38 protein-coding genes, 2 tRNA genes and 1 pseudogene (1 of these 41 running past the window's edge) are annotated in these 44,328 nt (G+C 65.7%); 24 read left to right on the forward strand and 17 right to left on the reverse strand.

The features are described from left to right. The 8 genes from CF70_RS08240 to CF70_RS08275 all read right to left on the reverse strand — a co-directional run. A protein-coding gene (locus tag CF70_RS08240; RefSeq protein ID WP_035862861.1) for a polysaccharide deacetylase family protein crosses the window boundary here: on the reverse strand, nucleotides 1–885 show its 5' portion. It extends 6 nt beyond the left edge of the window; 885 of the gene's 891 nt are visible here — the first part of the coding sequence; the start codon lies at nucleotides 883–885; its stop codon lies beyond the left edge, outside the window. 13 nt (nucleotides 886–898) lie between these two features. Beyond that, a complete protein-coding gene (locus CF70_RS08245) occupies nucleotides 899–1,951 on the reverse strand; it encodes a bifunctional UDP-4-keto-pentose/UDP-xylose synthase (RefSeq protein WP_051648144.1) in 1,053 nt (350 codons plus the stop codon). Next, nucleotides 1,948–2,889, reverse strand: a complete 942-nt coding sequence (locus tag CF70_RS08250; protein WP_035862862.1) for a formyltransferase — start codon at nucleotides 2,887–2,889, stop codon at nucleotides 1,948–1,950. Before CF70_RS08250 ends, CF70_RS08245 begins: the two co-directional genes overlap by 4 nt. After that, complete coding sequence (locus CF70_RS08255) at nucleotides 2,877–3,869, reverse strand: glycosyltransferase (RefSeq protein ID WP_035862864.1); 993 nt, start codon at nucleotides 3,867–3,869, stop codon at nucleotides 2,877–2,879. The genes CF70_RS08250 and CF70_RS08255 overlap by 13 nt, the downstream gene beginning before the upstream one ends. Then, nucleotides 3,848–5,011: a DegT/DnrJ/EryC1/StrS family aminotransferase gene (locus CF70_RS08260; protein ID WP_035862865.1), complete on the reverse strand. Its 1,164-nt coding sequence runs from the start codon at nucleotides 5,009–5,011 to the stop codon at nucleotides 3,848–3,850. Before CF70_RS08260 ends, CF70_RS08255 begins: the two co-directional genes overlap by 22 nt. 33 nt (nucleotides 5,012–5,044) lie before the next feature. Further along, complete coding sequence (locus CF70_RS08265) at nucleotides 5,045–5,416, reverse strand: DMT family transporter (RefSeq protein WP_035862867.1); 372 nt, start codon at nucleotides 5,414–5,416, stop codon at nucleotides 5,045–5,047. Further along, nucleotides 5,413–7,185, reverse strand: a complete 1,773-nt coding sequence (locus CF70_RS08270; RefSeq protein WP_035862869.1) for a glycosyltransferase family 39 protein — start codon at nucleotides 7,183–7,185, stop codon at nucleotides 5,413–5,415. Before CF70_RS08270 ends, CF70_RS08265 begins: the two co-directional genes overlap by 4 nt. A 533-nt stretch (nucleotides 7,186–7,718) precedes the next feature. Continuing rightward, entirely contained in the window at nucleotides 7,719–8,282 is a 564-nt protein-coding gene (locus CF70_RS08275; RefSeq protein ID WP_035862870.1) for an HdeD family acid-resistance protein, read from the reverse strand. Nucleotides 8,283–8,527: 245 nt separating this feature from the next. Here CF70_RS08275 and CF70_RS34605 point away from each other — a divergent pair. Then, nucleotides 8,528–9,304 (forward strand): annotated as a pseudogene (locus CF70_RS34605) (hypothetical protein); the annotation flags it as partial. Between the two features lie 111 nt (nucleotides 9,305–9,415). Here CF70_RS34605 and CF70_RS37535 read toward each other — a convergent pair. After that, nucleotides 9,416–9,727: a hypothetical protein gene (locus CF70_RS37535; protein ID WP_035862874.1), complete on the reverse strand. Its 312-nt coding sequence runs from the start codon at nucleotides 9,725–9,727 to the stop codon at nucleotides 9,416–9,418. Between the two features lie 381 nt (nucleotides 9,728–10,108). Further along, nucleotides 10,109–11,047, reverse strand: coding sequence for an amino acid ABC transporter substrate-binding protein (locus tag CF70_RS08295; RefSeq protein ID WP_035862875.1), 939 nt, complete (start codon nucleotides 11,045–11,047; stop codon nucleotides 10,109–10,111). Nucleotides 11,048–11,308: 261 nt separating this feature from the next. Here CF70_RS08295 and CF70_RS08300 point away from each other — a divergent pair, with 261 nt between their 5' ends. From CF70_RS08300 to CF70_RS08390, 19 genes are all read left to right on the forward strand, one after another. After that, a complete protein-coding gene (locus CF70_RS08300; protein WP_035862877.1) occupies nucleotides 11,309–13,090 on the forward strand; it encodes a DUF2138 family protein in 1,782 nt (593 codons plus the stop codon). Beyond that, nucleotides 13,090–13,785 carry a DUF1175 domain-containing protein gene (locus CF70_RS08305; protein WP_035862879.1) on the forward strand — a complete coding sequence of 232 codons (696 nt, stop codon included), beginning with the start codon at nucleotides 13,090–13,092 and terminating at the stop codon, nucleotides 13,783–13,785. The genes CF70_RS08300 and CF70_RS08305 overlap by 1 nt, the downstream gene beginning before the upstream one ends. Nucleotides 13,786–13,802: 17 nt before the next feature. After that, nucleotides 13,803–18,539, forward strand: a complete 4,737-nt coding sequence (locus CF70_RS08310; RefSeq protein WP_152561734.1) for an alpha-2-macroglobulin family protein — start codon at nucleotides 13,803–13,805, stop codon at nucleotides 18,537–18,539. A 7-nt stretch (nucleotides 18,540–18,546) separates the two neighbouring features. Further along, the gene (locus CF70_RS08315; RefSeq protein ID WP_051648145.1) at nucleotides 18,547–20,310 is read left to right on the forward strand and encodes a DUF2300 domain-containing protein; all 1,764 of its coding nucleotides are present in this window, start codon (nucleotides 18,547–18,549) and stop codon (nucleotides 20,308–20,310) included. Continuing rightward, a complete protein-coding gene (locus tag CF70_RS08320) occupies nucleotides 20,307–21,134 on the forward strand; it encodes a YfaP family protein (protein ID WP_414629436.1) in 828 nt (275 codons plus the stop codon). Before CF70_RS08315 ends, CF70_RS08320 begins: the two co-directional genes overlap by 4 nt. A gap of 70 nt (nucleotides 21,135–21,204) precedes the next feature. Further along, nucleotides 21,205–22,044, forward strand: coding sequence for a YfaP family protein (locus CF70_RS08325; protein ID WP_035862975.1), 840 nt, complete (start codon nucleotides 21,205–21,207; stop codon nucleotides 22,042–22,044). 66 nt (nucleotides 22,045–22,110) lie between these two features. After that, a complete protein-coding gene (locus CF70_RS08330) occupies nucleotides 22,111–23,292 on the forward strand; it encodes an MGDG synthase family glycosyltransferase (RefSeq protein ID WP_051648146.1) in 1,182 nt (393 codons plus the stop codon). Nucleotide 23,293: 1 nt separating this feature from the next. Beyond that, the gene (locus tag CF70_RS08335) at nucleotides 23,294–23,818 is read left to right on the forward strand and encodes a hypothetical protein (RefSeq protein WP_051648147.1); all 525 of its coding nucleotides are present in this window, start codon (nucleotides 23,294–23,296) and stop codon (nucleotides 23,816–23,818) included. 294 nt (nucleotides 23,819–24,112) lie between these two features. Then, nucleotides 24,113–25,231, forward strand: coding sequence for an acyltransferase family protein (locus tag CF70_RS08340; RefSeq protein ID WP_035862880.1), 1,119 nt, complete (start codon nucleotides 24,113–24,115; stop codon nucleotides 25,229–25,231). Nucleotides 25,232–25,472: 241 nt separating this feature from the next. Further along, nucleotides 25,473–26,711, forward strand: coding sequence for a GTP cyclohydrolase II (locus CF70_RS08345; RefSeq protein WP_035862881.1), 1,239 nt, complete (start codon nucleotides 25,473–25,475; stop codon nucleotides 26,709–26,711). Then, on the forward strand, nucleotides 26,708–28,008 hold a 1,301-nt coding region (locus CF70_RS08350; protein ID WP_152561736.1), incomplete at its 3' end, for a URC4/urg3 family protein. The genes CF70_RS08345 and CF70_RS08350, both read left to right, overlap by 4 nt. 104 nt (nucleotides 28,009–28,112) lie before the next feature. Then, nucleotides 28,113–28,772: a uracil phosphoribosyltransferase gene (upp, locus tag CF70_RS08355; RefSeq protein ID WP_035862882.1), complete on the forward strand. Its 660-nt coding sequence runs from the start codon at nucleotides 28,113–28,115 to the stop codon at nucleotides 28,770–28,772. Continuing rightward, nucleotides 28,772–29,488 (forward strand): TetR/AcrR family transcriptional regulator, encoded by a 717-nt coding sequence (locus CF70_RS08360; protein ID WP_035862883.1) that lies wholly within the window; start codon nucleotides 28,772–28,774, stop codon nucleotides 29,486–29,488. The genes upp and CF70_RS08360 overlap by 1 nt, the downstream gene beginning before the upstream one ends. Then, nucleotides 29,478–30,485, forward strand: coding sequence for a BMP family protein (locus CF70_RS08365; protein ID WP_035862886.1), 1,008 nt, complete (start codon nucleotides 29,478–29,480; stop codon nucleotides 30,483–30,485). Before CF70_RS08360 ends, CF70_RS08365 begins: the two co-directional genes overlap by 11 nt. A 107-nt stretch (nucleotides 30,486–30,592) precedes the next feature. Next, the gene (locus tag CF70_RS08370; RefSeq protein WP_035862887.1) at nucleotides 30,593–32,176 is read left to right on the forward strand and encodes an ABC transporter ATP-binding protein; all 1,584 of its coding nucleotides are present in this window, start codon (nucleotides 30,593–30,595) and stop codon (nucleotides 32,174–32,176) included. Next, nucleotides 32,166–33,257 carry an ABC transporter permease gene (locus CF70_RS08375; protein ID WP_035862982.1) on the forward strand — a complete coding sequence of 364 codons (1,092 nt, stop codon included), beginning with the start codon at nucleotides 32,166–32,168 and terminating at the stop codon, nucleotides 33,255–33,257. The genes CF70_RS08370 and CF70_RS08375 overlap by 11 nt, the downstream gene beginning before the upstream one ends. After that, on the forward strand, nucleotides 33,257–34,219 hold the full coding sequence (locus CF70_RS08380) for an ABC transporter permease (protein ID WP_200876713.1): 963 nt from the start codon (nucleotides 33,257–33,259) through the stop codon (nucleotides 34,217–34,219). The genes CF70_RS08375 and CF70_RS08380 overlap by 1 nt, the downstream gene beginning before the upstream one ends. A 35-nt stretch (nucleotides 34,220–34,254) precedes the next feature. Then, nucleotides 34,255–35,526: an amidohydrolase family protein gene (locus CF70_RS08385; protein ID WP_035862888.1), complete on the forward strand. Its 1,272-nt coding sequence runs from the start codon at nucleotides 34,255–34,257 to the stop codon at nucleotides 35,524–35,526. Nucleotides 35,527–35,639: 113 nt separating this feature from the next. After that, a tRNA-Leu gene (locus tag CF70_RS08390) sits at nucleotides 35,640–35,726 on the forward strand. Nucleotides 35,727–35,815: 89 nt separating this feature from the next. Here the strand turns inward: CF70_RS08390 and CF70_RS08395 are convergent. Together CF70_RS08395 and CF70_RS08400 are read right to left on the reverse strand one after the other, a co-directional pair. Then, nucleotides 35,816–36,685, reverse strand: coding sequence for a YiiX/YebB-like N1pC/P60 family cysteine hydrolase (locus tag CF70_RS08395; protein ID WP_081862078.1), 870 nt, complete (start codon nucleotides 36,683–36,685; stop codon nucleotides 35,816–35,818). Continuing rightward, entirely contained in the window at nucleotides 36,682–37,881 is a 1,200-nt protein-coding gene (locus CF70_RS08400; protein ID WP_051648149.1) for a sterol desaturase family protein, read from the reverse strand. Before CF70_RS08400 ends, CF70_RS08395 begins: the two co-directional genes overlap by 4 nt. Before the next feature lie 454 nt (nucleotides 37,882–38,335). Between CF70_RS08400 and CF70_RS08405 the strand changes: the two genes are divergently transcribed. The 4 genes from CF70_RS08405 to CF70_RS36515 all read left to right on the forward strand — a co-directional run bounded on the left by CF70_RS08405 (nucleotide 38,336) and on the right by CF70_RS36515 (nucleotide 40,197). Then, the gene (locus CF70_RS08405; RefSeq protein ID WP_035862889.1) at nucleotides 38,336–39,178 is read left to right on the forward strand and encodes a hypothetical protein; all 843 of its coding nucleotides are present in this window, start codon (nucleotides 38,336–38,338) and stop codon (nucleotides 39,176–39,178) included. Between the two features lie 127 nt (nucleotides 39,179–39,305). After that, nucleotides 39,306–39,382 (forward strand) — tRNA-Arg (locus CF70_RS08410). Between the two features lie 278 nt (nucleotides 39,383–39,660). After that, complete coding sequence (locus CF70_RS08415; RefSeq protein WP_035862891.1) at nucleotides 39,661–39,909, forward strand: H-NS family nucleoid-associated regulatory protein; 249 nt, start codon at nucleotides 39,661–39,663, stop codon at nucleotides 39,907–39,909. 9 nt (nucleotides 39,910–39,918) lie between these two features. Further along, nucleotides 39,919–40,197: a hypothetical protein gene (locus CF70_RS36515; RefSeq protein WP_160172239.1), complete on the forward strand. Its 279-nt coding sequence runs from the start codon at nucleotides 39,919–39,921 to the stop codon at nucleotides 40,195–40,197. 2 nt (nucleotides 40,198–40,199) lie between these two features. On the opposite strand, the gene CF70_RS08420 is transcribed toward CF70_RS36515, so the two are convergent. The 5 genes from CF70_RS08420 to CF70_RS08440 all read right to left on the reverse strand — a co-directional run bounded on the left by CF70_RS08420 (nucleotide 40,200) and on the right by CF70_RS08440 (nucleotide 43,934). Next, nucleotides 40,200–41,321, reverse strand: coding sequence for an ABC transporter substrate-binding protein (locus CF70_RS08420; protein ID WP_235184943.1), 1,122 nt, complete (start codon nucleotides 41,319–41,321; stop codon nucleotides 40,200–40,202). After that, the gene (locus CF70_RS08425) at nucleotides 41,318–41,827 is read right to left on the reverse strand and encodes a universal stress protein (protein WP_035862892.1); all 510 of its coding nucleotides are present in this window, start codon (nucleotides 41,825–41,827) and stop codon (nucleotides 41,318–41,320) included. Before CF70_RS08425 ends, CF70_RS08420 begins: the two co-directional genes overlap by 4 nt. A gap of 12 nt (nucleotides 41,828–41,839) precedes the next feature. Next, on the reverse strand, nucleotides 41,840–43,156 hold the full coding sequence (locus CF70_RS08430; RefSeq protein WP_035862893.1) for a CitMHS family transporter: 1,317 nt from the start codon (nucleotides 43,154–43,156) through the stop codon (nucleotides 41,840–41,842). Nucleotides 43,157–43,175: 19 nt separating this feature from the next. Then, entirely contained in the window at nucleotides 43,176–43,355 is a 180-nt protein-coding gene (locus CF70_RS08435) for a hypothetical protein (RefSeq protein ID WP_200876714.1), read from the reverse strand. Nucleotides 43,356–43,679: 324 nt separating this feature from the next. Further along, nucleotides 43,680–43,934 (reverse strand): hypothetical protein, encoded by a 255-nt coding sequence (locus CF70_RS08440; RefSeq protein ID WP_035862897.1) that lies wholly within the window; start codon nucleotides 43,932–43,934, stop codon nucleotides 43,680–43,682. Nucleotides 43,935–44,328: the final 394 nt, after the last annotated feature.

Below are 44,328 nucleotides of genomic sequence, written 5' to 3' on the forward strand. Positions count from 1 at the left end.
CTGGATGATCAACTCGCCGCTGCGGCCTTCGATAGCGCCCCAGGTTACAGGCGCCGTCGGCAGGCTGGCAGGATCGAGATGGCGGTAGAACGTGCCCATCGATACCAGTTCATGTCCTTGCGCGCGCCAGCCATCCAGCAGCCGGTTGAACACCGGCGCAAGTTTCCCGCCTTCCAGTTCCGTGTGCAGCGTGAAGACGTGGTCGCGCTCGCCTTCGCTCAGGCGCAGCACTGCCTTGTGGACGTTGTCCTCGGTCAGGTCGTCCACGCCGATGAGCTCGTCCAGCGTTGGCAGCGTGGTGGGCATCTGCACATGGCGGCATGCGACGCCATCAACGGAGGGGATGTACGGCGCGGTGCCGCGGCCGTCGGAAGCATACGCCATGCCCCAGTCGTCGATCTGGCGGAAGGCATCATCGTTCATCTGCCAGCCGGCGGCGCCATGCGTGGGCGGCGCTTCGCCGAAGATCTCGACGTAGCGGTCGAATGCGCTCTGCATCTGGCGCCGGGTCCAGGCGGCATCGCGCTCGCGCACGTTGTCCTGCCAGTAGACATGGTCCCAGGTATGGATGCCGCATTCGTGTCCCGCCGCACGCGCCGCGCGCATCTCGGCCGCGCCTTTGCGGCCGATGTCGGGGCCGGGCAGCAGCACGCCGTACATCAGCGTGCGCAAGCCATAGTTCGACACCACCGAGGTGCGCGAGACTTTCTTCAGGAAGCCGGGCCGGAACACGCGCCGCAGCGCCCAGCCGGTATGGTCCGGGCCAAGGCTGAAGAGAAACGTAGCCTCGGCCCGCACGCGGGCCAGCATGGAGAGCAGCGCCGGCACGCCTTCGCGGGTGCCGCGCAGCGTGTCGACGTCGACCTTGAGGGCGATACGGGCCATCGGGTGCTTGCGCTCAGTTGGCCGAATCGACCAGGGTGCGCGCTTCCACGACTTTGCCGCGGTAGGCTTCGAAGATGGCGCGCAGCGCGTCTTCCATGCTGACCTCGGGCTTCCAGCCGAGTTCTTCCACGGTGTTGTCGATCTTCGGCACGCGGTTCTGCACGTCCTGGTAGCCCTTGCCGTAGAAGTCGCCGGAGGACGTTTCAACGATCTGGGTCTTCTTGGCTTCTTCCGCGTACTCGGGGTAGTCGCCGGCCATCTTCAGCATCATCTCGGCCAGTTCGCGCACGGAGTGGATATTGCGCGGGTTGCCGATGTTGTAGATCTTGCCGCTGGCAACGCCGTCCGGATTCTCGATGATGCGCATCAGGGCGCTGATGCCGTCGGTGACGTCGGCAAAGGCACGCTTCTGCGCGCCGCCATCCACCAGCTTGATCGGTTCGCCGCGCACGATGTGGCCCAGGAACTGGGTCACCACGCGCGAGGAGCCTTCCTTCGATTCGAAGATCGAATCCAGGCCGGCGCCGATCCAGTTGAACGGACGGAACAGCGTGTAGTTCAGGCCTTGCTCCATGCCGTAGGCGTGGATCACGCGGTCCATCAACTGCTTCGAGCAGGCATAGATCCAGCGCGGCTTGTTGATCGGGCCACAGATCAGTTCGGAGGATTCCGGGTCGAATTCGTCGTCGTGGCACATGCCGTACACCTCGGAGGTGGACGGGAACACCAGGTGCTTGCCGTACTTCACGGCGGCGCGCACGATCGGCAGGTTGGCTTCGAAGTCCAGTTCGAACACACGCAGCGGCTGGCGCACGTAGGTGGCGGGGGTGGCGATGGCCACCAGCGGCAGCACCACGTCGCACTTGCGGATGTTGTACTCGATCCACTCCTTGTTGATGGTGATGTCACCTTCAAAGAAGTGCATGCGCGGATGGTCGATCAGGTCGCCAAGGCGGTCGCTGGACATGTCCATGCCGTAGACTTCCCACGACGTGGTTTCGAGAATGCGGCGCGTCAGGTGGTGGCCGATGAAGCCGTTGACGCCAAGAATCAGGACCTTTTTCATCGGTTTTCCTCTTTGGACAATGCGGTAAGAAATACGGAAAGCGCGTCTGCCGGGACCGGGGCGGCGGTGCCGCCATCGTCCAGCAGTTCGCGTACAAGGATCACGCCGCCATCGCCGCACACGCCGACGATCTGCCCGTCGATCACGTGCAAGCCCGGGCGGGCGGCGCTGGCGGACTGGAACAGGGCCGCCTGCGGGCGGCGAGCCTGGGCCACCACGAAGCGGCGTCCGCCGATCTCGGTGAAGGCGCCGGGATAGGGCGGCGCTACCGCGCGGATCAGGTTATACACCTGCGCGGCGGGTTGCTGCCAGTCGATGCGGCCATCCTCGGGCTTGCGGCCCGAGAAGTAGCTGCCTTCGGCCAGACGGTTGGGCAATTGCGGCGTGTTGCCGGCCATCATGGCGGGCAGGGCGCGCCACAACGTTTGCTCGGCGGCGACGGTCACCTTCTCGAAGACTTCGCCGGCGGTGTCGTCGGGCAGGATCGGCACGGAGGTCTGGTCAACGATATAGCCGGCATCCGGCTTGGCTTCCATGGCGTGCAGCGTGGCACCGGTCTCGGTTTCGCCGTGCAGAACCGCCCAGTTCACCGGCACGCGGCCACGATACCTGGGCAGCAGAGAGCCGTGCATATTGAACGCGCCTTGCGGTGCCAGCGCCAGCACTGCCGCGGGAATCATCGCGCGGTAGTAGAAGGAGAAGATCACGTCCGGGCGCGCGGCGGCCACCGCGGCGGCCAGCGCCGGGTCGGCCGGGTCTTCGCCGTACATGACGGGCAGGCCGAGTTCGGCGGCGGTATCGGCAACGCGGCGGAACCAGATGTTTTCATCGGGGCGGTCGCGGTGGGTGACCACCAGCGCCACCTCCACGCCGCGCGCGCGTAGCGTGCGCAGGCAGCGGTCGCCGACGTTGTGATAAGCAAAGACTACTGCGCGCACGAGGGCTCCGGTTTCTTTTGCTGCTCCGGGCTGCCTTCGAGCACGGCCTGGATGCGGTAGCGCGGACGGTTGCGCACCTCCTGGTAGATGCGCCCGATGTATTCGCCCAGCAGGCCGATGCCGAACAGCATGATGCCCACCAGGAAGAAGTTGAAGGCGAGCAGGGTGAACACCCCCTGCACTTCCGCGCCGAGAACAAAGCGCCGTACCAGCAGCACGGCCACCAGGCCGGCGGATGCCAGCGAAAGCAGCGTGCCGATGGCGGAGAACCACTGCAGCGGCACGATCGAGAAGCCGGTCACCAGGTCGAAGTTCAGCCGGATCAGCTGGAACAGCGAGTACTTGGATTCGCCGGCGTGGCGCTCCTCGTGCTCCACCACGATCTCGACCGGGTTGGAGGAGAAGGTATAAGCCAGCGCGGGAATGAAGGTGTTCACCTCGCGGCAGGCGTTGATGGTGTCGATGACGTTGCGGTCGTAGGCGCGCAGCATGCAGCCCTGATCGGTCATCTTGATGCGTGTGATGCGTTCGCGCAGCCGGTTCATGGCGCGGGAGGCAATGCGGCGGAAGGCGGTGTCGTTGCGCTCGCGGCGGATGGTGCCGACGTAGTCGTGGCCTTCGCGCATGGTTGCCACCAGCCGCGGGATTTCTTCCGGCGGGTTTTGCAGGTCGGCGTCAAGGGTGATCACGATCTTGCCGCGGGTGTGCTCGAAGCCGGCCAGGATGGCCATGTGCTGGCCAAAGTTGCCGTTGAACAGCACCACGCGCGTGACATCCGGGCGCTGATGGAACTGGCTGGCCAGGATCTGCGCCGAACGGTCGCGACTGCCGTCGTTGACGAAGATGACCTCGTAGCTGCAGCCGAGTCCGTCCATTGCCGGGTAGAGCCGGTCGAACAGGGCTTGCAGGCCGTCTTCCTCGTTGTAGACAGGGATGACGACCGAGACTTCGACTGGGCTCATTTGAAGAGGCGTTTGCATGTTTCGCTAAGAGTTGCGCATACCCGCTCCACATCGGCGGCTTGCATGGCGGGGAACATCGGCAGCGTGACGATGCCCCGACCGATGCGTTCGGCATGCGGCAGCATGCCTTCGCGCCAGCCCAGGGAGCGGTAATAAGAAAACAGGTGCAAGGCGGGGTAGTGCACGCCGGTGCCGATGCCACGCTCGCGCATGGCTTCCATCACGGCGTTGCGCCCGCCTTCGATACGTTCGGCCGGCAGTACCACCTGGAACATATGCCAGTTGGTGGTGGCCAGGTCGCCGTCGCGCGGCAGCGGCAGTTCGATGCCGAGTTCGGCCAGGCCGCTGTCGGCCGCACAGCGGAAATAGGTTTCCGCCAGTTCGGCGCGGCGCGCGGTGATGGCGTCCAGGTGGGCGAGCTGCGACAGGCCGATGGCGGCGTTGACATCGGTCAGGTTGAATTTGCCGCCGGGCTCTTCCACGTCCATGCCGTCCATGCCGGTGCGGATCACGCCTTGCAGGCGCAGGCGCTCGGCGCGCTGGGCTTCCTCGGGCGAGTTCATCACCAGGCAGCCGCCTTCGATGCTGGTGATGTTCTTGTTGGCCTGGAAGCTGAAGCTGACGAGGTCGCCGAAGGCGCCGATGCGCTGGCCGCGCCAGCGCGAGTCGATGGCCTGCGCGGCGTCTTCGATCACGCGCAGATCATGCTTGCGGGCGATTGCGTAGAGACGGTCCATGTCCACCGGCAGGCCCGACAGGTAGACCGGCATGATGGCGCGCGTGCGCGGCGTGATGGCGGCTTCCACCGCGTCAAGATCGATATTGCGTGTGCGCGGGTCGATGTCGACGAAGACGGGCCTGGCGCCCACCGTGATCACGACATTGGCCGTGGCCACCCAGGTAATCGGGGTGGTGATGACTTCGTCGCCGGGGCCGATATTGGCCACGCGCAGCGCGATTTCCATCGTCGCCGAGCCATTGGCGAAGGTGCGCACGGGGCGGCCGCCGAACAGCTCGGACAGGGCGGCCTCGAAAGCGTGCATCTTGGGGCCGGAGGTGATCCAGCCCGAGGCCAGCACCTTGCCGACCTCGGCGATGGCATCGGCGTCAATATTCGGCTTGACGAAGGGCAGGAAGGCTTGCACAGCGGTAGCGGTCATGGCGATCAGGCTCTTGGTACGGGGTGACGGTAATCAGGAACGGGCAACAAGGAACACGCCTGCGAGGATCAGCAGCATGCCGGCCACGCGCATCGGGCCGATCATTTCGCCGAACAGGTACCAGGCAGCCAGGGCATTCACTACATATCCGAGCGACAGCATCGGGTAGGCGATCGACACATCGACGCGCGACAAGCCGACGATCCATACGCCGACACTGACCACATACAGGGTCAGCCCGGCCAGCACCGGCCACTGCGTCAACACGCGTAGGGCGGTGGTGAACAGCGTGGCGCGGTCGAGCGTGATGGCGCCCACCGCGTTGGTGCCGGCCTTGAGCAGCAACTGGGCGCACGCATTAAGCAGCACGCCAGTAAAGATGAATGCGAAGGTGGAAAGCGTCATGGCGCGCGGTTCGGTTCTTGCGGGGTTGCTGCCGGCGCCTGGCCGGGGGGCGGGAAATTGGTGACCGCCACGCGGCGCTTGTCTTGCCCAATCTTGTACATCGGCACCTTGCGCTCTTCAAGCAGCTTGTAGGTGGAGGCCGACATGATACCTACGGCGTGCTGGCCATCCTGCCATTTTGCAATAAAGGCTTCCAGCGTGGGCAGCCATTTCCCGGGCTCCTGCTTGGTGCCGAACTCGAGTTCGTCGGGCCATTCCACCATGATGGTGGTGCGGCGCAGGTAATAAGGCAGGGTGTGGTCCAGCATGCGCACGCCGTAGATCGGCATGTCATCGGTAAGGACCGCCTTGATGGCCGGGACCATGTCCACGCCCGAAGTCGGCCGCCCCATCACTTCATGGCCGAGCAGCGCTACGGTAAAGCTGCTGAACATGCCCAGCGCATAGAACGTGATGCTGACCATCAGGCCTTTGCTGGCCAGCAGCTTGCGCGCCAGGAAGATGCCGCCGAGCATCAGCACGAAGGCCGCGCCAACCCACACCGCGAACAGGCGGTACAGTTCATTGGGCGTATTGTCGGAGTTCAGGGTGGCCACCACGGGGCTGGCCAGCAAGCCGAGCGCAGCCACTACCAGCATGCCATTGAGCTGGCGCTTCCAGGCCTTCTCGTCAATCTCCTTGAGCGCGACCGCCGCCAGGATAGCCAGAGCCGGGAAGATCGGCACGATGTAGCCGGGCAGCTTGGAGCTGGACAGGCTGAAAAAGACAAAAATGGCAATGGCCCAGATCCCTGCCAGCAACGCCGGCTGGAATGGTTTGACGGCGGCCGTGCGGGCCGCGGCGGCGCCGCCGCGCATCGCCTGCCACATGCGCGGCATCAGGCCCAGCCAGGGGATGAAGCCGGCCACCAGCAGCGGCACGAAATACCACAGCGGGCCCTTGCGGGAGTGCACCGTCGAGGTATAGCGCTGCCAGTGCTCATGGATAAAGAAGAAATTGAGGAACTCCGGATTGCGCTCCGACACCAGCCAGAACCAGGGCACCGTGACGATCAGCATGAGCGCGATGCCGGTGATCAGGTGCAGGCGGCGCCACAGGCCAAAATCGCGCGAAACCAGCGTGTAGATCACCAGTACCAGCCCCGGCAGGGCGATGCCCACCAGGCCTTTGGTCAGGATCGCCACGCCCATGGCCACCCAGCAAGCCCACATCCAGTAGCGGCGCGCGGCCGGCGTGGCGGAGGGATGCTGGGCCAGCAGCATGAAGGCCAGCACGCAGGCCATGGCGCCGGACAGGGTCATGTCCAGCGAGTTGAAGTGCGCGGCCACGCTCCACATGGGCGCGGCCACCAGGACCAGGCCGGTCAGCAGGGCGACGCGCGCGCCATACCAGCGATGTGCCGCCAGCACGGAAGCCAGCAGGCCGATCATGCCCGACAGCGCCACGCAGAGGCGGGCCTGCCAGTCACCTACGCCGAGCAGGGTGTAGGACAGGGCCGTCACCCACATATGGAAGGGCGGCTTTTCGAAGTATTTGAGCGCGTTATAGCGAATCGTGACCCAGTCACCGCTGGCAAACATCTCGCGGGCGATCTCGGCATAGCGCCCTTCATCGGAGCGCAGCAGGTGGCGTGCGTCGAGCGTGCCGAACCAGACCAGGAGAATAAACAGGCAAACCAGTGCAATCGCGCCAATCGGCAGGCCGGCGGATTGCGAAACACCTTGTGCGGTGCTTCGCGAGGTATCTCGCGAGGTCACGGAACTACGCATACGTCTCCTGGAAACTGATCGGGTGGCCGTTGGGCTTGCGCCCGGAACGGCCGATTCTCGGGCCTGACGGAATATAACGGTCGTGGCGCCTGCCGCCGCCGGGTAGCCCAGTCGCCACAAACTGCGGCTTCAGGCCCGTTGGTTTGCCCCGCCAGCGGCCATTGCAGGCAAGCGCACCGGTTCGCCATGGCGCGCGCCCCCCAGCACGCTTAGCATGCCGCTGCCGCCCTGGGGCCCCGGAAATCACTCCGGCAGGCGCCACACCCTGATCGCCAGGGGCAGACGGTACGGGGGAGCCGGAGAAAACATCACAACGCGGCAACCGTAGCTTCGGTAGACACAAAATAAGGGCAATCGATCCTGCCGGCCGCCTTTGCTTTTATGCCTTCCAAGCGTTTGGCCTTCCATGCCCTTGCCGCATGACTAACCGTAGTTACTATGTGACAAAGGCGCGCAATGTTAGCACGACCGCCGGGACCCGCCGCCGCTCGCTGGGCCAGCGCTCCCAGGCCGATCCAGGCAGGTTGCGCCTCTCAGGTAAAAAGTGACGCATTGGGCGTATTTCTGGCGCCGCGTAAACGCAGCGAGACGCCGATAAGCAGGATGCCGCACACCACCGCCCAGGCGCCGATCAGCCATAGGAGCGCCAGCGCGCCGGCAAGCGGTTGCCAAAGCAGCAAAAAGGCGAACACGATGCTGACCAGTCCGGCCAGCACCAGCCACCATTCATTAGGAATGTCCTTACGCAGGCGTATGGCGGCGACGATCTGCAAGACGCCCGTGGCGAGCGTCCAGGCGGCGATATATAACAGCAAGGAAAACGCAGTCACAACGGGGCTGAACCAGGTCAGCAGGCCCACGCCAAGCCCAAGCAGGCCCTGCAGTGCGAGGATGCCGCGATCACTGGCTTCCCGCTGGCTGCCTGAGATCGCCATCAGCAGCGCGGTGATGCCGTCGGCGGCGGCAAAGGCGCCGAACAGCAGCACGAGCGCGGCCAGCGTGGCAATGGGGGCGAAAAAGGCACAAAACCCGAAAACAATGGCGAAAATGCCGCGTAGTGCCACGACCCACCAAAGCTTGGCGTAATACTGAAGCATGGGAACTCCCTTGCAAGCTGCCGGCACCGGGCCAGCAGTAACGAAGACCGTCGAAGATCGGCAAGACAGGCGTGCAAAAAAGCGCTAATTTCTAGCCAGCGATCCTTCGGCGGGACGGACGGGGGCATGAAATCATTCTAGACAGGAATCATGTGAGGACAAAGGCGCAAAGGGCAAGGGCTGCAGCGGTTGCCGGAGTTGTGTGGCTGGCAGCGGGCAATCCTGCGCAGGCGCAGACCACCTCAATGGCCGCCGCGGCCCCGGCCGATAGTGCGCCGTCGCGGCCCCTTGCCGTGCTTTGCGATGCGCCCTGGTTCCGTTCCGGTTCACGGGTGCAGATGGAGGGCGATGGCGCCATGCCCATGTCGGTCACCATGACATTGCGGCGCACCGCCAAGAGCCCGACAGGATGCCGGGCGCAACTCGAGGTGCGTTCCAAGTCGGCATTGTCCGCGCTGATGGGGCCGCCGGTCATCATGAACCAGGTCCACATGGTCAATATCGACCGCCGTTCCGCTACCGCCAGTAGCAGCATTGAGAGCGAGCATGCCGTCATCAACGCGCAGGGGCGCTATGCGCGCATGTATGGCGAGGCCGCCTTCAGGGGCCAGGGTGTCTTCAGCTATGCGGGCATGGATATCCACGAGGGCAGCACCATCGAGGGCGAGGCGTTCGAGTCCAGCGTATCGCTGCAGATATTTCCGCTGGGCGCGGATGAGGTCGTGGGAAGCATGCGCGCGCTGTACGCCTCGATCAGTGTCAGCTCCCGCCATGTGGGCAAGCGCCAGATGATCGATACCGTGCTGGGGCGCAAGGAGTGCATGCCCATCACCTACGAAAAGCGGACGTCGCTGGGGCCGCTGATGGTGGGAGAGGAGGTGGTGCAGGTCGAGCCCACCGTCATGCACGTAACGGACTGGTATTGCCCTGCCGAGGCATTCGTGCTGCGTACGGAGATCCGCCAGCAGGACAAGGTACAGCGTATCGACGTCACGGCGATGGAGTTGGACACGACAGCACCTGACGTTCCCCCCCCCCCGGGGGGGGGGCGCGCGGATCGAGCAAGACAAAAAGCCCGCCAGTATCGGCGGGCTTTTTGCTGGCGAGCGCCGGATTCCGGCGCGCCTTGCCGGTCAGCTGGCGGCTGCGGCCGATGCAGCAGGCTTCTTGCTCTTGCTCTTGCTCTTGCTCTTCTTGGCCGGCTTCTTGGCCTCCGGCGCCGAGGCGTCGGTCAGGTCCGTGCGGGTGCTCTTGTTCGCGCCCTGGGAATACGGGTCGAACTTGTCACCGGACTTGGCACCCTGGCTGTACGGGTCGAACTTCTCGCCCGACTTGGCGCCCTGGCTATACGGGTCGAATTGCTTCTTGCCGGTGGATTGCGCCTGGGCAGCCACGGAGACGGCGCCAATGCACAGCGCGATGGCTGTCGCGACGAACTTATTCATGTTTTCTCCTGGAAAATGCCGCCTTCCGGCGGTTCGAATACGCGGAAACTGACGGGGGAAGGTGGCCTTGCAAAGGGCCAGGCTCCATGCCGGGTTTGTCCGCCTGGTCCCAGTGTCGCCAACATTTCGCCCGGCTGTCAACACGTGCTGTATTGTGAAATGCACAGCTTTGTGCTGACTTATGGAAAGCCGCTATTGCCTTTGTCGGCAAGACTTGCTTGACGGCTATCGCTGAATATGCATTGTTGAGCACTTTGGCGGCTGTCGGCGCGCACTGCAGCGAGTTCGGCTCCGTTGGGCGCCCGGCGCACGCCGACGCTTGCGAAAAAAAAGCCCCCGGGAGCCTGACGGCCGCGGAGGCTTCCGATGCGTCGTCAGGATTTATTCCGTGGCGACGTCCGACGGGTGTTTCCATGCATCCCGCACCTGCGTGCTCGGCGCCAGAGCAAGATTGATATTGCGCGCGCCGATCGGCTGCTGGAACCATTGCTTCTGCAAGGCGACGACCTGCGGGCCGGCGAATACCGACGCGAGGGTCTGGTCGACGAGTTGCTTCCATTCCGGGTCCGCCCTGGACATCATCAACGCATTCTGCTCGACCGACAGGGCGGGACCCACGATTACGAACTGCGACGGGTCCTTGGCGCGGGCGCGCAGCCCCGACAGCAACACGTCGTCCATCACAAACGCCTGGGCGCGGCCGGATTCCAGCAGCAGGAAGGACTCGCCATGATCCTTGGCGTAGATGTCGTGGTAACCATACTGGCTCTTCAGGCGGCGCACGTGGCGGTCGCCGGTGGAGCCGGCGCTCGTTACCACGTTCTTGCCGCGCAGGTCATCGAATGACTGGATGCCGGAGTCCGCGCGCACCAGCATGCGTACCGTGGAGATGTAATGGGAGACGCTGAAAGCTACCTGCTTCTGGCGCTCCAGCGAATTGGTATTGGGCGCGCAATCCAGATCCACCAGCCCGTTGACCACGGCCGGGATGCGGTTCTGGGGCGTGAGCGGCATCCATCGCACCTTGATCGTCTTCAGCCCAAGCTTCACGCGCGCGGCTTCGGCGGCGCGCAGGCACAGGTCTACCGCGTAGCCCGCAGGCTCGCCCTTGTCGTCGGCGAAGGAGAAGGGCAGGGCCGATTCCCGGTAGCCAAGCACGATCGTGCCGGTATTGCGAATCTTGTCCAGTACCGGGCTTTGCGCCTGGGCTGCCTGAGGGGCGGAGAACGACAGCGCGGCAGCCGCGGCGAAGACTAGCTTGACCAGCAGGTGCGAGGCGCGCGATGCGCCGGCGCTGGTCAAAGTGGAAAACGGAAACATATGTCGAATATTTCAAAAACCGCAAGGCTACGCCTGAGGCCTTGTGAGGCAAAGTACATCTTCGTCATTAGCAAATATCCGCCCGGGGATCCGTCAGAGGCAATGCGATGCCGCGGATGAGCGGTTTCCCGGCGCCCGCAGCGCCCGGCGCGGTTTCACAAAATTTCACGTTCGTCGGGTTGCGGCGGACTGGATGTGCGCGGTACGCTACTGGGTTCGCTGCGTCTGTGACGTGCAGTGATCACGATAGCGAAGGGAATCATGACTATTTCGCGCAAGAAGATCGCGCTGGGTGCTGTTGCGCTGGCAGTAGCCGCGGGTGTCGCGGTGCAACTGGTCTGGCACCCGTTCGGCCGCGCCTGGAAGGGGCAGCCGCGCCAGCTTGAGCTTGATTTCAACCGCCCGGACGCGCTGGCCGACAGCGAAAGCCTGTCCAGCCTGCCGCGCGACATGCTGCGCGTGCCGTTGTTGCGGGACGTGCTCACCGAAGATTTCGTCAATTACTACGAAGACAATGAAGGCCGTCTGTCCGCTGCCGGCGCCTTGCGCCGCATTGCCTTCGAACACGAACTGGACTGGAGCGACGCATTGCTCAAGCGCGTGTTCGACGAACCGGGCCGGCTCATGGCGTGGCGCGGCGCCGATGGCACCTTGCGCTATTGGGCGCTGTCGATGGAGCGCAACGGGCTGGCCAAGGTGCTGCAGACTCTGGGCACCATCGCCCCGGCCGACACGCAACTGAGCCGCGTCGGCGAAATCGACGGCACGCCACTGTACGCGCTGCGGATCGGGCCGGCGCGCAGCCTGCTGCTGGCGGGCAAGGGCGACCGGCTGGTGGTCCTGTCCGAAGCGGGCATGTTGCTGGACGCCGAGAGCAAACCGATTGCGGCCCGCGCCAGGGCAGTGGCCGCCTGGCTGTCCGACGACGCCGGCGCCCGCGAGGCCCCGCTGCAATCGTTCGCGCTGGATGCCGCCAAGGGTCCGCCCAAGGGCCACCGTGTGGTGGTGGGGGCGAACTACCTCTCGTTCGGCTACCAAGCCTTCTTTCCAGGCATCGAAGCGCTGCGCTTCGATCTTGCCGGCGCCGCCCCCGAGGCTGGAGCCGACGATGCCGTCTGGCGCAGCGCGGTGCTGGTAGATGGCGCGCGCCTGCCCGGCCAGTGGAACACGGCCGAACTCTGGAAGGCCTTGCCGGCCGACCCTGCCGCTTGCGCCACGCTGCCGGTCGACTGGCAGGCCGCCGGCAAGATGTTGCAAAAGGTCAGTGACGGCAAGGAGGAACTGGCAACGCAGGTGGGGCAGGCCTTCGACGGCCCGGCCGCGGTGTGCTGGTACAGCAAGTCGGCGCTGGTGGCGCCTCTGTTCGTCGCGCGGATCAAGTCGGCTGACGCCGCCGCCACGCTGCGCCCGGTACTGGCGAGTCTGTTCGGGCAGGTGATCGGCGCCTACGAGCCCAATGCCGGTGGCGAGAAGGGCGCGTACGCGCGGCTGCCGGTGCAGAACCGCGAGGGCGCCGGCGGGGCCGTGCTCTGGTCGCGCGCGGTCAGCTCGCCCTACGGCACGCGCGAGGCCAAGGGTGCGCCGTTCGCGGCCCAGTTGTCGGCGGGCGCCTATTTCCCCGTGACGCTGGCGCTGGCTGGCAATACCGTGCTGTTCTCGCCTGACGGTTCGCTGGTCGACGATGCGCTGGCGGTACAGGGCAAGCGCTTTCCGGCGGCGGCCGACACCATGCAGCGCGGCCAGCAGGCTCGCACCGTGCTGAGCTTCACCCCTTCGGCGCTGGCGCCCCTGGTGCGGCGCGAGGCCACGAAGGCATTGCCCGCGGACCAGGAGGCCTTGTTCCTGAACGCGGCGCGCGCGCACCTGTTCCCCAAGCTGAAGGCGCTGGCGGCCTACCCGGCGGTGTCATTGGTGCTGGCCGACAGCCTGCCTTCCGGACGTGGATGGGTGCAGGTGAACTGGCAACAGGCAGGCTTGCCGCCGCGCGGCGTGCTGGCTGCGGCACCGTTGGCCACCCCGTCGGCGCAAGAGGCCGCGCAGTAATGGCTGCAAGCCGAGGCCGCCGCGCAATGCTGGCGGCGCTGGCGGCTGGCTTGCCGCTGGCTGGCAGCGGCCGCGCCTGGGCCTTGTCGGGCCTGGATACCGGCACGTCCGGGGCGGACTCGCTCGATGTCACGCAGTCGGCGGCGTTTCGCGCATGGTTCGTACGCATCGTTGGCGAGCAATTGCGCCAGGGCCCGACTCCGCGCTGGTACCAGCGCGATTGCGCGGGTCTGGTGCGCTTTGCCGTGGCCGAGGCGCTCAAGGTGCATGACACACGCTGGCTGCGTGCCAACGGCATGCAAGGCGGTGCTTCGGCACGCCAGCTGCCGCCTGAGCTGAGCCTGAGCCCGGGCCAGCGAACGCTTGGCCAGCGCTGGACCCGCGCCGACGGCAGTACAGGGGCTTATGCCTCGGCCCTTGCGCTGGTGCAGGGCAATAGCCGCTTCGTTGCCCGGAACGTCAACCTGGCCCAGCCCGGCGACCTGCTTTTCTACGACCAGGGCGACGAACAGCACCTGATGATCTGGATGGGCCAGTACCTGGCCTACCACACCGGCACCGTGACCAGTACCGATAACGGCCTGCGTGCCGTCACCCTTTCCCGTCTGATGCAATGGAACGATTCGCGCTGGCAGCCGCAGGACGGCAATCCCAATTTCATCGGCGTATTCCGTTTCGCCTTTTTGTCGAGGTAAAGACGATGCCTGTCGTCATGATGCGCGCGAGCGCGTTCCTGAATTCCGTGATTGCCCGCATGCTGCTGGCGCTTGCCCTGCTGGCCTGTGCCCATGCAGCCGCTGCGGGGCAGCCCGGCGCCACGCTGGATACGGTGCCGTCCAGCGGCTACAGCGCCTTTCAGGGGCAGCCGTTCTTCCTGCTGTCGGACGCCAGTTTCGGCAGTGACCAGACCGCGCAGGTACGGCTGGAAGCACCGGGGCGCGAATACAAGAGCGAGCTGCAACGCTACGGTGGCGCCGATGTCCTGGTGTACCGGGTCGCGGACCCGATTGCCTTCCTGAAGGCGCAAAAGAACCTCCACCGCATCGACGTCAAGGCGAATTACCGCGGAGAAGGGCTGGCCAATACCCTGTCCTACCTCTGGGATAGCTGGTACAAGCAGGCGCGCCGCGCGTGGCAGCGCGTGCTGTCGTTCGCCACCCGCAGCAAGGCGGTGGAGGAATCCCCGCAGTTCAGCATGGGGGACCAGATCGCCCAGCCCACCCGCTTCGAGAACAATCCGCAGTATGAGCCACTCAAGGGCTATGACGTGGTCGAGCGTTTCCGCTACCCGATCTGGGATGCCAGGGAGATCCAGCCCCCGAAGGACGTCAAGCTCGAAGGCAGCAGCAGCGAATTCCTGCCGCGCGACGCCGGCAACGTGATGGTGCCGCTGGGCAAGCTCAAACCGGGCCTGTATATCGTCGAAGCCATTATCGGCACTTACCGTGCCCATACGCTGCTGTTCGTCTCCGACACCGTGGCCATCACCAAGAGCACGGGCAACGGCATGCTGGTCTGGGCCGCGCACCGCAAGAGCGGGCGTCCCGTTGCCGGCGCCAGCCTGTCCTGGACCGATGGCCTGGGCGTGCTGCAGAGCGCGACCACCGGCGCCGACGGTGCGGCGGAACTGGCCCACACCAGCCCGGAACGCAGCTACCTGCTGGGCGTGGACCCGGCCGGCGGTGCCTTTATCTCGGAAAACTTCTACTACGACAGCGAGATCTACAACACCAAGCTGTACGCCTTCACCGACCGGCCCCTATACCGCCCCGGCGACGAGGTCCGGGTCAAGTTCGTCGGCCGCAATTTCCGCAACGCCACCGAATCGGGGCCGGCCGCGGCGGGCGATATCAAGCTGGAGGTCCTGGACCCCAATGGCGCGCCACTGGCTTCGATCGGTACCGCGCTGGCGGCCGACAATGGCGCCGATGCGCGCTTCACGCTGCCGGCCAATGCACTAGCCGGCGGCTATACGCTGCGCTTCGACTATGGCGGCAATACCTACGGCGGCGCTTTCCGCGTGGCGGAATACATCAAGCCGCATTTCGACGTCAATCTCGCACTGGACAAGTCCGACTACGCAACTGGCGAGGCGGTCAAGGGCAAGATCCAGTTGCGCTATCCGGACGGCAAGCCCGTCAAGGATGCCAGGCTGTCTGTCAGCCTGCGCGCGCAGCAGGTGACGATGGTGGAGGGCGAGTTGCAGTACGCCGGCCTGTTCCCGGTCAAGCTGGAGCAACAGGAACTGACCACCGACGGCAGCGGCAATGCCGCGCTGACCCTGCCCGCGGCCAGGGATCCGAGCCGTTACGTGGTCACGGTGTTTGCCAACGACGGTGCGGCCTATCGGGTCAAGGTCACGCGCGAACTGCTGATCGCGCGCGGCGCCACGCCGTACAAGCTGACCGCGCCTGCCAATTTCACCAACCCCGGCCAGAGCGTGACCTTCCAGTTGCAGGCGCTTGCGGCTACCGGTCAGTCACCGGCGCAGGCCCCCGCCAAATGGGAGCTGGTGCGGCTCGAGTCGCGCACCCGCAGCGAAGGCGCGCTCAGCGCAGCCGCAAACGGTGCACTGGCGTTCCCGGTCAAGTTCGAGCAGCCGGGTTCGTACACGCTCTCCGTCAAGGATGGCGCCGGCAATCTGCTGGCCGCCGCCAGCCACTGGGTGGCGGGCGAGGGCCTGCAGACCGTGCCGGGCAATATCGAGATCGTGTTCGATCGCGACCGCTACCGCATCGGCGACACCGCCGAGGCGCTGGTGACGTTCCCGCTCGCCGTGGAAGACGCCTTGCTGACGCTGGAGCGCGACCGGGTGGAGCGGCGCGGCCTGCTGTCCAGGGGCGGCGACTGGCTCTCGCTGGAGAAGGTCACCGACAAGCAGTGGCGCGCACGCATCAAGGTGGGCAACGATTTCAGCCCCAACATGACGTTCTCGGTGCTGTACGTGAAGGACGGCGATTATGTGTTCCAGAACGCCGGCATTGCCGTGGTGCAACCGACCATCGAACTGACGGTCAGGAGCGACAAGCCTGTCTATGCCCCTGGCGACACGGTCACGCTGGACCTGACGAGCGCCTTTGACGGCAAGCCCGTGCCGGCCAATCTCACCGTCAGCGTGGTCGACGAGATGGTCTATGTGCTGCAGCCGGAGATCGCGCCGAGCATCGTCGACTTTTTCTACCATCCACGCCGCAACAGCGTGCGCACCACGTCCAGCCTGAGTTTCATCGGCTACGACCTTGCCGTCTCGGCCCAGCCGGGTGCTGGCGGGCCGGAGCGGGGCCGCTACAACGAGCGCGGCGTGAAGGTGCTGGAGCGCCCGCGCCGCGATGAGAAGGACACTGCTGCGTGGGAGGCCAACCTGCGTACCGGCGCCGACGGGCGGACACGCATGAGCTTCACCATGCCCGATTCGCTGACCCGCTGGCGCGTCACGGTGCGTGCCATGTCGGGCGATGGCATGGTCGGGCAGCGCACCGCCAGCATCCGTTCCGACAAGGGCCTGTATCTGAAGTGGACCGGGCCGCAGCGCTACCGTGCCGAGGACGCCCCGCGCATCGACATGGTGGCCTTCAACCAGGGCGAGCAGGAAGTGGCGGCGGATCTCGTGGTGATCGGCGCCGGCCTGAACGTCAACCAGAGCGTGGCGCTCAAGCGTGGCGCCAACTACGTGCGCCTGCCGGTCTCGCAAAGCGTCTTGCAGAGCGGCGTGGTCAATGCCGAGATCAAGGTGCAGGGCAAGACGGTGGATCGCTTGCAGACCACGCTCACGGTCGAGCCCACTGGCTGGCTCTCGCAGCGAGAGCTGACGTTGCCGCTGGCCGGGGCCAACGCCGCGTTCAAGCTGCCGGCGGATGCGCAGGATGTGCGCCTGCGCTTCGTGGATGGCGCCGCCAGCCAGTTCGCCCGCGTGGCCGACGATCTGCTGGCCTATCCCTACGGCTGCACCGAGCAGACGGCCAGCCGGCTGATCCCGCTGGCTTTGGCGCAGCGCAGCCTTGCGGCCGCCGGTGCCGACACCGGCGGCGGCACGCAGGGCATCGATGCCCTGCTGCGCACTCAGCGCCAGCGCCTGGCGCTGCTGGCCGGTGTCAATGGCCAGTTTGGCTGGTGGGGCGATACGGTGGGCAATAGCGCGCTGCTGACGGCCTATGCCTACTACGCCGATTGGCTGGCAACGCGTGCCGTGGGCATCAGCTTGCCACCCGATCACTGGAAGCGCACGCTGGAAGCCTACAAGCAGGCCATGAAGGAGCCGCTGCTGCATCGCACGCTAGCCCTCTGGTTCATCAACGAAATGGGCCTGCCGGTCGCCACGCAGCTCGGCGGTTTGGCCGGTGAGCTGGCGCGTCCCGGTGCCGATGCGCCCGGTGCCGCGGCGGGCGAAAGCCTGGTGTTCGCCGCGCCGGATTCGCTGCAAGGCCGCCGCGTGGCGGCGGTGCTGGCGGCGCAGCTTTACAGGCAGATCGGCCAGCCGATGCCGGAAGGCCTCGCCGGTGCCGCGGACGCCGCGCGCCAGGCACTGGCTAACGACCCGTCGCCGCTGGTGCAGAGCCTGCTTCTGATGGCCGGCAAGGGCGCAGCCACCTCCGACGTGCAGGCGCTGCTGGCGCGCGCCGGCGCCGCCTCGCCCACCATCGACCGGGCGGTGACGCTGGTCTGGCTCAACAAAGCCCTTGGCGGCGGCCTGGGCCGTGGCCTGGCCGGCGAAAGCGATCCCGCGCTGCGGGTGCCGCAGGGCAACTGGAAGGCCGCGCGTAGCCAGCTAGGCCTGCCGGAATGGCGCTGGAACGGGCCGCAACTGCCCGAGACGCTGGCCCTCACCGTGCCGCAGAACATGGAAGCTGCGTCGCAATCGTTCAATACGAATGCGGTGTTGTCCTACCGCAGCCGCGCCCAGGAAACCTCGCGCCTGCCTGTCGGCGTCGAACGCAAGCTCTATCGCCTGGTACCCACCAGCGATGGCGCCGCGAAGGAGGGCAAGCAAGCCGAGGCAGCCGCCGCGGGTACGGCTGGCCTGGCGTTCTCGGCCAAGCCGGTCAAGCCGGGCGACAAACTCGACAGCAATACGCTCTATGTCGACGAGATCGTGCTGAGCCCGCGCCAGGGCATGTTCCGCTACGGCCTGGTAGAGGCACCGCTGCCGCCGGGCGGCGAGGTCGAAGGCACGACCTGGGGCCTGCGCATCGAGGGGCTGCCGGATCCGGACAACAAGGCCACGGGCCTGCAGCCGTTCCAGCGCGCTGTCACCTACGAGATGGGCATGCTGTCCTATCACCAGCCGGTGGTCTCGCTGGAGCGCCCGGTGGTGCTGCGCCAACTGGTGCGGTTCTCGCTGCCGGGCAAGTTCAACCTGCCGCCGGTGCGCTATTTCCGCATGTACCAGCCGGATGCCAAGGCCCTGCAAGGCGACGGCAAGACGGCCGGCTTCCCCCTGACGGTGGAGTGAGGCCGGCATGAGCGGGGCGGTGCGCAAGGCGACAGCCCGGGCTGCCTATGCGGCGTGCCGCCGGGGGCGCGTGGCGGCACTCGTCGCGCTGGGCGCGGCGTGCGCAGGGACAGCGCTGGCCGCAGCGCCGGCATCCGCCCGCCCCGGCGCGGGCGAGCCCCCGCGTTTCGCGCGCCTCGCCGGCGCCGAGGCCCAGTTGTTCCATCTCGATGGCAACGCCGCAGCAGCGCCCGCGCCGCTGTCCGCGAGCTTGCAGGCGCCGCTGGGCAGCGTGTGGAAGCTGTTCGTCTACAGCTACCTGGTGGGCCGCGACAAGCCTTCGGACGATTACACCTGCCGCGGCGGCGATCCGGAAGAGGCTTACTGCTGCACGGCCGGGCAGAGCATCGATCGCGAACGCGCGCTGATCCAGTCCTGCGGACGCTATTTCGAACCACGCCGGCTGGGTTTGTCCGGTACTGACTGGCGCCGTTTCTGGAAGGAGGCCGGTGCGCCGGCGTGGCTGCAGGACATGCAGGCGATGCAGCCCGAGCGCAAGGTGACCGTGGCCGATCTGCTGGCCGGGCTGCATGCGGTCCCGCCGGCCGCGCAGCAGGCCGCCGCCGCCACCCTGGTCTCCGTGCTGACCGTGGGACGCGGGGAAGGCACGCTGGCCAGCTATGGCAGCCTGCTGCGCGCCAAGACCTGGACTATGCCCGATCCCGCGCGGCCGGGCGCGTCCATCGGCGGTGCCGCTGGCTGGCTGGCCGATGGCAGTCCGGTCTGGCTGGGCGGCTCCGGCGCCAGCGCCAACGTGCTGCGCCGTGCCGCGCCGCGCCTGCAGCCGCTGCTGGCATCCGTGCCGGTGCCCGATGACGGCGCTTGCGTGCTGGTCGACATGTTCGAGCGTTATCCGCTGCGCGATCTGCAAGCCGTTGGCGCCGGGGCAAAGCGGCAAGCCCTGCCGGATGGCCCGCTCAACGGCACCTTCCGCGCCGAATTCACCAACGGCAACAGCCTGCGCGTCGAAAGCCGGGGCGAGCTGACGCTGATGCGCACGCCTGGCGCCGCACCGCGCGTGCTGGGCCGCTTCGGGCTCAACGACTATGTGGCGCGGGTGGTCGAGCGCGAGGGCGACACCACCGAGCCCGAGGCCGCCCGCGCGCTGGCGGTGGCCGCGCGCAGCTACCTGATCCAGCAGGCCACGCGCGAGCAAGGCTGCTTCCATATCGCCGACAGCAGCCGCACCCAGCGCGTGTTGCCGCGCGCCCCCACCGCGTCGGCGCGGCGCGCCGCCGACCTGACCGATGCGCTGGTGCTGTCCGGCGTCGCGGTGCGCTACCACCATGATGCGGGCGGCCCGGGGCGCATGGCCTGGATGGAGGCCCGGCGCGCTGCCGGGCAGGGCCAGGCGTTCGACGCCATCCTGGCACGCTGGTGGCCACAGGCCACGCTGACCTCGTTCCAGAGCCCGGTGGCCGGAGATTGCCTGGCGGTGGCCAATGCGCGGCAATGGCTGGCCCAGCGCGCGCCCCAGTGGGAGCGCCGGCTCGCGGCGGAGCCGGGCTACGAAACCCCGCCGCTGCCTGCCGTGTGCGAAGTCCGCGAAGGGCGCCCTTATGCCGATGCCCGCCGTAACCGTCTCTATATCCACCGGCTTGCCAGTGAGGACGATCGTGTTGCGCTGGCCCACGAATATCTCCACCTTGCGTTCGCCCGCCACCCTCGCGGGCAGGACGAAGACTTTGTCGAAGCCATGGCGCGCAAGCTGGTACGTACGCAGAATCCATGATGAAACCCACCCGCAAACGCATCCGCAACTGGCGCTGTGGCGCGCTGGCCCTGGCCTGTGCCGCAGCACCGCTGGCCGTGGCGGCCGAGCCGGTCGCCGATCTCGAAGGTCCGGTCGGCGGCTGGCGCCACGGTGGCCTGTCCAGCGAACTCGAACGCTACACCGCCGCCTATCCAAAGCCGCCGGTGGACCGGGGCGCGCAAAAGTACCGCACGCTGATCGAGGGGCGCCTGCGCAAAGTCGGCAAGGCCGGCCGCAAGCCGCCCACCCTGGTCGTCAACGGCACCGCCATGCCGCTATATACCGACGAGCAGGGGCGCTTCGCGCGGCCCTGGGCCTTCGGCCGCGGCTCCAACAGCGTGGAGATCGTGTCCGCCGACGGCGCTTCGCGCCAGCGCTTGCAGTTCTACGAGGCCGATGCCACCAAGACCCAGGCCAAGCTGCGCGCCGTGCTGACCTGGGACGATCCCAAGGCCGAGGTCGACCTGCATGTGATTTCGCCGGATGGCGGCCATGCCTTCTTTGCCAGCCCGCTCTTGCCGGAGGGGGGCGGGCTGGACGTGGACAGTGTGGACGGCGCGGGCCCGGAGATTTTTTCGAGCGCGGCGCCGCGTCCCGGCGTGTGGTTGTTCTATGTGAACTACTGGGGCAATTTCAACGCCGCTGGCTACAACTTCGAGAAGGGCGCGAACGAGCGCGACCTGATCACCGCCAAGCTCACGCTGATCTACAACGAGAACACGCTCAACGAAAAGCGTGAGACGCTCGTGGTGCCGCTGCGCAAGCTGGGCGAGCTGGCGCTGATGAAATCGGTGCGGTTCTGAGCAGTAGCGGGCAAGCGGTCAGTAAAAGCGGAAAAACAGCCGCAAAGAACGTCAGTAAGGAAGCATGGATATGCAGCGTTTGCCGAAGTTAGCCATTTTCAGCCTGACCCTGCCGGCGCTGCTGCTGGCGGGGGCCGCGCGCGCGGACGATGCCATCGAGTTCACCACGCCGCGCAACGGCTGGCGCAATTCCGCCGGGGACACCGCGGCCTCGGCCTATACGCAGGAAGTCCACTACCCCGCGGTGGCGGTTTCCACGCGGGCGGGACAGGCCGCCAGCGCGATGATCGCCGGGCGTATCCGTTCAGCGCCGAAGCCTGAGGGCGAGGCCACGAGCCCGTCGCCGGGCGGGCGCGGGCGCCGCACCGGCGCATCGGTTGCCACCCTGGTGGTCAACGGCGTGGCCATGCCGCAGCGGGTCGAGGAAGATGGCCGCTTCTCGCGGCCGTATGCCTTCTCCGGTGGCAGCAACAGCGTGGAAATCCGCAGCGCGCTGGGCGCCAGCAAGCGCGTGCAGTTCTACGACGGCTACCAGGGCAAGACACGCCCGCGCCTGCGCGTGGTGCTGTCCTGGGATAGCGATCAGACCGACCTGGACCTGCACGTGGTGGCGCCTGATGGCCAGCACACGTTCTATGCGAACCGCGTGGCCACCAATGGCGGCGCGCTCGACGTCGATGTCACCACAGGTTACGGGCCCGAGATCTATTCCATCGCCGCGCCGCCGCCCGGCACCTATCTGGTCTACGTCAACTATTACGGCAGCGGCGCCGGCCCGGAGGCCATCACCGTGGCGCAAGTCGCGTTGATCACCGATGAGAACACCCCCAACGAAAAGCAGCAGGTGTTCCGCGTGCCAATGCGCAAGGCCGGCGAGCTGACCCTGATCAAGTCCTTTGTCATGAAGTGATTCCACTGCGGGTGCAAGCCTGGCATTCCCGGCCAGCCCGCATATTTCCTGGAAACCCCAATCGCCATGTCGCAGCAGAAGATCCTGTTCCTCAGCGTTTCCGCCGGCGCCGGCCACATGCGCGCCGCCGAAGCGCTTCGCCTCACCGCCGAAGCCGAATTCCCGGGCGTGCAGACGTTGCACCTCGATGTCATGGAGTACGTCCCGGCGACCTTCCGCAAGCTCTACACCGATTTCTACATCAAGCTGGTCAATAGCTATCCGGCCTTGTGGGGCATGCTGTACCAGCGAACCTCCGAGGCTGACCCGGCCGCGCCGATGCAGAAGCTGCGGCGCGCCGCCGAGCGGCTGAGCACGCGCGCGTTGCGCCGCGCGATCGATGAATTTGCGCCGGATGCCATCGTCTGCACGCATTTCCTGCCCGCGGAGATCCTGATGCATGAGGTACGCCGGCTGCGGCTGGCGGTGCCGGTGTGGGTGCAGGTGACCGATTTCGATCTGCACGGCATGTGGGTGATTCCCAATATGACGGGCTATTTCGCCGCCAGCGAGGAAATCGCCTTTCGCATGCGGGCCAATCGCATCGAGGCCGGCCGCATCCATACCACCGGCATCCCGGTGGTGCCGGCGTTTTCCCACCCGCAGGACCGCCAGGCTTGCGCGCGGCACTTCGGGCTCGATGCGGCCCGGCGCACGATCATGCTGATGGGTGGCGGGGCAGGGCTGGGGGGCCTTGACGAAGTGGCCGATGCACTGATACGGCTCGATCACGATTTCCAGCTGATCGTGCTCGCCGGACGCAACGAGACGGCGCTTGCGCGGCTCAAGACACTGGCTTGTGCACATCCCTCCCGGCTCTTCCCCTTTGGCTTCACCAACGAAGTGGAGCGCCTGATGGCGTGCTCCGACCTGGTCATCACCAAGCCCGGTGGCCTGACCACATCCGAATGCCTGGCGATGGGGGTGCCGATGGTGGTCAATGCGCCCATCCCCGGCCAGGAGGAGCGCAATGCCGATTACCTGCTGGAGCAGGGCGCTGCGCTCAAGGCAGTCGATCTCGTGTCGCTCGAATATCGTGTCCGGCTATTGCTGGCGGAGCCGGCGCGGCTCGATCAGATGCGCGTGCGCGCCCGCGCGCTGGGGCAACCGGCGGCGGCGCGCCGCGTGCTGGGAACCGTGCTGGGGCACCTGGAACGGTGCGGCCAACTGACCGGGCAGGCTGCGGGTGTGGCGCAGGCGGGACGCTGAGATGCGCGCCCTGAATCTCTCGGCTTCGCACCAGCACGCGCAGTCCTGCCCGTCGCGGCATCCACTGGTGCTGATACTTACCGTTGCCTGGACGCTGCTGCTCGCGTATTTCTTCGCCAATGTGGAGATCCAGATCGAAGGCGCCGCGGGCTGGGCGGCAAACTTGCCCACCTGGCGCATCGAACATCACTGGCTCCTGGATATCTTCTGGGGCGGCCGCCCGATGACCGGTTATCACGCGTGGGTGTTCCCTTGCGTGGCACTGTTCTTCCATTTCCCGCTGGTGTACGGCGGACGCTGGAACTGGCGAGCCGAGGCGCGCGTGATTGCCTGCATCATGCTGTTCTGGATCGCCGAGGACTTCCTGTGGTTCGTGCTGAACCCGGCGTTCGGGCTGGCGCGCTTCTCACCGGGTTTCGTGTCCTGGCATATTCACTGGTGGGCCGGCGCGCCGACCGATTACTGGGTTTCGCTAGCGGCGGCGGCGGTGCTTTTCTGGCTGTCGTGCCGGGTGGCGCGCCGCTAGCAGGCGCAGAGCGAACTGAATCATGCCGAAGCCGCTTGCGCGTTGCAGCGCAAATTCCGCCAAGGCGGCGCGTTCACTGAACGCCCCTGGCCGGAGCGACGGCAGGCATCGGCCACGGTTTCTAAGCCGAAGCTATCTTAATGTGATTTAAAGATATCTATACATCGAAAAAATGTGGTGATTATGCCTCATTGAAACATCTCGTCACGCTCCATCCTGGCCCGCTTCGGTACCGATCGTGTTTCTTAGGAGTAGAATCCGACTCTTGTGTACTTTGTAGCATTCTTATAACAAATGAGCCCCCGTCCTTCGCGCATGGCGTGCATTGACGCTCTCAAGGCGATCAGTTCCCAACTGATCGTGCTGCACCATCTTGCGTTCTACGGCCCCATGTCCGATGCGGCGCACGTGCTGGCTCCCGACCTCCTTGACTGGTTCTCGCAGTACGCGCGCATCGCCGTTCAGGCTTTTCTCGTCATCAGCGGCTTCCTGGCGGCGCGTAGCCTGGCGCCGGGCGGGCATCTGGTGGTACCGCATCCCTTGCAGGCGATCTGGCGCCGCTACCAGAAGCTGGTGGTGCCCTACAGCGTGGCCATCCTGATTGCGATTGCCGGTGCCGCCATTGCGCGCACCTGGATGCATCACGACTCCATTCCGTCGGCCCCCGACCTGCATCAGTTCCTGGCGCATGTGCTGCTGCTGCACAACGTGCTCGACTTCGACGCGTTGTCGGCTGGCGTCTGGTACGTGGCCATCGATCTGCAACTGTTCGTCTTGCTGATTGTTGCGCTGTGGGCGGCGCGCCGCTGCGCGCAATGGTTCGATGTCGGCGGCAGCCCGCTCGGGCCGCTGGCGGTGGCGGGGCTGGTCGTGGCTTCGCTGTTCTGGTTCAACCGGGATGCAGCCTGGGATATCTGGGCGATTTACTTCTTCGGCGCCTATGGCATGGGCACGCTGGCGTTCTGGGCTTCCGCACCGGAGCGTTCGCCGGTTGCGTTGCTGGTGCTGGGCGCGGTGGTGCTGGCGGCACTGATCGTGGACTTCCGTCTGCGCATTGCCGTGGCGCTATCCATCGCCCTGCTGCTGGCCGTTGCGCGGCGCGGAGGGTGGCTGGATCGCTGGCCGCAGGCCCCGAGCCTGGCATTTTTCGGGCGCATTTCCTACTCGGTCTTCCTGGTGCATTTCCCGGTATGCCTGGTCGTGAACGCGGTGGTATTCCACGTTGCACCGAATCGGCCACTGCTCAATGCACTGGGCATGATACTGGCCTGGCTGTTGAGCAACGTTGCCGGCACCGTGTTCCACCGTTACGTGGAGAGTACCGACCCGCTGCGCGCATTGCGCACGGCTTTGTGGCCGGCGCGCGCGGAGCCGGCCCAGCGGCAGCAGGGCGGGCAGCATCGGTCGACCTGACCCCTCGCGATCACAGTCTAGCGGCACCCCGCCCCAGCGGCCGGGTGCCGCTTTTCTTTTGCATGGTGCCTGTGCACCATGAACTGGCCAGCGGAGCGGCGCGCGCACGCGGACGGTGCGGCACGCCATCGTGCGGCATGCAACACAGGGTAGAAACTAGCATTGGGATATGGCACGAAGGTTGCCTACTATGGAATTGCAAACCTGACCGTTTGGTCAGGATTCCTGTTCCGAGGCAGCCATGTCCGACCATATTGTCCTGACTTCGCACGCTCGCCGCGACAAGCCGGCCGAACCCATCCACTGGGGGGCCGCCACGGCGGCGGAGCGCGGACCCGTGATCGCCAGCGTGACCAATCCGGCCCAACGCAATGTCATTGGCACCCACTCCGGCGCCTATGCGGTGTATCGGGCGCTGGCGGTGGCCTCCGGCAAGTTGCAGCGGGATCATCGCGCCGATCTCACCGATACCTCTCCGGCGGAAATCGTCGGGCCCCATCCGCAATGGAGCGACCCGGACAAGATCGTTTCCCTGGATCCTTGGGGCCATCTGGTCTCGACTGCCTTTGCAGACCGCATCGCGGCGGGTATCGATATCCGGCCGACGATCGCCATTACGCGGGCACACATCAATATGCCGGAACTGACGGGAGCCATTGCAGCCGGCCGCCTCACGCCTGACGGCCAGATCCTGCACGCCAATGGCGACGTGCGTGTCACCAAGGCAGCAATCGACCCGGTCTGGTACCTGCCGGCGCTGGCGCGCCGTTTCGAGATCAAGGAGAGCATGCTGCGCCGCAGCCTGTTCGAGCAGACCGGCGGCATGTTCCCCGAACTGGTGACGCGGCCTGACCTGAAGGTGTTCCTGCCGCCGATCGGCGGCATGACCCTGTACTTTTTCGGCGATGTGGGCAAGCTCGGCAAGCCCGAGACCAGGGTGGCCTGCCGCGTGCACGACGAGTGCAACGGCTCGGACGTATTCGGCTCCGATATCTGTACCTGCCGGCCCTACCTGGCGCACGGCATCGAGGTTTGCATCGAGATGGCGCAGCAGGGCGGGGTTGGCCTGGTGGTCTATAACCGCAAGGAGGGCCGGGCACTGGGCGAAGTGACCAAGTTCCTGGTCTATAACGCCCGCAAACGCCAGGTCGGCGGCGACCGGGCCGAGACGTATTTCGCGCGTACGGAGTGCGTGGCCGGCGTGCAGGACATGCGCTTCCAGGAACTCATGCCCGATGTATTTCACTGGCTTGGCATCAAGCGTATCGATCGCTGGGCTTCGATGAGTAATATGAAGCACGGGGCGCTGACCGCTCAGGGTATCGAGGTGGTCGAACAGGTAGCGATTCCCGATGCACTGATCCCGGCCGATGCCCGAGTGGAAATCGATGCCAAGGTGGCGGCTGGCTATTTCACGAGCTATACCCCGCCCGGTGCCGAGGAACTCGCGCTGGCCAAGGGTAGAGGACTGGACGAATGAACGAGATACCCGAAGCGGGCGGCCCGCAGGGCTCCCCCAGTGCGTTCACGAATGACGCGGATGGCCGCGGCGGATGGGCCTGTCCCGTGCCGCCTGACCATCCGGCCGCGGCGCTGCTGACCGGCCTGGCGGTACGCACCCGATGCGCCGCCGTGACGGACCATGTGGCGGCAGGCGCGTCAGAACTGTTCACGTGGCACCCGGAACGGATTCCGGCGGTGGCCGATTATGTGGCGACCACCATCCGGGAACGTTATCCGGACCTGAACGTGCCGTACCACAGCCGCTGGCGCCACTTTGAAAGCGGCGGTCACGGCGAGAGGCTGGACCGCTGGCAGATCCTGTGCGAACGCGGCGGGCTTTCCGGCGAGGCTGACCGCGAGGAGCGCGCCCGCATCGGCATCGATCTGGTGATTCCCAGCGTGTTACTGGACGCCGGCGCAGGCCCCGACTGGCGCTACCGCGATCCGGCCAGCGACCTGCTGCTGACCCGTTCCGAGGGGCTTGGCGTAGCCAGCTTCGACTTGTTCGCGCGCGGTGGTTTTTCCGCCCAGCCGGGCCAGCCGCTGCGCTCCGATGCCGAGCGGCTGATGCGGATCGATGCGCCTTCCATCGCGACCGCCTTCCAGGTGGCACAGCATAATCGGCTGGTTGGCCTGGACGGCCGTGCCGGCCTGCTTCGCCGGTTGGGCGAAGTGGCGCAGGCCACGCCGGCCGTGTTCGGCACGCCTGCGCGTCTGGGCAACCTGTATGACTACCTCAAGGCACATGCCGTCGACGGCCGGATCGAGGCCGGCTTTGTGCTGACCACGCTGCTGGTAGCGCTCGGGCCCGTGTGGCCGGGGCGCGTCAGCCTCGGTGGCATATCGCTGGGGGACTGCTGGCCACATCCGGCCTGTGCCGACGGGCTGGTGCCTTTCCACAAGCTGACGCAGTGGCTGACGTACTCGCTGCTGGAGCCGCTCGAAGATGCCGGCCTGGCCGTGACCGGGCTGGAGGCGCTGACGGGCTTGCCGGAATACCGCAATGGTGGCCTGCTGTTCGATTTCGAACTGATGGTGCCGCGCGATCCCGGATTTGCAGCCTTGGCGCATACCGTCGATGAGCCGGTTATCGTGGAGTGGCGTGCCCTTACGGTGACGGGGCTGGACCTTGTGGCCGCGTCGGTGCGCGAGGCGCTTGGCCTGTCGGCCGCGGCGTTCCCGCTTGCCCGCGTGCTGGAAGGCGGCACCTGGGCCGCGGGACGGCGCATTGCCGCCAAGCGCAGGCCCGGCGGTCCGCCGCCGTTCGTCATCAANNNCGTTCGTCATCAATAGCGATGGCACGGTGTTCTGACCGATATCGCAGCCACGCGCCGAGCCGCAGCAAGACCTCTTCGCGACCGCCCTCCAGGAGCGCATCATGACCGACCTCTCCGCCGTACCGCCCGTCACTCCGTCCGTGCTGGTGGTGGACCATCCGCTCGTGCAGCACAAGGTCACGCTGGTACGCAGCGAAGACACCACCACCGATAACTTCCGCCGGCTGGTGCGCGAGATCAGCCAGTTGCTGACCTATGAAGCGACCCGCGACCTGGCGATGGAAACGATCTCCATCAAGACCCCGATCGCACCCATGCAGTCGCCGGTGCTGTCGGGCAAGAAGCTGTGCCTGGTATCGATACTGCGCGCCGGCAACGGTTTCCTTGACGGCATGCTGGAGTTGCTGCCGGCCGCGCGGGTAGGGCACATCGGCTTGTACCGCGACCCCGAAACGCTGGAGCCGATCGAGTACTACTTCAAGATCCCGGAGGATATCCACGAGCGGCTGGTGATCGTGGTGGACCCCATGCTGGCCACCGGCAACTCCGCCATCGCCGCGCTCAATCGCCTGAAGGAAGCCGGCGTGAGCACGCTCAAGTATGTGTGCCTGATCGCGTCGCGGCAGGGGCTGCGTGCCCTGCAGGCAGCGCACCCCGACGTGGCCATCGTCACCGCCGCCATCGACGAGGAGCTCAACGAGCACGGCTACATCGTGCCCGGCCTGGGCGATGCCGGCGACAGGCTCTACGGCACCAAGTAATGGGAGCGCCGGCCACGGCGCCGCCCCCGTGCTTTCCGCTGCCGCGGGAGGCGGCGGGCGGCCGTATCCGCCAGGAGAACGAGGCGCTGATCCTGCACGCTGCCGAGCATGTGTTCGCGCGGGCCGGGTTTGCCGGTGCCACCATGAACGAGATCGCCACGCGCGCCGGCGTGCCGAAATCCAACCTGCATTACTACTTTCGCACCAAGCAGGCGCTGTACCGGGCGGTGCTGGCCCATACGCTCGCACTGTGGCTGTCCGAGACCGACATCATCGACGCTGGGCAAAGCCCGCAGGTAGCTCTTGAACAGTACATCCGCGCCAAGATGCGGTTGTCGGCGAGCCATCCCGACGCCTCGCGCGTATTCGCCAATGAACTGCTGCACGGTGCGCCGGAAATCTGCGATGTGCTCAACGGCGCGCTGCGCGCGCTGGTGGCGCGCAAGGCCGGCGTGATCCGTGAGTGGATCGCGCGTGGCGAGATGGCCAGCGTGGATCCGCAGCACCTGTTTTTCACCATCTGGGCCGCTACCCAGACCTATGCCGATTTCGAGTCGCAGGTATGCGCCGTCCTCGGGGTGAGCCACCTGGGCCAGCGCGATTACGAACAGGCCACCGACCATCTTGTGCGGCTTTTGCTGCGCGGATGCGGGCTGGAGCCGGCCGGCCTGGCCACGGAGTTATCGTCAACAAGGGGAGAACGTCATGAGGTTTGAGGGTAAGCGCAGGACCTGGTTGAAATTCGCGGCGGCCGCCGCCAGCGTGGCCGCCCTTGGCGGTGCCGCGCCCGCGCAGGCGCAAGCCAGGCTGAAGGTGGCGGCGGTGTACACCGTGCCGGTCGAACAGCAATGGGTGTCGCGGATTCACAAGGCGCTCAACGAGGCCAAGGCACGCGGCGAGATCGACTATGTATTCTCGGAGAGCGTGTCCAATGCCGACTACGAGCGCGTGCTGCGCCAGTATGCCGAGCAGGGGTCGGCGCTGATCCTGGGTGAATCCTTCGCCGTGGAGGCGGCGGCGCGCAAGGTGGCCAAAGACTATCCCAAGACCGCTTTCCTGATGGGCTCCTCGGGCAAGCCGCAGGCGCCGAATTTCTCGGTATTCGACAACTACATCCAGGAGCCTTCCTACCTCACCGGCATGATTGCCGGCGGCATGACCAAGACCAACCACATCGGCATGGTGGGTGGCTATGCCATCCCCGAGGTCAACCGGCTGATGCACGCCTTCATGGAAGGCGCGCGCGAGGTGAATCCGAAGGTCAGGTTCACCGTCAGCTTCATCGGTTCCTGGTTCGATCCGCCCAAGGCCAAGGAGGCGGCTTTCGCCATGATCGACAAGGGTGCCGACGTGCTCTACGCCGAACGCTTTGGCGTATCCGATGCCGCCAAGGAAAAGGGCAAGCTGGCAATCGGCAATGTCATCAACACCCAGCCGCAATATCCCGCCACGGTAGTGGCCTCGGCGCTGTGGAATATGGAGCCCACGGTCGGCGCGGCGCTTGGCAAGGTCAAGGCGGGCCAGTTCAAGAGCGAGGACTACGGTCCCTACTCGCTGATGAAATTCAAGGGGGCCGAACTGGCGCCGCTGGGCACGTTCGAAGGCAAGGTTCCCGCCGATGTGATGACCAAGGTCAGGGCCAGGGAGAAGGCCATCCTCGACGGCAAGTTCGCAGTCAAGGTGGTGGAGACGGAGCCGAAGTCGACGCAGTGAGGGCGGCTTTCGCCTCGCTATTCCCCGCCGCTGGCTTGCCCCCTTTCCTCCGCCTGGGAGCGAAGAGCAAGCCAGCGCAACCTGACCGCCACATCGATCAACCACCCATGCAAGTCCCCATCCTGCGCCTGAGCAACATCACCAAGCGCTTCGGGCAACTGACCGCCAATGACGATATCTCGCTGGAACTGCGGCGCGGCGAAGTGCTGGCCCTGCTGGGCGAGAACGGCGCCGGCAAGAGCACGCTGGTCAGCATCCTGTTCGGGCACTACGTGGCCGATGCCGGCACGGTGGAGGTCGACGGCCAGCTTTTGCCACCCGGCCAGCCACGCGCGGCGCTTGCCGCCGGCATCGGCATGGTGCACCAGCATTTCACGCTGGCCGACAATCTCTCGGTGCTGGACAACATCATGCTCGGCACCCAGCCGCTGTGGCATTGGCGCCTGGAACGGCGCGCGGCGCGTGACAGGGTGCTGGCGCTGGCCGAGCGCTTTGGCCTGGCCGTGCGGCCGCAGGCCAGGGTGGGCGAGCTGTCGGTGGGCGAGCGCCAGCGCGTGGAGATCGTCAAGGCACTGTACCGCGGCGCCCGCGTGCTGATCCTTGACGAGCCCACCGCGGTGCTGACGCCGCACGAGTCCGAAACGCTGTTCGCCACGCTGGCGCAGTTGATTGCCGAGGGGCTGTCGGTGATCTTTATCAGCCATAAGCTCGACGAAGTGCTGCGGGTGTCCGATCGCATCGCCGTATTACGCGGCGGGCGGCTGGTGGCGCAGTGCGCGGCGGCGCAGACCAGCAAGGCCGAACTGGCGGAGCTGATGGTGGGCCGGGTGGTGTCCATGCCGGAACGCGCCGCGCGGCTGGACGCGGACGGTGCCAGTGAGGCGCCCGCCGTGCTGGCGTTGCAGAAGGTTGGCGCGTGTGGCGCGGACGGCCGCGCGCTGTTGCGCGAAGTCAGCCTGCAGGTACGGGCTGGCGAAATCGTGGGCATCGCCGGCGTGTCCGGCAACGGCCAGGCCGCGCTGGCGGAACTGACCAGCGGCACGCTGGCGGCCGCCGAGGGCCATGTCACGTTGGCTGGCAAGCCAATGCCGGCCAGGCCGCGCGCATGGATCGAGGCAGGCGTGGCGCGCGTGCCGGAGGACCGCCACGCGGTGGGCGTGATCGGCGACCTGACCGTTTGGGAGAACGCCGCCAGCGAGCAACTTGGCGAGCCGCGTTTTTCGCGTGGGGGGGTGATCCGGCGCGCGGCGGCGCAGCGGTTTGCGCGGGAACTGGTCGCGCGTTTCGATGTGCGCACCGCCGGTATTGACGTGCCGGCCCGGACCATGTCGGGCGGCAATATGCAAAAGCTGATCCTGGGCCGGGCGCTCTCGGTGCGGGGCGAAGGGAGGGTGCCGCTGCTGGTCGTGGCCAGCCAGCCCACCTGGGGGCTGGATATCGGCGCGGTGGCCTATGTGCGTGCGCGCCTGCTCGATGCAGCGCAAGAGGGTGCGGCCGTGTTGCTGATCTCGGAAGACCTCGATGAACTCCATGCGCTGGCCGACCGCATTGCCGTGATGCACGCAGGCCGGCTGACCGAGGCGCGTCCGACGGCAGCATGGACGCTCGGAGAACTCGGACTGGCGATGGCCGGTGCCGGCGAAGGCGCGCATGGCGCTGCTGGAGCGGGGGAGGTACTGCATGCGGCTTGAAGCCCGAAGCGGCGTCTCGCGCGTGGCCATGCTGGCCGCGCCCATCATGGCGATCGTTGCTACCTTGCTGATCTGCGCGTTGCTGGTGCGTTGGGCCGGTGCGCCGGTGGGACGTGCTTACATGCTGCTGCTCGAAGGCGGCTTCGGATCGCGCTTTGCCTGGTCGGAAACGCTCACGCGCGCTACGCCGCTGATCCTGACCGGCTTGTCGGTTGCTGTAGCGTTTCGCGCCCGCCTGTTCAATATCGGCGCCGAAGGGCAGCTCTATCTCGGCGCGCTGGCGGCGGTGGCCGTTGGCGGCCAGGTCGATGGCGCGGCGGCGCCCTGGGCGCAGCAGCTGCCGACGGGCTTGCTGTTCGTGCTGATGGTGGCGGCCGGCATGCTGGCCGGAGCCTTGCTGCTGCTCGGGGCCGCATGGCTCAAGACGCGGCTTGGCGTGGATGAGGTGGTTACGACCTTGCTGGCCAACTTTATCGTGCTGCTGTTTGTCTCAATGATGCTGGACGGCCCGATGAAAGACACCACGGCGATGGGGTGGCCGCAATCGGTGCCGCTGGTGCCGGAGCTGGAATTGTCGAAACTGATGGCGCGCTCGCGCGTGCACAGCGGGCTGCTGCTGGCTGGCGCGCTTGCCGTGATCCTGTGGGCGGTCAACCGCTTCACGGTGTTCGGCCTGCAGATGCGCGCGGTGGGCGCCAATGCGCGCGCCGCGGCGTTCGCCGGCATGCCGGTGCGGCGCGTGACGATGTGGGCCGCGCTGTTGTCGGGCGGGCTGGCGGGATTGGCAGGCGTGGTGGAGGTGGCAGGACGCACCAGCTATCTCACGCTCGATATTTCGCCGGGCTACGGCTACGCCGGCGTGGTCATCGCCATGCTGGCGGGGTTGCATCCGCTGGGCGTGGTGGCGGCGTCGGTATTCGTGGCGGGGGTGCTGGTGGGGGCGGACGGCATGAGCCGCGCGGTGGGCGTGCCCAACAGCATTGCCGACGTGATCGTGGCGGTGGCGCTGCTCGCCATGCTGGTGGCCACCATGCTGACACGCTACCGTATCCGTTTCGATGCGCGGGGCAAGGCGGCCTGATGGAATTGCTCGATATCCTGGCCTCGGCGCCATTCTGGATCGCGGTGCTGCGCGTGGCCACGCCGCTGGTCTTCGGCACGTTGGGCGTGTTGCTGTGCGAGCGCGCCGGCGTGCTCAACCTCGGCATCGAAGGCATCATGGTGGCCGGCGCGTTCGGCGGCTGGCTGGCGGTCTATCATGGCGCCCCGCTGTGGGGCGGGGTCGCTGTGGCCGCCGCCGTGGGACTTGCCTTCGGCCTGCTGCACGGCTGGCTGACGGTGAGCCTGGCGCTGTCGCAGCACGTGGCGGGCCTGGGCGTCACCATGCTGGCCACCAGCCTGTCCTACTATGCCTACCGGATCGGCTTCGCCTCGGTGTCCACGCCACCCACCATCACGCCCTTCGCGCCGATGCGCTGGATCGAGGACGTGCCGCTGCTCGGCCGCGTGCTGGGCCCCGTCTTCGGCCAGGAAAGCGCGTTGACGCTGCTGGCGCTGGGCCTGGTGCCCGTGGTGGCCTGGGTGCTTTATCGCACGCCGCTCGGCCTGGCCGTGCGCATGGTCGGCGAGAACCCCGCCGCTGCGGAGGGGCAGGGGATTCGGGTAGGCGCCATGCGCATCGGTGCGATCATGGCCGGTTCGGCGTTGATGGCGGTGGGGGGTGCATTCCTGACGCTGTCCGCCTTTAATGCATTCTTCTTTAATATGATCAACGGGCGGGGCTGGATCTGCGTGGCCCTGGTGGTATTCGCGTCCTGGCGGCCGGGCCGTGCGCTGGCGGGCGCCTTGCTGTTTGCCGCCTTCGATGCGCTGCAACTGCGCCTGCAACAGAGCGGTGCCAGCCTGCCGGGTCTGCCGCCGCTGCCGTATCAGCTGTACCTGATGCTGCCGTACGTGCTGTCGATTCTCGCGCTGGTGCTGGTGGCGCGGCGCGCCACTTACCCGCAGGCGCTGATGAAGCCCTATCGCAAGGGCGAACGCTGAGTCCAATAACACGTAGCGAATAACACACAACCACTATGCTCGATCTTATCCTGCGCAACTGCACGCTTCCCGATGGCCGCACCGGCATCGATATCGGCATCGCGGGCGACCGCATCAAGGCAGTCGAGCCGGCGCTCAAGGCGCCAGCGGCGGCCGAGGTCGATGCGGCGGGGCAGCTTGTCACGCCGCCCTTTGTGGATGCGCATTTCCATATGGACTCCACGCTGTCCTACGGTTTGCCGCGCATCAACCAGTCGGGCACCTTGCTCGAAGGCATTGCGCTTTGGGGCGAGCTCAAGCCGCTGCTGACGCAGGATGCCATTGTCGAGCGGGCACTCGCCTATTGCGACTGGGCGGTGGCCAAGGGCCTGCTGGCGATCCGTTCGCATGTGGATGTGTGCGATCCGCGCTTGCTTGCCACCGAGGCGCTGCTGCACGTGCGCGAGAAGGTGCGGCCTTACCTCGACCTGCAACTGGTGGCCTTTCCGCAGGACGGCGTGCTGCGCGCGCCCGGCGCGCTCGACAATCTCAAGCGCGCGCTGGGCATGGGCGTCGACGTGGTGGGTGGCATCCCGCATTTCGAGCGCACCATGGCCGATGGCGCGGAGTCCGTGCGCATCCTGTGCGAACTGGCCTGCGAGCGCGGGCTGCGGGTGGACATGCATTGCGACGAGAGCGACGATCCGCTGTCACGCCATATCGAGACCCTGGCCTGCCAGACCGTGCGGCTCGGGTTGCAGGGCCGGGTCACAGGGTCGCACCTGACCTCGATGCACTCGATGGACAACTACTACGTGTCCAAGCTGATTCCGCTGATTCGCGAATCCGGGGTGGCGGCCATCGCCAACCCGCTGATCAACATCACGCTGCAGGGCCGGCACGACAGCTACCCGAAGCGGCGCGGCATGACGCGCGTGCCGGAACTGCTGGCCGGCGGCGTGCCGGTGGCATTTGGCCACGATTGCGTGATGGACCCCTGGTACAGCCTGGGCTCCGGCGACATGCTGGAGGTGGCGCACATGGGCCTGCATGTGGCGCAGATGACGGGGCAGGAGGCGATGCGCGCGTGTTTTGCCGCCGTCACCGAGACGCCGGCGCGGATCCTCGGGCTGGAGGGTTACGGTATCGCGCCGGACTGCCGCGCGGACCTGGTGCTGCTGCAGGCGCGCGATCCGGTCGAGGCAATCCGCTTGCGTGCTACCCGTCTGCTCGTGCTGCGGGCGGGCAAGGTGGTGGCGAGCACGCGTCCGGCTACCGCCACCTTGCACCTGGATGGCAGGCCCGGGCAGGTCAGTTGCCAGCCTTGAGTCCGGCTTTGGGAATACTGGTCAAAAATTGCAGGGCAGGTATTGACAGCTAATTCTGCAATCTGCATAATGTTGTTCTTCGCAGCGCTGCAGCAGCAAAGCAGTGAGACGAAGCCCAGATGGCGAAATTGGTAGACGCACTAGGTTCAGGTCCTAGCGGTGGCAACACTGTGGAGGTTCGAGTCCTCTTCTGGGCACCAAGACTCGATGAAAAAGGCCGTTGCTTATGCAGCGGCCTTTTTCTTTTGTGCCGCCGCGATCTGTGCCGCGGCAAGGCCTTCTGGTCTGCTCAGGGTCCTGCGGACCAGGATTGCATCCTCCACTCATCGGCGTCCGCGGACTGGCTTGCCGATGTGCCATCGGCCCTCAAGGCCGATACTGGTGTCAGCCGCCCTACATAAGCCAGCTTGCGCGTGACCCGGAAAGAGGGCACGTCGCCTTCCCGCATATGCAGCAGGTCGGCCGGCGAGACCGCGTCGTCCGCCGCGCTTGTCAGCGACAGGCCGGCCGCCCGGTAGGAAGCGAGCACCAGTTGCGAGCAGAAGAAGCTGTTGCGCGCATCCAGCTCGTTGGGCGCCATCTGGATGGCGCTGAAGCTGCGCATGCAGGCGTTGCGGACCACGCCGGGCACACCCGGCAGTTCGCACAGACGCCGCTCCAGCGAGAACGGCGCATGCATGGCGATGCCGAGATGGTTATACGGCTGGCCTACCTGGGCCATCGCGAAGGCATGCAATTTGAGGCGCATGTCATCGTCGAGCCCGGGGTGGCGGTAAGCCACGATGATGTCGCCGTCATTCAGCGCCTGTTGCAGCGGATAGACCCGAACGCCCGAGCCCACTGCCTCCACCACATTGCCGCCGCCCACATAGACGGCCGAGTGGCTGACCTGCGATATCGTCGCCAGCCGGATCGCCGAAGAGTTGAAAGAGGTGGCTGCCGAGAGCAGGATATCGCCGACCTGCAAGGCGTCGATATCCAGTGGGCGCACTTCGACCCCGGACACCTCCAGGCTCATCTGCTGGAAGCGTAGCGGCAGCCCGGAGCCCTGTGCCGCAGCGACATTGAGATCGTCCGCGTGGCTGCCCCATTGCGTCGCGCAGGCGCCCAGTGCGAGGCCCGCCAGCGCCGCACCGGCAATCATCAGGGGCCGGCTCATGCCTCGTCGTCCTTGCGCGCCGGAGGCATGCGCCTAAAGGGAAAGAGTTGCTGCCGTACGAAGCCGTCGGGCATGTAGTCGCCGACCACGCCGTATTTTTCGGGGAAGCGCCTGCCGGACTTTACCGCGGTGCCGAACAGGTAATCGAGGAAGGCGTAGTGCGCCGAGTAATTCTTGTCGATCGCCTCGTCATCCGAGGCGTGGTGCCAGTGATGGAAATCCGGAGTCACCACCAGGTAGCGCAGCGGGCCCCACGGCAGGTGGACATTGGCGTGGTTGAATACCGCCTGGAAGCCTACGATGATGATGTACGCGTCGATGACTGCCTTGTTGAAACCGAGCACATACAACGGCGCCAGCACCAGCACCCGCGTGAACACCAGTTCGAGGATGTGCTGGCGCGAACCGGCGAGCCAGTCCATGGTCTTGGTGCTGTGGTGCACGGAATGGAACTTCCACAGGAAAGGCACCTCGTGATAGGCCCGATGGGTCCAGTACTGCGCAAGGTCGGCTGCCAGTATGCACAGCAGCAGTTGCAGCAGGAAGGGGATACCTCCCACGAAAGCATGCACGCTGTCGCGGACCAGCCAGCCGAACAAGCGGAAGATCAGGAAGTTGACCGTCAGCAGGATCAGGCCAACGATGAAGTGATTGACCGCGAAATGCACGAGGTCGGTCTGCCATTCGCGGCGAAACACGGCTTGCCCGCGATAGAGCGGGAACATCTTTTCGATGACCACGAAAATCAGTGTCGAGCCCAGCAGGTCGAGGATGAACCAGTCCAGGCCGATATATGGCGTGTGGTCCGGGAAGTCCCCCACCGGTACTCGCGAGCCACCGAGCGCCACGGCCAGCGCCACGAGCGCGAAGGCAGCGGCATTCAGACTGCGGCGGCGCCCAAGCACCAGGTTGCTGAGCGACAGGCCGCCTGACACCAGCAGCGCGGCAAACAGGACGTGGCGCAATACGTCGACCGAATACTTGTGGCGCAGTTCGGGCGTGGTCAGGTATTGCGGGAAATGGAAAGCGATCACGCCCAGCAGGCTGAGTCCGCCCAGGGCCAGCGCAAGGATGGCCGTGATCAGGCCGCGTCCGGCCGCGAGCTCGCCGCTGCTGCCCAGCAGGTCGCGCGTATCGCGCAACACGTTGTGCACCGGGGCGATTGGCAGTTTCCCGGCTGCGCCGTTCTGTTTCATTTTTGAATCATCGGACACGCCAGGATTTTCAGGCCTGTCGGTCGAATCGCTATTTATCCGCATCTTCCGCTATTCCGTTGTTTTGCTTCTTCTTGTTCTGCTACGGCTGGCGCGCCGGGCATCGCTGCCGGGGCTGGCTGCCAGCCGCGATCCTAGCGGAGCGCTTTCGATTTGCATAGCAATGTGGCGCCGTCCGACACGTTCCGGCCGGCAGGCGAACGGTCCTGTGCGGCGCCCCACGCAATGCGTGCCAGCGCCCTAACGTTTGGCCAGTGTTTGACCTATGCTCTAGCAAAGCCGACATGGTTTTTTTCAGCCAGGGGTTGCAGTCATGGCCAGGCGCGTGTCATCTGCTAGCGCAACGGGAGGCGGTGCCAGCACCGCTGGTACTGGTTATTGCGCGCACGCTGTCCACTCCCATCCGTGTCGCCAGTGCTGTTGCTCGATTCTTGCGATGCTGCTGGCAGCCCTGGTGCAGGCCGAGGAGCGCCCCACGCCCGGCAACGCCGGCCTCGGCTGGAACCAGCCTGAATCTGATCCGTACGCGCAGGTTGCCAGCAATGCTCCGCCGTCGTCTGAGCAGGCTGCCGGCAACGCCTTGGCGCTGCCTCCGCAGATCGTCGGCAGCGACCTCCCGGATCCGCCTGCGCCGGCAGCGCGGCTCGCCGTGGAGGATACGCAGCCACCTCTGGTGGCGTCGATCGGCAAATGGGCCTGGACCGACGGGTCACCTCCTCCCGGTGCGTACAATGACGCCCCCGGCCCCTCGGCGGGCGTGCTCGATCCGATATATGCCGGACCGGCCAACGGGCCGCGGCCAGCCAAACTTTCCCTGCACCTGGACGATGTCACATCTGCCACCGGCTTCGTCGGCAACCGGATGCAAAGCATGGCTGTGGCGCTGGATACCGTACTCCCGCGCAGTGGCGGCCTGACGATTCAACCGCGCTTGCAACTCGCCTATCAGCCTGCTCCCGACAGGAGCGCATCCGGCTTCCTGGCCGGGCAGCAGGCAGACGCAAGCGCCGCAGAAGTCGTCCTGCGGGTCTACCGCACACAGCCGAGTCGGCTTACCGGAGTCAACGGTGTGTATCCGTTTGTCGAAGCCGACCTGTGGCAGGACCGCAAGCAGGTGATCAATATCAACGGCACACGCATCGATCCCGACATGCTGCGCGGACTTCTCTCTGTCAATCTCGGAGCGCACGGCAGCACCAACGGCGGCGTCAAGCTCTGGGTCAAGCTGAAAGCCGGCCGCAATCCTGGCGGCACTCTGGGGGCGCGCTACCGCTGGTAGGGGCGAGTCGCGCGCTTGCGCTGCGCCGGATTCAGCTGGTTCACCGCCGCATGAAGGGGCCTTCAGACCAAATCAAAGAAGAGGGCTTGCATTTCTGCGCCGTTGCGCTAGAATGCCGTCTTCGCGTGCGGCTGTAGCTCAGTTGGATAGAGTACTTGGCTACGAACCAAGGGGTCGTGGGTTCGAATCCTGCCAGCCGCACCACCAATGACAAGGGTCAGCACGTTTCGCGTGCTGACCCTTTTGTCTTTCTCGGGCGCCGGGATACACCCAGGAGTACACCGACGAATGGGCTGTCTTGCGCCAGGGTGAGGGCGGGCAGGTCGATTGTTTGTGTTTTCGATTCCTTGGCCTGACCAGCGCGGAGGCGAGTTGAAGACGCCTTCCTTACTCTTGTTGCAGTTTCGTGCGATTGTCAGCGGCTGCACTAGCCGCGCCGAACCCGTCAGCAAGCCAACTCCATACCGTCTCCTCCTCCATCCATGTCCTCCGAAATTGAAAAAGCTGCGGCCATTGTCTGGGTCAAGATCCAGATGGCGAAGCACGGACTCTCCTTGGCAGACCTGGAGGATGCTGGCTGTTTCCCGTTGCCGGAACCGGAACAGAAGCCAGTGGCACGCTATCGCGACGCGCAGGGGCGAAGCTGGGACGGGCAGGGCGAGATGCCTTCCTGGTTGCAGCGGGCGGTCAGCGCGGGCCAGAGCCAGGAGCATTTCCGGGTCGTCGGATGACCGGGCGCAATGCCGCCTTTCGCCCGTCCAAATGCTGGCGCCAGCATTTCATGGGATGACGAAGAATGGCTTTCCATTTTTTGGGATCCGCCCGCCGCACATCGCTCAAGTAAATCTCATGGTGCTTTCCGGTTCGGACTGCATGCATGCCGATATATGCTCCGGCTCGATGCGGGCAACAACATCTGGGCGATCGCGATCGGCGCCGGGCTGATGGTCTATCTCGACCGCAACAAGCGGCAGGAATTCCTCAAGCGCTGGAACGACGCGCTGGCACAGCCGCGCTAAGCCTAGGGCTGCACTACGGCTTGCCGCCACTGCAGGATGAAATCCCGGTAGTTCTGGTTGTTGAGATAGCCAATCAGGCCCGGCCCGACCGCAATCGGCCTCAGGCTGCCGCCAAGCCTTTGCCTGAGGCGGGCGGCGGTGAATTCGCCTTCGACGTCGTCGCGCAGCGCGTAGAGGTGTGCGCTGTTCGCAATTACGGCCTGGCCGCGCTTGGACAGCGTGTAGTCCACCCAGAGCTTCGCGGCGTTGGGATGTGCCGCCCTCTTGTTGATCACGATGATGCGTGACATGACAAGCGTGTAGTCCTTCGGAAACACATAGCCCAGCGATGGATTCTTCTGCGCCTGCGCCACCGTGTAGGCGCCCAGCAGGTTGTAGCCAACCAGCACCTGGCCCGAGGCCACGCGCCTGGCCATGGCGTCGGTCGTCAGGTCGAGGCGGACCGCCGCCTTGCCCAGGGCCCGGGCGACATCCCAGAATGCGGGCGATACAGCGACATCCTGCGTGGCAAGAAAGAAGCCGAGTCCGGACTTTTCAATATCGTAGCTGACCACCTTTCCCTTGAAGCGCGTTGGGTCGCTGTTCAGAAGCCGGGCCAGGTCGGCATGTGTCTGCGGCACTTCGCCGGCCGGCATCAGCTTCTTGTTGTAGGCGACGACGATCGGCTCGTAGGTGGTGGCGAAGGCCTGGTTCTTCCAACTGGCCCACTCCGGGAAGTTCGCTTTTTCGGGAGAGTCGTAAGTCATGGTGTAGCCACTGTCGACCAGCGCGGCTTGCTGATCCATGGCTGAACTCCACAGCACGTCAGCGGATTCGCCGCCCAGCTGTGTCTCGGCGACAAAGCGGTGGTACAGCACGGTGCTGTTCAGGTCTTCATAGGTGATGTCGATACGCGGATACATGGCCCGGAAATCCGCAATCAGGAATTTGGCGATGCCTGCGTCCGTGGTCGAGTAAATCACCAGCCGGCCTTCGTCTTCGGCGGCCTTGACCGTCTCCGCGTACGCCGGTGCATAGCCTGGCGGAACGCTGCCCTTGGACGCATAGCCCATGAGCTCTCCAGGCTCCTGCGCCATGCCGACCGAGCAGATCAGCCCGAACCCCAGCCCGATGAGGAATTTCATGCTTTGCCTTCCGCTTCGTCTCGTCCGCTGACCGGCACCAGCAGCAGGGGGATGCGAGTCTTGCGCATGACTTCATGGGCTACCGAGCCGAACAGCAGGCCGGCCAGGACACCATCGCCATGCGAACCCATCAGGATCAGGTCAGCGGGCCCGAGACGGGCTTCGTCGAGGATAAGCTGGGCCACGTCGTCGCCCTCGCACACGATGATCTCGGTGATCGGCCGCGGCGGGTTCTTGTCCGTGCGCACGGCATAGAAGGCCGCGATCTGCGCTTCAATGTGCAGCTTCACCCGTTGCGCGCGATCATCGTGATACCTGTCGAGCGCGTCCTGGGGCACGTGGGAATCGATCTCGATCAGCGACTTCTCGCGCTGGTCCGGGATAACGGTGAGCACCTGCAGTCTTGCGCCCAACCGGTTGGCCAGGCCGATGGCGTAGGCCAGCGCGTCTTCGCAGCCTTCGCTCAGGTCCGCGGCATAGAGAATGGATCGGATTTCGTTGTGCATGGTGGGCTACCGTCAATGGGCATGGCCAACGATGGGGATGACCCCGAAGACAACGGTGGCCACCAACATGACCAGCGCCGCCGACAAGGCCCAGAGCAGCGTGTAGCGCTGGTGGTCGCCGAATTCGACCTCGGCCAGGCCGACCAGCAAATAGGTCGATGCGACCAGTGGACTGAGCAGGTGCACCTGCTGGCCGATCAGCGATGCGCGCCCGATTTCAGCGGCGCCAATGCCATAGACAGCGGCCGCTTTGGCAAGGATAGGCAGGATGCCGAAGTAGAACGCGTCGTTCGAGATGAAAAAGGTAAACGGGACGCTCAGCACGCCGGTGACGATGGCCATGTAAGGGCCCATCCAGTCCGGCACGGCGCTGATCACGCTGGCCGCGATCGCGTCGACCATCTTGGTGCCCGACAGGATGCCCACGAAGATGCCGGCAGCGAAGATCAGCGACACCACGGGAACAATATTGGCGGCATGCGAGCTGAGCCTCTCCTTCTGGTCCTTGAGGCTGGGGTAGTTGATCATCAGCGCCAGCGCGGAGGCCACCATGAACAGTACCTGCAACGGCATGGTGCCGAGAATCAGCAGCATCATGAGTCCCAGGGTCAGCAGGAAATTGACCCAAAGGAGCCCGGGCCTGGCGATGTCCGGGTCGCCCGCTGTCACCTGCGGCTGTGCGGCGGAAGCGGGATCCGCCGAGCCTGCCGCAATGGCGCCGAGCCGCTTGCGCTCGCGGCGCCCCAGCAGAAAGGCGACGAACAAGCCCCAGCACCCGGTGACGATCATCGGCAGGATCATCGGTACGAAGATCAGGCCCACGTCTACGCCAAGCGCGCTCGCCGCGCGTGCGGTGGGACCGCCCCAGGGCAGGATGTTCATCAGCCCGCCAGCCATCATGATCACGCACGCCAGTACAAGGCGGCTGATGCCGAGCCGCTTGTAGAGCGGGAGCATGGCGGCGCAGGTGATCATGTAGGTGGTGGAGCCATCGCCGTCGAGCGAGACGCACACAGCCAGCACGAAAGTGCCGACGACAATCTTCATCGGATCCCCGCCCACCATTCTCAGAATCACGCGCACCGCCGGGTCGAACAAGCCGGCGTCGATCATCACGCCGAAATACAGGATGGCAAACATCAGCATCACGCCCGTCGGAGCGAGCTTCTTGATGCCATCCAGCATCATCGCCCCTAGCTCCATGCCAAAGCCGCCGATCAGCCCGAACGCGATCGGCACCAGGATCAGCGCGACCATGGCTGAAAGGCGCTTGGTCATGATCAGCGCCATGAAAACGATCACCATCGAATAGGCGAGGAGGGTCAGCATGTCGTGTATCTCCGCTCTCTCAGGCTACGAACTGGCACTGGGAAGCCGGTGTGCGCATGTCCATATTGCGGCCCCGGTTCAGGTGGTCGTCGATCTCGGCGGCGCAGCCAAGCATGCGCGGGTAGAGGAAGATCGTGAGGGCGGCCGTCTCCAGCGGGCTTTCCGCGTACTGTCCGCCCTGGCAGGGCTGCCAGAGCATCTTGAGCAGTAGCGGGGCAAGACCACGCGGCAATCGAAGCGGTGGCCGGCCTCCAGGCCTTTACGTACATTGTTGTAGACCGGGATCGGCCCCGCCGGCGTGTCCGGCGCCTGCCCCTTGCGGTCCGGCGAGGTGCCGAACACCACGTTGGCGCCCGAGTAGGCATGGCCTACCGGCGTCACGTCGCTGGACTCACCTCCCATAATATTGAGCTCGCACACGCGGTCCTCGCGCGTGGCTACTTCCGACAAGGATTGAATACCGACGAAATACTTGAAATCACCAACAGCTTTGGCGCGCATGGTTGTCCCCTGTACAGTGACTTCAGGCGGTCACATTCAAACTGGCCGCGACTTGCGCGCGGCCACCGGCTTTCATCCAGGCGTCTACCTTACGAGCATAGTCCACCACCTTGCTTATCGCCGAGTCGAATCCAAAGCTCACGTAGGCCAATCCGAGTGATTCGCAGGTATCGCGCAGCACGGCCATGCCGCGGACCAGGTTCGGTCCCCCGCGTCCTACCACCACGTATAGCGGGGTGGTGCCGTACTTGCCGAAATGCTTTCGCCCGGCTTGCATTCAGGGGGCGGGGACTTCCCGCATGCAGTTGGCTGCAGGGCGGGGCGCCTTTGAGGGGCAGGGTGTTGAGTGGGGGGCAACGCCTTTGCCAGATGCTGATGCGCACTATGCGATGTGCGCAGGCGTCACCAGATGGAGCGCTGAAGTGCTTTGCGATGGGTGATCGAAACGGCGCCCGCAATTTTTTCAGAAAGAGCTTGTCAGGCGGGCGCCGACGCTTTAGTATTCGCTCCCTCGCAACACAAACACCGCGCTGCAAGGCAGGCGGGGCAAGGGTTGCAGGGTTTGCTGGAAAGGTGTGCGGCGCAAAAAAGCGAGGCTTGCCGAAGCAAGAAAAGATTAAAAGTGTTTGACGAAACGTAGAAAGTTCTTCATAATCTCGTTTCTCTGCTGC

The organism is Cupriavidus sp. SK-3, from assembly GCF_000611145.1.
GTDB lineage: Bacteria > Pseudomonadota > Gammaproteobacteria > Burkholderiales > Burkholderiaceae > Cupriavidus.

Excerpts from the sequence above, each read along its gene's own strand:
- CF70_RS08245 (WP_051648144.1), bottom strand. The coding sequence starts at position 1,951 with ATGAAAAAGGTCCTGATTCTTGGCGTCAACGGCTTCATCGGCCACCAC.
- CF70_RS08255 (WP_035862864.1), bottom strand. The coding sequence starts at position 3,869 with ATGCAAACGCCTCTTCAAATGAGCCCAGTCGAAGTCTCGGTCGTCATC.
- CF70_RS08260 (WP_035862865.1), bottom strand. The coding sequence starts at position 5,011 with ATGACCGCTACCGCTGTGCAAGCCTTCCTGCCCTTCGTCAAGCCGAAT.
- CF70_RS08265 (WP_035862867.1), bottom strand. The coding sequence starts at position 5,416 with ATGACGCTTTCCACCTTCGCATTCATCTTTACTGGCGTGCTGCTTAAT.
- CF70_RS08270 (WP_035862869.1), bottom strand. The coding sequence starts at position 7,185 with ATGCGTAGTTCCGTGACCTCGCGAGATACCTCGCGAAGCACCGCACAA.
- CF70_RS08275 (WP_035862870.1), bottom strand. The coding sequence starts at position 8,282 with ATGCTTCAGTATTACGCCAAGCTTTGGTGGGTCGTGGCACTACGCGGC.
- CF70_RS37535 (WP_035862874.1), bottom strand. The coding sequence starts at position 9,727 with ATGAATAAGTTCGTCGCGACAGCCATCGCGCTGTGCATTGGCGCCGTC.
- CF70_RS08295 (WP_035862875.1), bottom strand. The coding sequence starts at position 11,047 with ATGTTTCCGTTTTCCACTTTGACCAGCGCCGGCGCATCGCGCGCCTCG.
- CF70_RS08300 (WP_035862877.1), top strand. The coding sequence starts at position 11,309 with ATGACTATTTCGCGCAAGAAGATCGCGCTGGGTGCTGTTGCGCTGGCA.
- CF70_RS08305 (WP_035862879.1), top strand. The coding sequence starts at position 13,090 with ATGGCTGCAAGCCGAGGCCGCCGCGCAATGCTGGCGGCGCTGGCGGCT.
- CF70_RS08310 (WP_152561734.1), top strand. The coding sequence starts at position 13,803 with ATGATGCGCGCGAGCGCGTTCCTGAATTCCGTGATTGCCCGCATGCTG.
- CF70_RS08315 (WP_051648145.1), top strand. The coding sequence starts at position 18,547 with ATGAGCGGGGCGGTGCGCAAGGCGACAGCCCGGGCTGCCTATGCGGCG.
- CF70_RS08320 (WP_414629436.1), top strand. The coding sequence starts at position 20,307 with ATGATGAAACCCACCCGCAAACGCATCCGCAACTGGCGCTGTGGCGCG.
- CF70_RS08325 (WP_035862975.1), top strand. The coding sequence starts at position 21,205 with ATGCAGCGTTTGCCGAAGTTAGCCATTTTCAGCCTGACCCTGCCGGCG.
- CF70_RS08330 (WP_051648146.1), top strand. The coding sequence starts at position 22,111 with ATGTCGCAGCAGAAGATCCTGTTCCTCAGCGTTTCCGCCGGCGCCGGC.
- CF70_RS08335 (WP_051648147.1), top strand. The coding sequence starts at position 23,294 with ATGCGCGCCCTGAATCTCTCGGCTTCGCACCAGCACGCGCAGTCCTGC.
- CF70_RS08340 (WP_035862880.1), top strand. The coding sequence starts at position 24,113 with ATGAGCCCCCGTCCTTCGCGCATGGCGTGCATTGACGCTCTCAAGGCG.
- CF70_RS08345 (WP_035862881.1), top strand. The coding sequence starts at position 25,473 with ATGTCCGACCATATTGTCCTGACTTCGCACGCTCGCCGCGACAAGCCG.
- upp (WP_035862882.1), top strand. The coding sequence starts at position 28,113 with ATGACCGACCTCTCCGCCGTACCGCCCGTCACTCCGTCCGTGCTGGTG.
- CF70_RS08360 (WP_035862883.1), top strand. The coding sequence starts at position 28,772 with ATGGGAGCGCCGGCCACGGCGCCGCCCCCGTGCTTTCCGCTGCCGCGG.
- CF70_RS08365 (WP_035862886.1), top strand. The coding sequence starts at position 29,478 with ATGAGGTTTGAGGGTAAGCGCAGGACCTGGTTGAAATTCGCGGCGGCC.
- CF70_RS08370 (WP_035862887.1), top strand. The coding sequence starts at position 30,593 with ATGCAAGTCCCCATCCTGCGCCTGAGCAACATCACCAAGCGCTTCGGG.
- CF70_RS08375 (WP_035862982.1), top strand. The coding sequence starts at position 32,166 with ATGCGGCTTGAAGCCCGAAGCGGCGTCTCGCGCGTGGCCATGCTGGCC.
- CF70_RS08380 (WP_200876713.1), top strand. The coding sequence starts at position 33,257 with ATGGAATTGCTCGATATCCTGGCCTCGGCGCCATTCTGGATCGCGGTG.
- CF70_RS08385 (WP_035862888.1), top strand. The coding sequence starts at position 34,255 with ATGCTCGATCTTATCCTGCGCAACTGCACGCTTCCCGATGGCCGCACC.
- CF70_RS08395 (WP_081862078.1), bottom strand. The coding sequence starts at position 36,685 with ATGAGCCGGCCCCTGATGATTGCCGGTGCGGCGCTGGCGGGCCTCGCA.
- CF70_RS08400 (WP_051648149.1), bottom strand. The coding sequence starts at position 37,881 with ATGAAACAGAACGGCGCAGCCGGGAAACTGCCAATCGCCCCGGTGCAC.
- CF70_RS08405 (WP_035862889.1), top strand. The coding sequence starts at position 38,336 with ATGCTGCTGGCAGCCCTGGTGCAGGCCGAGGAGCGCCCCACGCCCGGC.
- CF70_RS08415 (WP_035862891.1), top strand. The coding sequence starts at position 39,661 with ATGTCCTCCGAAATTGAAAAAGCTGCGGCCATTGTCTGGGTCAAGATC.
- CF70_RS36515 (WP_160172239.1), top strand. The coding sequence starts at position 39,919 with ATGCCGCCTTTCGCCCGTCCAAATGCTGGCGCCAGCATTTCATGGGAT.
- CF70_RS08420 (WP_235184943.1), bottom strand. The coding sequence starts at position 41,321 with ATGAAATTCCTCATCGGGCTGGGGTTCGGGCTGATCTGCTCGGTCGGC.
- CF70_RS08425 (WP_035862892.1), bottom strand. The coding sequence starts at position 41,827 with ATGCACAACGAAATCCGATCCATTCTCTATGCCGCGGACCTGAGCGAA.
- CF70_RS08430 (WP_035862893.1), bottom strand. The coding sequence starts at position 43,156 with ATGCTGACCCTCCTCGCCTATTCGATGGTGATCGTTTTCATGGCGCTG.
- CF70_RS08435 (WP_200876714.1), bottom strand. The coding sequence starts at position 43,355 with ATGCTCTGGCAGCCCTGCCAGGGCGGACAGTACGCGGAAAGCCCGCTG.
- CF70_RS08440 (WP_035862897.1), bottom strand. The coding sequence starts at position 43,934 with ATGCAAGCCGGGCGAAAGCATTTCGGCAAGTACGGCACCACCCCGCTA.